This is a genomic window from Pseudonocardia sp., assembly GCF_025465255.1.
GTDB lineage: Bacteria > Actinomycetota > Actinomycetes > Mycobacteriales > Pseudonocardiaceae > Pseudonocardia.
This window is the reverse complement of sequence record NZ_JAODNI010000053.1, coordinates 1-55,039: the sequence shown is the minus strand read 5'-3', so window position 1 is coordinate 55,039 and position 55,039 is coordinate 1. Positions and strand designations below refer to the sequence as shown.

Annotated in this window: 60 protein-coding genes, 1 tRNA gene and 1 pseudogene (1 of these 62 cut by a window edge); 41 read left to right on the top strand and 21 right to left on the bottom strand. The window is 71.8% G+C overall.

Features of this window, described 5'->3' with window-relative positions; translation table 11 throughout:
* Both JWP64_RS05485 and JWP64_RS05480 read left to right on the top strand, forming a co-directional pair.
* A protein-coding gene (locus JWP64_RS05485; protein WP_297493052.1) for a cytochrome c oxidase subunit II crosses the window boundary here: on the top strand, positions 1 to 586 show its 3' portion. Its footprint begins 332 nt before the window's first position; the window shows 586 of its 918 coding nt (coding positions 333–918); its start codon lies beyond the left edge, outside the window; the stop codon is at positions 584 to 586.
* 19 nt (positions 587 to 605) lie between these two features.
* Positions 606 to 1,004 (top strand): cytochrome c oxidase subunit 4, encoded by a 399-nt coding sequence (locus JWP64_RS05480; RefSeq protein ID WP_297493050.1) that lies wholly within the window; start codon positions 606 to 608, stop codon positions 1,002 to 1,004.
* 84 nt (positions 1,005 to 1,088) lie between these two features.
* Here the strand turns inward: JWP64_RS05480 and JWP64_RS05475 are convergent, their stop codons facing one another.
* Genes JWP64_RS05475 through JWP64_RS05460 form a run of 4 tightly spaced genes read right to left on the bottom strand, consistent with a single transcriptional unit; the run spans position 1,089 to position 4,670 of the window.
* Positions 1,089 to 1,577 carry a GNAT family N-acetyltransferase gene (locus tag JWP64_RS05475; RefSeq protein ID WP_297493048.1) on the bottom strand — a complete coding sequence of 163 codons (489 nt, stop codon included), beginning with the start codon at positions 1,575 to 1,577 and terminating at the stop codon, positions 1,089 to 1,091.
* A complete protein-coding gene (locus JWP64_RS05470) occupies positions 1,577 to 2,734 on the bottom strand; it encodes an acyl-CoA dehydrogenase family protein (RefSeq protein WP_297493045.1) in 1,158 nt (385 codons plus the stop codon). The genes JWP64_RS05475 and JWP64_RS05470 overlap by 1 nt, the downstream gene beginning before the upstream one ends.
* A 21-nt stretch (positions 2,735 to 2,755) precedes the next feature.
* On the bottom strand, positions 2,756 to 3,982 hold the full coding sequence (locus JWP64_RS05465) for a CaiB/BaiF CoA-transferase family protein (protein ID WP_297493043.1): 1,227 nt from the start codon (positions 3,980 to 3,982) through the stop codon (positions 2,756 to 2,758).
* Positions 3,983 to 4,013: 31 nt separating this feature from the next.
* Entirely contained in the window at positions 4,014 to 4,670 is a 657-nt protein-coding gene (locus JWP64_RS05460; protein WP_297493041.1) for an O-methyltransferase, read from the bottom strand.
* Positions 4,671 to 4,723: 53 nt separating this feature from the next.
* Between JWP64_RS05460 and JWP64_RS05455 the strand changes: the two genes are divergently transcribed.
* Entirely contained in the window at positions 4,724 to 5,623 is a 900-nt protein-coding gene (locus JWP64_RS05455; RefSeq protein WP_297493040.1) for an alpha/beta hydrolase, read from the top strand.
* Here JWP64_RS05455 and JWP64_RS05450 read toward each other — a convergent pair.
* Entirely contained in the window at positions 5,580 to 6,650 is a 1,071-nt protein-coding gene (locus JWP64_RS05450) for a DNA-3-methyladenine glycosylase 2 family protein (protein ID WP_297493037.1), read from the bottom strand. The two genes, JWP64_RS05455 and JWP64_RS05450, sit on opposite strands and share 44 nt — an antisense overlap.
* Positions 6,651 to 6,725: 75 nt before the next feature.
* On the opposite strand from JWP64_RS05450, the gene JWP64_RS05445 reads away from it, so the two are divergent.
* Positions 6,726 to 8,438, top strand: coding sequence for an amidohydrolase family protein (locus tag JWP64_RS05445; RefSeq protein ID WP_297493034.1), 1,713 nt, complete (start codon positions 6,726 to 6,728; stop codon positions 8,436 to 8,438).
* Between the two features lie 13 nt (positions 8,439 to 8,451).
* On the opposite strand, the gene JWP64_RS05440 is transcribed toward JWP64_RS05445, so the two are convergent.
* Positions 8,452 to 9,216: an enoyl-CoA hydratase-related protein gene (locus JWP64_RS05440; RefSeq protein ID WP_297493031.1), complete on the bottom strand. Its 765-nt coding sequence runs from the start codon at positions 9,214 to 9,216 to the stop codon at positions 8,452 to 8,454.
* A 113-nt stretch (positions 9,217 to 9,329) separates the two neighbouring features.
* On the opposite strand from JWP64_RS05440, the gene JWP64_RS05435 reads away from it, so the two are divergent.
* From JWP64_RS05435 to JWP64_RS05425, 3 genes and pseudogenes are all read left to right on the top strand, one after another.
* The gene (locus JWP64_RS05435; RefSeq protein ID WP_297493029.1) at positions 9,330 to 10,664 is read left to right on the top strand and encodes a sensor histidine kinase; all 1,335 of its coding nucleotides are present in this window, start codon (positions 9,330 to 9,332) and stop codon (positions 10,662 to 10,664) included.
* 17 nt (positions 10,665 to 10,681) lie between these two features.
* Positions 10,682 to 11,323 carry a response regulator transcription factor gene (locus JWP64_RS05430; protein WP_297493026.1) on the top strand — a complete coding sequence of 214 codons (642 nt, stop codon included), beginning with the start codon at positions 10,682 to 10,684 and terminating at the stop codon, positions 11,321 to 11,323.
* Positions 11,324 to 12,111: 788 nt separating this feature from the next.
* A pseudogene (locus tag JWP64_RS05425) lies at positions 12,112 to 12,447 on the top strand (C40 family peptidase); the annotation flags it as partial.
* 1,076 nt (positions 12,448 to 13,523) lie between these two features.
* Here the strand turns inward: JWP64_RS05425 and JWP64_RS05420 are convergent.
* The 3 genes from JWP64_RS05420 to JWP64_RS05410 are packed head-to-tail and all read right to left on the bottom strand — an operon-like array spanning position 13,524 to position 14,646.
* Positions 13,524 to 14,138 (bottom strand): hypothetical protein, encoded by a 615-nt coding sequence (locus tag JWP64_RS05420; RefSeq protein WP_297493024.1) that lies wholly within the window; start codon positions 14,136 to 14,138, stop codon positions 13,524 to 13,526.
* On the bottom strand, positions 14,135 to 14,527 hold the full coding sequence (locus tag JWP64_RS05415; RefSeq protein ID WP_297493021.1) for a hypothetical protein: 393 nt from the start codon (positions 14,525 to 14,527) through the stop codon (positions 14,135 to 14,137). The genes JWP64_RS05420 and JWP64_RS05415 overlap by 4 nt, the downstream gene beginning before the upstream one ends.
* Positions 14,470 to 14,646: a hypothetical protein gene (locus tag JWP64_RS05410; RefSeq protein WP_297493019.1), complete on the bottom strand. Its 177-nt coding sequence runs from the start codon at positions 14,644 to 14,646 to the stop codon at positions 14,470 to 14,472. The genes JWP64_RS05415 and JWP64_RS05410 overlap by 58 nt, the downstream gene beginning before the upstream one ends.
* Before the next feature lie 160 nt (positions 14,647 to 14,806).
* On the opposite strand from JWP64_RS05410, the gene JWP64_RS05405 reads away from it, so the two are divergent.
* Complete coding sequence (locus JWP64_RS05405; protein ID WP_297493016.1) at positions 14,807 to 15,613, top strand: DNA-formamidopyrimidine glycosylase family protein; 807 nt, start codon at positions 14,807 to 14,809, stop codon at positions 15,611 to 15,613.
* Here JWP64_RS05405 and JWP64_RS05400 read toward each other — a convergent pair.
* Both JWP64_RS05400 and pgi read right to left on the bottom strand, forming a co-directional pair.
* Entirely contained in the window at positions 15,610 to 16,275 is a 666-nt protein-coding gene (locus tag JWP64_RS05400; RefSeq protein WP_297493014.1) for a phosphatase PAP2 family protein, read from the bottom strand. The two genes, JWP64_RS05405 and JWP64_RS05400, sit on opposite strands and share 4 nt — an antisense overlap.
* Before the next feature lie 46 nt (positions 16,276 to 16,321).
* Positions 16,322 to 17,992, bottom strand: a complete 1,671-nt coding sequence (gene pgi / locus JWP64_RS05395; protein WP_297493011.1) for a glucose-6-phosphate isomerase — start codon at positions 17,990 to 17,992, stop codon at positions 16,322 to 16,324.
* A gap of 119 nt (positions 17,993 to 18,111) precedes the next feature.
* Between pgi and JWP64_RS05390 the strand changes: the two genes are divergently transcribed.
* The 9 genes from JWP64_RS05390 (at position 18,112) to JWP64_RS05350 (ending at position 25,275) form a co-directional block, all read left to right on the top strand.
* Positions 18,112 to 18,489 (top strand): hypothetical protein, encoded by a 378-nt coding sequence (locus JWP64_RS05390; RefSeq protein WP_297493009.1) that lies wholly within the window; start codon positions 18,112 to 18,114, stop codon positions 18,487 to 18,489.
* Positions 18,490 to 18,783: 294 nt separating this feature from the next.
* A complete protein-coding gene (locus JWP64_RS05385) occupies positions 18,784 to 19,584 on the top strand; it encodes a DoxX family membrane protein (protein WP_297493006.1) in 801 nt (266 codons plus the stop codon).
* A 260-nt stretch (positions 19,585 to 19,844) separates the two neighbouring features.
* The gene (locus JWP64_RS05380; protein ID WP_297493003.1) at positions 19,845 to 20,282 is read left to right on the top strand and encodes a DoxX family membrane protein; all 438 of its coding nucleotides are present in this window, start codon (positions 19,845 to 19,847) and stop codon (positions 20,280 to 20,282) included.
* Between the two features lie 105 nt (positions 20,283 to 20,387).
* Positions 20,388 to 21,236: a HipA family kinase gene (locus JWP64_RS05375; protein ID WP_297493001.1), complete on the top strand. Its 849-nt coding sequence runs from the start codon at positions 20,388 to 20,390 to the stop codon at positions 21,234 to 21,236.
* The gene (locus tag JWP64_RS05370; RefSeq protein WP_297492998.1) at positions 21,233 to 21,673 is read left to right on the top strand and encodes a DUF3037 domain-containing protein; all 441 of its coding nucleotides are present in this window, start codon (positions 21,233 to 21,235) and stop codon (positions 21,671 to 21,673) included. Before JWP64_RS05375 ends, JWP64_RS05370 begins: the two co-directional genes overlap by 4 nt.
* A gap of 69 nt (positions 21,674 to 21,742) precedes the next feature.
* Positions 21,743 to 22,810, top strand: coding sequence for a phosphotransferase family protein (locus tag JWP64_RS05365; RefSeq protein ID WP_297492995.1), 1,068 nt, complete (start codon positions 21,743 to 21,745; stop codon positions 22,808 to 22,810).
* A gap of 187 nt (positions 22,811 to 22,997) precedes the next feature.
* Positions 22,998 to 23,510, top strand: a complete 513-nt coding sequence (locus tag JWP64_RS05360; protein ID WP_297492992.1) for a DUF6069 family protein — start codon at positions 22,998 to 23,000, stop codon at positions 23,508 to 23,510.
* A gap of 230 nt (positions 23,511 to 23,740) precedes the next feature.
* On the top strand, positions 23,741 to 24,655 hold the full coding sequence (locus JWP64_RS05355) for a TauD/TfdA family dioxygenase (protein WP_297492989.1): 915 nt from the start codon (positions 23,741 to 23,743) through the stop codon (positions 24,653 to 24,655).
* Positions 24,652 to 25,275, top strand: a complete 624-nt coding sequence (locus tag JWP64_RS05350) for a LysE family translocator (RefSeq protein WP_297492985.1) — start codon at positions 24,652 to 24,654, stop codon at positions 25,273 to 25,275. Before JWP64_RS05355 ends, JWP64_RS05350 begins: the two co-directional genes overlap by 4 nt.
* Here JWP64_RS05350 and JWP64_RS05345 read toward each other — a convergent pair.
* The 3 genes from JWP64_RS05345 to JWP64_RS05335 all read right to left on the bottom strand — a co-directional run bounded on the left by JWP64_RS05345 (position 25,265) and on the right by JWP64_RS05335 (position 28,060).
* The gene (locus JWP64_RS05345; RefSeq protein WP_297492982.1) at positions 25,265 to 26,068 is read right to left on the bottom strand and encodes a hypothetical protein; all 804 of its coding nucleotides are present in this window, start codon (positions 26,066 to 26,068) and stop codon (positions 25,265 to 25,267) included. The genes JWP64_RS05350 and JWP64_RS05345 overlap by 11 nt on opposite strands.
* Positions 26,069 to 26,396: 328 nt before the next feature.
* Positions 26,397 to 26,783 carry a PPOX class F420-dependent oxidoreductase gene (locus JWP64_RS05340; RefSeq protein WP_297492979.1) on the bottom strand — a complete coding sequence of 129 codons (387 nt, stop codon included), beginning with the start codon at positions 26,781 to 26,783 and terminating at the stop codon, positions 26,397 to 26,399.
* Positions 26,780 to 28,060 carry a cytochrome P450 gene (locus tag JWP64_RS05335; RefSeq protein ID WP_297492977.1) on the bottom strand — a complete coding sequence of 427 codons (1,281 nt, stop codon included), beginning with the start codon at positions 28,058 to 28,060 and terminating at the stop codon, positions 26,780 to 26,782. The genes JWP64_RS05340 and JWP64_RS05335 overlap by 4 nt, the downstream gene beginning before the upstream one ends.
* Positions 28,061 to 28,205: 145 nt before the next feature.
* Here JWP64_RS05335 and JWP64_RS05330 point away from each other — a divergent pair, with 145 nt between their 5' ends.
* Positions 28,206 to 29,105 carry a metallophosphoesterase gene (locus JWP64_RS05330; protein ID WP_297492975.1) on the top strand — a complete coding sequence of 300 codons (900 nt, stop codon included), beginning with the start codon at positions 28,206 to 28,208 and terminating at the stop codon, positions 29,103 to 29,105.
* 267 nt (positions 29,106 to 29,372) lie between these two features.
* Here the strand turns inward: JWP64_RS05330 and JWP64_RS05325 are convergent, their stop codons facing one another.
* The gene (locus tag JWP64_RS05325; protein ID WP_297492972.1) at positions 29,373 to 29,627 is read right to left on the bottom strand and encodes a type B 50S ribosomal protein L31; all 255 of its coding nucleotides are present in this window, start codon (positions 29,625 to 29,627) and stop codon (positions 29,373 to 29,375) included.
* A 71-nt stretch (positions 29,628 to 29,698) separates the two neighbouring features.
* On the opposite strand from JWP64_RS05325, the gene JWP64_RS05320 reads away from it, so the two are divergent.
* From JWP64_RS05320 to JWP64_RS05305, 4 genes are all read left to right on the top strand, one after another.
* Entirely contained in the window at positions 29,699 to 30,043 is a 345-nt protein-coding gene (locus tag JWP64_RS05320; protein WP_297492968.1) for a hypothetical protein, read from the top strand.
* Between the two features lie 274 nt (positions 30,044 to 30,317).
* Positions 30,318 to 32,195, top strand: a complete 1,878-nt coding sequence (locus JWP64_RS05315; RefSeq protein WP_297492965.1) for a glycosyltransferase family 39 protein — start codon at positions 30,318 to 30,320, stop codon at positions 32,193 to 32,195.
* Between the two features lie 176 nt (positions 32,196 to 32,371).
* Complete coding sequence (locus JWP64_RS05310) at positions 32,372 to 33,907, top strand: GDSL-type esterase/lipase family protein (RefSeq protein WP_297492963.1); 1,536 nt, start codon at positions 32,372 to 32,374, stop codon at positions 33,905 to 33,907.
* Positions 33,908 to 33,929: 22 nt separating this feature from the next.
* The gene (locus JWP64_RS05305; protein WP_297492960.1) at positions 33,930 to 35,090 is read left to right on the top strand and encodes a cysteine--tRNA ligase; all 1,161 of its coding nucleotides are present in this window, start codon (positions 33,930 to 33,932) and stop codon (positions 35,088 to 35,090) included.
* Between the two features lie 32 nt (positions 35,091 to 35,122).
* Here the strand turns inward: JWP64_RS05305 and JWP64_RS05300 are convergent, their stop codons facing one another.
* A complete protein-coding gene (locus tag JWP64_RS05300; protein ID WP_297492959.1) occupies positions 35,123 to 35,593 on the bottom strand; it encodes a MarR family transcriptional regulator in 471 nt (156 codons plus the stop codon).
* 192 nt (positions 35,594 to 35,785) lie between these two features.
* On the opposite strand from JWP64_RS05300, the gene JWP64_RS05295 reads away from it, so the two are divergent.
* The 5 genes from JWP64_RS05295 to JWP64_RS05275 all read left to right on the top strand — a co-directional run bounded on the left by JWP64_RS05295 (position 35,786) and on the right by JWP64_RS05275 (position 39,654).
* Entirely contained in the window at positions 35,786 to 36,109 is a 324-nt protein-coding gene (locus JWP64_RS05295; RefSeq protein WP_297492957.1) for a multidrug efflux SMR transporter, read from the top strand.
* 841 nt (positions 36,110 to 36,950) lie between these two features.
* Entirely contained in the window at positions 36,951 to 37,142 is a 192-nt protein-coding gene (locus tag JWP64_RS05290; RefSeq protein ID WP_297492955.1) for a hypothetical protein, read from the top strand.
* A gap of 242 nt (positions 37,143 to 37,384) precedes the next feature.
* Positions 37,385 to 38,023, top strand: coding sequence for a hypothetical protein (locus JWP64_RS05285; RefSeq protein ID WP_297492952.1), 639 nt, complete (start codon positions 37,385 to 37,387; stop codon positions 38,021 to 38,023).
* A 323-nt stretch (positions 38,024 to 38,346) separates the two neighbouring features.
* Positions 38,347 to 39,201 (top strand): hypothetical protein, encoded by an 855-nt coding sequence (locus JWP64_RS05280; RefSeq protein WP_297492950.1) that lies wholly within the window; start codon positions 38,347 to 38,349, stop codon positions 39,199 to 39,201.
* Positions 39,202 to 39,423: 222 nt separating this feature from the next.
* The gene (locus JWP64_RS05275) at positions 39,424 to 39,654 is read left to right on the top strand and encodes a helix-turn-helix domain-containing protein (RefSeq protein WP_297492948.1); all 231 of its coding nucleotides are present in this window, start codon (positions 39,424 to 39,426) and stop codon (positions 39,652 to 39,654) included.
* 1,392 nt (positions 39,655 to 41,046) lie between these two features.
* Here the strand turns inward: JWP64_RS05275 and JWP64_RS05270 are convergent.
* A complete protein-coding gene (locus tag JWP64_RS05270; RefSeq protein ID WP_297492945.1) occupies positions 41,047 to 41,523 on the bottom strand; it encodes a DUF4429 domain-containing protein in 477 nt (158 codons plus the stop codon).
* A gap of 674 nt (positions 41,524 to 42,197) precedes the next feature.
* On the opposite strand from JWP64_RS05270, the gene JWP64_RS05265 reads away from it, so the two are divergent.
* On the top strand, positions 42,198 to 43,847 hold the full coding sequence (locus JWP64_RS05265; protein ID WP_297492943.1) for a hypothetical protein: 1,650 nt from the start codon (positions 42,198 to 42,200) through the stop codon (positions 43,845 to 43,847).
* Positions 43,848 to 44,345: 498 nt separating this feature from the next.
* On the opposite strand, the gene JWP64_RS05260 is transcribed toward JWP64_RS05265, so the two are convergent.
* On the bottom strand, positions 44,346 to 45,341 hold the full coding sequence (locus JWP64_RS05260) for a DUF4365 domain-containing protein (RefSeq protein WP_297492940.1): 996 nt from the start codon (positions 45,339 to 45,341) through the stop codon (positions 44,346 to 44,348).
* 313 nt (positions 45,342 to 45,654) lie between these two features.
* Between JWP64_RS05260 and JWP64_RS05255 the strand changes: the two genes are divergently transcribed.
* Entirely contained in the window at positions 45,655 to 46,209 is a 555-nt protein-coding gene (locus JWP64_RS05255) for an HD domain-containing protein (RefSeq protein WP_297492937.1), read from the top strand.
* Here JWP64_RS05255 and JWP64_RS05250 read toward each other — a convergent pair.
* Positions 46,197 to 46,670, bottom strand: coding sequence for an NUDIX hydrolase (locus tag JWP64_RS05250; protein WP_297492935.1), 474 nt, complete (start codon positions 46,668 to 46,670; stop codon positions 46,197 to 46,199). The genes JWP64_RS05255 and JWP64_RS05250 overlap by 13 nt on opposite strands.
* A gap of 33 nt (positions 46,671 to 46,703) precedes the next feature.
* Positions 46,704 to 47,444 carry an XRE family transcriptional regulator gene (locus JWP64_RS05245; protein ID WP_297492934.1) on the bottom strand — a complete coding sequence of 247 codons (741 nt, stop codon included), beginning with the start codon at positions 47,442 to 47,444 and terminating at the stop codon, positions 46,704 to 46,706.
* Positions 47,445 to 47,596: 152 nt separating this feature from the next.
* Here JWP64_RS05245 and JWP64_RS05240 point away from each other — a divergent pair, with 152 nt between their 5' ends.
* The 12 genes from JWP64_RS05240 (at position 47,597) to JWP64_RS05185 (ending at position 54,808) form a co-directional block, all read left to right on the top strand.
* Complete coding sequence (locus tag JWP64_RS05240; RefSeq protein ID WP_297492931.1) at positions 47,597 to 47,965, top strand: hypothetical protein; 369 nt, start codon at positions 47,597 to 47,599, stop codon at positions 47,963 to 47,965.
* Positions 47,962 to 48,681 (top strand): DUF2786 domain-containing protein, encoded by a 720-nt coding sequence (locus JWP64_RS05235; protein ID WP_297492928.1) that lies wholly within the window; start codon positions 47,962 to 47,964, stop codon positions 48,679 to 48,681. Before JWP64_RS05240 ends, JWP64_RS05235 begins: the two co-directional genes overlap by 4 nt.
* Positions 48,682 to 48,956: 275 nt before the next feature.
* The gene (locus tag JWP64_RS05230) at positions 48,957 to 49,157 is read left to right on the top strand and encodes a hypothetical protein (RefSeq protein WP_297492926.1); all 201 of its coding nucleotides are present in this window, start codon (positions 48,957 to 48,959) and stop codon (positions 49,155 to 49,157) included.
* Between the two features lie 3 nt (positions 49,158 to 49,160).
* Positions 49,161 to 49,439: a hypothetical protein gene (locus tag JWP64_RS05225; RefSeq protein ID WP_297492923.1), complete on the top strand. Its 279-nt coding sequence runs from the start codon at positions 49,161 to 49,163 to the stop codon at positions 49,437 to 49,439.
* Position 49,440: 1 nt separating this feature from the next.
* Positions 49,441 to 49,623: a hypothetical protein gene (locus JWP64_RS05220; protein WP_297492920.1), complete on the top strand. Its 183-nt coding sequence runs from the start codon at positions 49,441 to 49,443 to the stop codon at positions 49,621 to 49,623.
* Between the two features lie 22 nt (positions 49,624 to 49,645).
* Complete coding sequence (locus tag JWP64_RS05215; RefSeq protein ID WP_297492918.1) at positions 49,646 to 51,079, top strand: FtsK/SpoIIIE domain-containing protein; 1,434 nt, start codon at positions 49,646 to 49,648, stop codon at positions 51,077 to 51,079.
* On the top strand, positions 51,076 to 51,351 hold the full coding sequence (locus tag JWP64_RS05210) for a hypothetical protein (RefSeq protein ID WP_297492915.1): 276 nt from the start codon (positions 51,076 to 51,078) through the stop codon (positions 51,349 to 51,351). Before JWP64_RS05215 ends, JWP64_RS05210 begins: the two co-directional genes overlap by 4 nt.
* Positions 51,351 to 51,560 carry a hypothetical protein gene (locus JWP64_RS05205; protein ID WP_297492912.1) on the top strand — a complete coding sequence of 70 codons (210 nt, stop codon included), beginning with the start codon at positions 51,351 to 51,353 and terminating at the stop codon, positions 51,558 to 51,560. Before JWP64_RS05210 ends, JWP64_RS05205 begins: the two co-directional genes overlap by 1 nt.
* Positions 51,557 to 52,015, top strand: a complete 459-nt coding sequence (locus JWP64_RS05200; protein WP_297492908.1) for a hypothetical protein — start codon at positions 51,557 to 51,559, stop codon at positions 52,013 to 52,015. Before JWP64_RS05205 ends, JWP64_RS05200 begins: the two co-directional genes overlap by 4 nt.
* A complete protein-coding gene (locus tag JWP64_RS05195; RefSeq protein ID WP_297492906.1) occupies positions 52,012 to 53,367 on the top strand; it encodes a replication initiator in 1,356 nt (451 codons plus the stop codon). Before JWP64_RS05200 ends, JWP64_RS05195 begins: the two co-directional genes overlap by 4 nt.
* A complete protein-coding gene (locus JWP64_RS05190) occupies positions 53,367 to 53,570 on the top strand; it encodes a helix-turn-helix domain-containing protein (RefSeq protein ID WP_297492904.1) in 204 nt (67 codons plus the stop codon). The genes JWP64_RS05195 and JWP64_RS05190 overlap by 1 nt, the downstream gene beginning before the upstream one ends.
* Positions 53,570 to 54,808 carry a site-specific integrase gene (locus JWP64_RS05185; protein ID WP_297492901.1) on the top strand — a complete coding sequence of 413 codons (1,239 nt, stop codon included), beginning with the start codon at positions 53,570 to 53,572 and terminating at the stop codon, positions 54,806 to 54,808. The genes JWP64_RS05190 and JWP64_RS05185 overlap by 1 nt, the downstream gene beginning before the upstream one ends.
* A 105-nt stretch (positions 54,809 to 54,913) precedes the next feature.
* Here JWP64_RS05185 and JWP64_RS05180 read toward each other — a convergent pair.
* A tRNA-Val gene (locus JWP64_RS05180) sits at positions 54,914 to 54,988 on the bottom strand.
* Positions 54,989 to 55,039 lie beyond the last annotated feature (51 nt).

Genomic DNA, 55,039 nt, shown 5'->3' with positions numbered 1-55,039 from the left:
GAACTACGTCGACAAGTCCGACCCGGCCCCCGACGTCCGGGTCGCGGTCACCGCGTTCCAATGGAACTGGAAGTTCGACTACACCGGCCAGAACGTCACCGGGACGAACGCCCCCGTCGAGACGATCGGCACGTCGACCGAGATCCCGCTGCTGGTGTTGCCGACGGACCGGAGCATCGAATTCACGCTCTCGTCCAACGACGTGATCCACAGCTTCTTCGTGCCGGAGTTCCTGTTCAAGCGGGACGTCTTCCCGATGCCGGACAAGAACGACACGGACAAGACCGTCGCCATCGACCGCATCGAGCGCGAAGGCGCCTTCGTCGGACGCTGCGCCGAGCTCTGCGGCACCTACCACGCGTCGATGAACTTCGAGGTCCGTGCGCTGCAGCCGGCGCTCTACGACCGCTACATCCAGCTGCGCAAGGCCACGAACCCGCAGACGGGCGCGCCCTACACCGCGGCCGAGGCGCTCACCACGCTGAACTGCGGCCAGTGGTGCGCACCGCAGGCCGTCACCACCTACCCGTTCGCAACGGACCGCACCCTGCGATCGGCCACCGAGCCCGTCGCGGCCGGCCGCTGATCCGGACAGGAGTCACCCGATGAAGATCGAATCTCGCATCTTCGAGATCTGCACCGGCTTCTTCTTCCTGGCCGCGATCGTCTACACCGTCCTCAGCCACGAGCCGGTCGGCATCGCCGCGCTGTTCCTCACCGCCGGCCTCTCGCTGATCATCGGCACGTACTTCCGGTTCGTGTCCCGGCGGCTGGAGGAGCGCCCGGAGGACAACCCGGACGCCGAGGTGTCCGACGGTGCCGGCGACATCGGCTTCTTCTCACCGGGCAGCTACTGGCCCATCGCCGTCGCCGGGTCCACGGCGCTGTTCGCGATCGGCCTCGCGTTCCTGTACGTCTGGCTGATGGTGATCGCGATGATCGTCCTGCTGATCACGATCGGCGGCCTGGTGTTCGAGTACCACATCCGGCCCGCCGACCACTGAGTCGCGACCGCTGAGTCGCCGACCACCCCGAGCACCTCGACGCCGGGTCCGCGTTCGCCGCGGGCCCGGCGTCGTCGTGTGTGCTCAGAGTGCGCGGTGCATGACGTGCAGCCCCACGAGGCCCTCGGTCGGGTGCCGGAACGCCTCGGGGACCGTCCCGATGATGTCGAACCCGAGCGACGTCCACAGCCCGACGGCCCGGACGTTCGCGGCCACGACGGCCGAGAACTGCATCGCCCGGTAGCCGCGGCGGCGCGCCTCGTCCAGCACGAACTCCGCGAGCGCGCGCCCGATCCCGCCGCCGGACCGGGCGGGGTCGACCATGAACCCCGCGTTCGCGACGTGATCGCCCGGACCGGACTGCACGGGCTTGAGCAGGGCCGTGGCGACGACCGCGCCGTCCCGTTCGGCGACGACGGTCACCGCAGGCGGCGGCGGCATCCACAGCGCGCGGGCCTGCTCCTCCGTGGTGTCCGGGGACCACGTGTAGGTGTCCCCGGCGGCGACGACCGCGTGCCAGATCGGCCAGATCGCGGCCCAGTCGTCCGCCGAGGCGACCCGGAACTCAGCCATCAGCCACGGGCCGCCTTGCCCAGCGCGTCCCGCGCGATGATGACCTGCTGGATCTGGCTGGTGCCCTCGTAGATCCGGAAGAGGCGGGCGTCCCGGAAGAACCGCTCCACCGCGACGCCGCGCATGTAGCCCGCACCGCCGTGCACCTGCACCGCGCGGTCCGCGACGCGGCCGACCATCTCCGAGCAGAAGTACTTCGCCGCGGACGGGCCGGCGATCTTGTCCGTGCCCGCGTCGAACGCCCGCGCGGTCTCCATGACCAGGGCGCGGCCGGCGTAGGTGTCCGTGACCGAGTCCGCGACCAGGCCCTGGATCAGCTGGAACCGGGCGATCGGCTTGCCGCCCTGCTCCCGGGTCTTCGCGTACTCGACGGTCTCGTGCACCAGCCGCTGCGCCATTCCGACACAGACGGCCGCGATGTGCAGCCGACCGTGCGCGAGGCACTTCGCGGCGATGAGGAAGCCGTTGTCGATGCCCTCCTCGCCCCCCACGACCGCATCCGCGGGCACCCGCACGTCGTCGAGGTAGACGTCCGCGGTCCAGGCGCCGAACTGGCCCATCTTGTGGTCCTTCGGCCCGACCGACAGGCCGGGCGTGCCCTTCGGCACCAGGAAGGTGGAGATCCCGCGGTTGCCCGGGGCGTCTGGGTTCGTCTTCGCGAACACCATGATCACGTCCGCGACCGGCGAGTTCGTGATGTAGCGCTTCGAACCGTTCAGGACCCAGTCCGAGCCGTCCCGGCGGGCGGTGGTCGTGAGCGACGAGGGGTCCGAGCCCGCGTCCGCCTCGGTGAGCCCGAACGACGCGGTCACCTCGCCGGAAGCCAGCCGGGGCAGCCACGCCTTCTTCTGCTCCTCCGTCCCGCCCTCGAGCAGCACGTGCCCGGCGATGCCGTTGTTCGTGCCGAACAGCGATCGCAGCGCCGGGGTGGTCCAGCCCAGCTCGAATGCCAGCTGCACCTCCTCGGTGGCCGAGAGACCCAGACCGCCGTACTCCTCGCCGATGGTGAAGCCGTAGAGGCCCATCTCCTTGCACTGCGCGACGATCGACGCCGGGATCTCGTCCCGTTCGTCGATCTGCTCCTCCAGTGGCACGACCTCGTTGCGGATGAACGTCCGCACCGAGCCGAGCACGTCGTTCAGGTCGCTGACGTCCACGTCTCTCCCTCGTTCCTCGTTCTAGAGGACCTTGCGGTCCCGCAGGTCCATGATCTCGCCCGGGGTGAGCCCGATCCCGGACAGGACGGTGTCGGTGTGCTCACCCAGGCCGGGGACGGGCCCCATCCCGAGCTCGCGGCCCTCGTAGACCGGCGGCGGCAGCAACGCCGGGATCGGGCCGCCGGGGGTCTCGACCTCGCGCCACCGGTCCCGTGCGGTCAGGTGCGGATGTTCCACGACCTCCGCCGGCGTGTTGAACCGGGCGTTCCCGATCCCGGCGGTGTCCGCCTTCGCCTGCAGCTCGGCCAGCGGGAGCGTGCGGCACCAGGCCGCGAGCTCGGCGTCCAGGGTGGCACGGTGGACGACCCGGTCCGGGCCGCGGCGGTAGCGCTCGTCGTCCGCGAGATCCGGACGGCCCATCATGTCCCGGGCGAGACGCTGCCACTCGGCGTCGTTCGTGGTGCCCAGGATCACCGTCTGCCCGTCGGCCGTGGGATACGCCCCGTAGGGCACGACGGCGGGGGAGCCCATCCCGACCGGTTGCTGCTCGACCCCGCTGTGCCGGGTGTAGGTGAGCGGGTAGCCCATCAGCTCGGCCATCGTGTCGAACATGCTCACCGCGACCCGGCCGCCGCCGTCGGCGCTGCGGACCTTCCCCCGCTCGTAGAGCGCCCCGAGGATCGCGATCGCGGCGTAGAGGCCGGTGCTGGCGTCCGCGAACGGCGGGCCCGGCTTGGCCGGGGCACCGGGCAGGCCGGTGATCGAACATGCGCCGGACTCGCCCTGCACGAGCATGTCGTACGCCCTCTTCGCCGACAGCGGGCCGCCGGTGCCGTACCCGGAGATCTCCAGCGCGACGACGTGCGGGTGCCGCTCCGCCATCTGCGCCGCGCCCACGCCGATCCGCTCGGTCGCCCCGGGGGCGAGGTTGGAGACCAGCACGTCCGCCTCCGCCAGCAACCGGTGCAGCAGGTCCCTGCCCGCGTCGGACTTGAGGTCCAGCGTCACGGACTCCTTGCCACGGTTGCACCAGACGAAGTGTGCGGCCAGGCCGTGCACGACGTCGTCGTAGTGCCGGGCGAAGTCCCCGCCGCGCGGGTTCTCGACCTTGATCACCCGGGCGCCGAGGTCCGCGAGGGTGCGGGTGCACAGGGGCGCCGAGACCGCCTGCTCCAGGGCCACGACCGTGACCCCGGCCAGCGGACCCGGTCCGTCGGTCCGGGCCGCCGACTCCGTGGATGTACTCATCGTCCCGCACGCTAACCGATCGATCGAGCGCTCAGCGGACGACGGCGAGCACGAACCCGTCGTGCCCCTTCACCCCCACGGTCTGCAGGGCGGTGGCGTCGAGGCGCTCGTCCGCGGCGAGCGCGTCGAAGAACCGCCGGGTGCTCCGGACCCCCGGTTCGGGATCGCGGGCGTCGACGATCCGGCCCTGCCGGACCACGTTGTCCACCACGATCGTCGCGCCCGGGCGGGTGAGCCGGACCGCCCAGTCCAGGTACTCGGTGTTGGCCTCCTTGTCCGCATCGACGAACACGAGATCGAAGGGCTCGGAGTCCACGAGCGCGGGAAGCAGGTCGAGCGCCGCGCCCTCGCGGACCTCGACCACGCCGCCCAGCCCGGCCCGCGCCAGGTTCGCCCGGGCCACCGCCGCGTGGGCGGGGGAGCGTTCGAGCGTGACGAGCCGGCCGCCTTCCGGCAGGCCGCGGGCCAGCCAGATGGTGGAGTAGCCGCCGAGGGTGCCGATCTCCAGGACCCGCCGCGCCCCGGAGACCCGGGCCAGCAGGTGCAGGAACTTGCCCTGCGTCGGGGACACGTCGATCGGCGGCAGGCCGGCGGCGGCGTTGTCCCGCAGCGCCCCGTCCAGGGCCTTGTCCCGGCCGATCAGCAGGCCCGCCACGTACTCGTCGACCTCGTTCCACAACGCGCTCATCCTCACAGCGTGGACCCCCGGGTCCCGTGCGGGCGAGCGTTAGGGTGCGATGCATGTCCGAAGCGAACGACCCACCGCCCGCTCCGCGTGCCACCGTGCCGCCCGGCGGACGGGTGGTGTTCGACGGCGCGGCGGGCAAGCTCGTCGGGGACCGGTGGGAGTCCGCCGGCACCCCCCGTGGCACCGCGCTCCTGCTGCACGGCGGTGGCCAGACCCGGCACTCCTGGTTCCGGACCGCCGCGGCGCTCGCCGAGCACGGCTGGATCTCGATCGCCCTCGACGCCCGCGGGCACGGCGACAGCGACTGGGCCCCGGACGGCGACTACGGCACGGACGGCCTGGTGGCGGACCTCGCCGCGGTGGTCGCCGCACTCGACGTCCCCGAGCCGCCGCTGCTGATCGGCGCCTCGATGGGCGGGATGACCTCCCTCGTGGGCCAGGGCGAGCGGGGTGATCTCGCCCGCGCGCTCGTGCTGGTGGACATCGTGCCCAGGGTCGAGCCGGACGGCGTCGCCCGGATCATCGCGTTCATGCGCGGAAACCCGGACGGTTTCGCCTCGCTGGACGAGGTGGCCGAGGCCGTCCGCGCCTACAACCCGCACCGCAAGCGCCCGCCGAGCCCCGAGGGGCTGCGGAAGAACGTGCGGCTGCGCGAGGACGGCCGCTGGTACTGGCACTGGGACCCGGCCTTCCTCCGGATCGAGTCCGAGCCTCGCCGCTCGACCTCGTACGAACGCGCCACCGCCGCGGCCGCCGCCATCAGAGTGCCGACGCTGCTGGTCCGGGGCGCGCAGTCCGACATCGTGAGCGACGAGGGCGTCGCCGAGCTGCTCGAGCTCATCCCCGGCGCCCGGCACGTGGACGTCACCGCGACCGGCCACATGGTCGCGGGCGACGACAACGACGTCTTCACCCGGACCGTGCTGGACTTCCTGGCCGACGAAGCGGTCTGACCCGGCTCAGCCGATCAGCGCGAGCCGGGCCCGGGGCGGGTCGAGCGGGGTCACACCGGGCCGCCGGGGCGGGTTCCGGCAGGTCCGCGAGCTCCGGCAGCCGCCGGCCCGCGGCCCGGACCAGCACGGCGACCCACGTGCGGAACGGCCGCCACGACTCGGCGATCCCCGCCAGGTCCTCCGGCGACGCGGGCCCGTGCAGGCCGTAGAGCGCCCCGACCAGCACGGCCAGCCGCGGCTCGCCGGCCACCAGGGCATCCGTGACCCCGGACGCCCGCAGGTGGATCAGCGACGCGGCGAACCCGCCGATCCCGTTCACCTGCCGCAGCCGGGCCCGGACCTCGTCCGGATCGCCGTCCCGGATCGCGACGGGCTCGAACATCCCCTCGCCCGCCGCCCGCGCCACCGCCCGGAGCCGCTCCTGCTTCACCGCCGGCAGCCCGGGGAGGCGCTCGGCCGCCAGCAGCTGCGCGGGCGTGGGCACGACGGCAGTCCCGACACCGCCCGCGTCGACCACCGCCCCGAACTCCCGCGAAAGTCGTTCCCGCGCGGCCGTGGCCTGCCGGGCTCCCCAGCGTTGCGCGATCACGCACCACACCGCGGCCTCGTAGGGGGACGGGAACAGCGGTGGCCGCAGCCCGGGCGCGGCCGCCAGCAGCCTCGCGACCTGCGGATCCCGCGCGCCGACGGCGTCGAAGCCGGCCCCGTCGCGGTCGAGGGACAGCATCCTGGCCACCTGGTCCCGGACCGGCCCGACGTCCCCGCCGGGATCGAGCCCGCTGACGGTGCCGTGCACGCCGCCGCCGTCCTGCACGAGTGCCACGCCGACGGGCGTGCGCAGGTCGTCGAGCAGGAACGCCAGGCGCAGCACGCCCTCCTCGGGGGCGTACGCCCCGGAGCCGGGCCAGTCCCCGCTGCGCTCGCCGCGGCCGAACATCCCGGACTCGGCGAGGGAGTAGGCGCCGCGCGGCACTATGGTGAAGCGGGTGCCTGATTGTTTGATGCGGTTGCTCTCTTCGGTGGTCATGGGGGCAGTGTGGCTTCCCCCACCGACAGTTCCGGGGCTACAACGGACCGAGCGACCGCGACGGAGGGGTCTTCCATGGCGATGTACGACCTGGTGGTCCGGGGTGGCCGCGTCATCGACGGGAACGGCGGGGAACCCCGCACGGCGGACGTCGCCGTCACCGGCGACCGGATCGTCGAGGTCGGGAGGGTCGCCGGGACCGGCGCCCGCGAGATCGACGCGGCGGGCGCCGTCGTCGCCCCCGGGTTCGTGGACATCCACACCCACTACGACGGGCAGGCCACCTGGGAGTCCCGGCTGCACCCGTCGTCCTGGCACGGGGTCACCACCGTCGTCATGGGCAACTGCGGCGTCGGGTTCGCCCCCGCCCTGCCCGAGCACCACGCCCGGCTGATCGACCTGATGGAGGGCGTCGAGGACATCCCCGGCGTCGCCCTGCACGAGGGCCTCGCCTGGAACTGGCTGAGCTTCGACGAGTACCTGGACGCGCTCGAGGCCCGCCCGCACGACGTCGACCTCGCCACCCAGGTCCCGCACGCCGCGCTGCGCGTGCACGCGATGGGCGCGCGGGCCGCCGCGTACGAGGAGGCGACGCCCGAGGAGATCGCGCTGATGGCGAAGCTCGCCAAGGCCGCGGTGCGGGCCGGCGCGCTGGGCTTCTCCACCTCACGCACGCTGAACCACAAGAGCATCGACGGCGAGCTGACCCCGTCCTACGACGTCGGTGCGGACGAGCTCGTCGCCATCGCGAAGGCTATCGGGGAGACCGGGACCGGGGTGTTGCAGCTGGTCACGGACTTCCCGGACCCGGCGAAGGAGTTCGCGCTGCTGCGCCGGATGGTGGAGGAGTCCGGCCGCCCGCTGTCGGTGTCCCTGGTCCAGTTCCCGCAGGACACCGGGCGGCACAAGCAGGTGCTCGCGATGCTCGAACAGGCCTGGGCGGACGGGCTGGAGATGCGGGCCCAGGTCGCGGCCCGGCCCGTCGGCATGATCCTCGGACTCTGGAACACCCTGAACCCGTTCATGACCAACCCCGTCTGGCGCCGGCTGGCCGACCTCACGCCGGAGGAGCAGGCCCACCGGATGCGTGAGCCGGAGCTGCGGGCGGCGATCCTCGCGGCGCAGACGCGGGAGAAGGAGCGCAACCGTCTCGGCGGCACGCTCATCCACAAGTACGAGCTGATGTACGAGCTCGCGGACCCGCCGAACTACGAGCCCCCGGTGTCGGAGTCCATCGCGGCGCGGGCGCAGCGCGAAGGGGTCGACGCCGTCGAGCTCGCCTACGACATCGTCGCCCGCGGCGGGATGCTGTACCTGGTCAGCGCCAACTACGCGCACGGCGACCTGGACGACCTGCACGAGATGCTGGTGCACCCGCACACGCTGCCCGGGTTGTCCGACGGCGGCGCGCACGTGGGCACGATCTGCGACGGCAGCTTTCCCTCGACCCTGGTCCAGCACTGGACCCGGGACCGCGCCGGCGCGAAGCTCGACCTGCCGTTCGTCGTGCAGCGGCAGGCCCGGGACACCGCCCGGGCGGTCGGGCTGCGGGACCGCGGCGTCCTCGCACCGGGCTACCGGGCGGACCTCAACGTGATCGACGTCGACGGGATGCGGCTGCACCGCCCGGAGATGCGCGCGGACCTCCCGGCCGGGGGCCGGCGGCTGCTGCAGCGGGTCGACGGGTACGAGCACACGATCGTCGCGGGGCAGGAGACCTACACCCGCGGCGTGGAGACCGACGCGCTGCCCGGGAGGCTGATCCGGGGCCCGCGGAAGGCGCCGTGATCCAGCCGGGGAGTCACGCCTCGAACCGGGGTCGCCGCTTCGCCCGGAAGGCGCCGACCCCCTCGGCGAAGTCCGGCCCCACGAACAAGGCCCGCTGGGCCCGGGCCTCCGCCGCGAGGACCTGCCGCAGACTCGTGTTCCCGGCCGCGAACAACGCCTTCGACGCCGCCAGCGCCGGCCGCGACCGACGGGCCAGCAGCTCCGCCCGCCCGACCGCGAGCGAGTGCGTGCCAGCGGGCTCGGCGAGCCGCTCGACCAGGCCGATCTCGGCGGCCCGCGGGGCCCCGACGACCTCGCCGAACAGGATCATCTCGCTCGCCCGGCCCTGGCCGATCCGCCGCGGCAGCGTCCAGCCGAGGCCCGCGTCCGTGGCCAGTCCGATCCCGCCGAACGAGGCGCAGAACTTCGCGTCGGACGCGGAGACGACGTGGTCGCACGCGGCGACGAGGGACAGCCCGGCCCCGTACGCGCCACCCTCGACGGCGGCGATCACCGGCGTGGGCCCCTCGACCAGGGCCTCCACCAGCTCCGCGATCACCTGCAGCCGGTAGACGCCGAGCTGCTCGTCGTCGCTCATCGTGGAGATGTCCCCGCCCGCGCAGAAGAACCCCTCGGCGCCGGTGAGGACGACGACCCGGACGGCGTCGTCGGTGTGCGCGGCGACCAGCGCGTCGCGCAGCTCGACCCGCATCTCGATCGACAGGGCGTTGCGGCGCTTCGGGTCCGTCATGGTCAGGGTGCGTACGGGGCCCGCGTCGGCCCGCTCGACGAACGACATGCCGTTATCCGAACACACGGCAGGTGGGGTTGGCCCCACCCCCGGTTCTGCGGCCCACCGGCTGGGTCGGCGCGGGCTCCACGACCAGGCTGGGTGGCATGATCCCCTCTGACATGAGCGACGCCGACCTGCCGATGGGTGGTGGCTCCGTGACCACGGTGCCCGACACCGCCGTCGGGCCCGCGCCGCGCCGCGCCGCCCGGATCCGTGCCGGGCTGCTCTACCTGGTCCTCGGGCTCCCGCTGGCCATTCCCGCCTTCGTGCTCGCGGTCGCCGGGTTCGCCGCGGGCGTCGGCACGATCGTCGTCTGGGTGGGCGTGCCGATCCTGGCCCTCACGCTCCGGGCGTCCCGCGGGTTCGCGGAGCTCGAACGCCGCGCCACCGAGCGGGCCACCGGGCGCCCCTTGCCGCCGTACCACTACCGGACCGCCGACGGCCGCGGCCTCGGCCGGATCTTCCGCTCGCTCGGGGACCCGCAGTCCTGGCGGGACCTGGTGCACGCGATCGTCGCGTTCCCGGTGCGGATCGCGACGTTCGTGATCGGCGTCGTCTGGTCCGTCGCGGGCCTCGGCGCCACGCTCTACGTGCTGTGGGAGTGGTCCCTCCCACGCTCCGACGACGAGTACAAGGGTCTCTACGGGCTGCTCACCCAGAGCGCGTCGCGGCTCGGGGACATCACCCTGAACACCGTCGTCGGCGTGCTGATGCTGGTCACCCTGCCCTGGGTGGTGCGCGGACTGGTCGCCTTCCGCGCCGGGCTCGCCCGCGGCCTGCTGACCAACCAGACCGCCGCCCTGAAGGCCCGGGCCGAACAGCTCGCCGCAGGCCGGCGGGCCGCGGTGCAGGCCGAGGCGCAGACCCTGCGCCGGCTCGAACGCGACATCCACGACGGGCCGCAGCAGCGCCTCGTCCGGCTCAACATGGACCTCGAGACCGTCACGCGGCGCCTCGACGACGACCCGGACAAGGCGCGATCCCTCGTCGACGAGGCCCTGACCCAGAGCCGGGAGGCCCTCGCCGAGCTGCGCGCCCTGTCCCGGGGCATCGCGCCGCCGATCCTCGCGGACCGTGGCCTGGGCGCCGCGCTGGCGGCCGCCGCGGCCCGCAGCCCGGTCCAGGTCTCGCTCGACGTCGCCCTGCCGCAGGGGCAGCGGCTCGCCGCGGCCGTCGAGAACACGGCCTACTTCGTGGTCACCGAGTCGCTGACGAACGTCGCGAAGCACGCCCGGGCCTCGCTGTGCACGGTGACGGTGAGCGTGGACGCCGAACGGGTGCTGGTCCAGGTCCGCGACGACGGGATCGGCGGCGCGCACCTCGGAAAGGGGCACGGACTGTCGGGGCTCTCCGACAGACTGTCCGCGGTGGAGGGTGTGCTCGACGTGGTGAGCCCGGCGGGGGGGCCGACGGTGGTCACCGCGGAGATCCCGCTCGCCGGTCTGGGTGGGTGATGACGGAGGGGGAGTAGATGAGGGTCGTGCTGGCGGAGGACTCGCTGCTGTTGCGCGAGGGGCTGGTGCGGCTCCTCGAGGAGGCGGACGCGTCCGTCGTCGCCGCGGTGGGGGACGGTGAGGCGCTGGTCGCGGCGGTCGAGGCGCAGCGCCCGGACGTCGCGGTCGTCGACGTGCGGATGCCGCCGACGTTCACCGACGAGGGGCTGCGCGCGGCGCTCGAGGTCCGGGAACGCTGGCCGTCGACCGGGATCCTCGTGCTGTCCCAGTACGTCGAGGAGACCTACGCGGGGGACCTGCTCGCCGCGGGCGGCGGCGTCGGCTACCTGCTCAAGGACCGGGTCTCCAAGCTGACCGAGCTCGCGGACGCGCTGACCCGCGTCGCCGAGGGCGGGACGGTGCTGGATCCGGAGGTCGTCGCCGCGCTGCTGAGCCGGCGACGGCGCCGGGACCCGCTCGCCGAGCTCTCCCCGCGCGAGCGCGACGTGCTCGGGCTGATGGCCGAGGGACGCACCAACACCGCGATCGGCCGCGGGCTCGTGATCACCCCGGGAGCGGTCGAGAAGCACATATCGTCGATCTTCACCAAGCTGGGGCTCGCCCCGTCGGGTGACGATCATCGGCGGGTGAAGGCGGTTCTCGCCTGGTTACGGACCTGATCGGCCCCTCCCCGGGTGGGGGTCCCCCTTCTGTGCCGTGTGCGTAGCCCGCGGTATGGGGAAGGCTCTGCCGAACGGGTGGATACGAGCTTGTCGGGGGACCAGGGATGGCGGTGCGCGATCTCTCGCGCCGGACCGGGACGCGTGTGGGTGTCGCGGTGCGGGGCCGGCACCGCACGGGTCGTTCCGTGGCCGAACTCCTCTCGGCCGAACCGCGCTCGTCCGCCCGGGTCGTGCCGCCGACGGGATCGACGTCCGCGGAGCCGGTGACGGTCGCGCTGGACGCCGGGGTCCCGGCGCCGCGCCGGCCTCCGGAGCCGCAGGCGATCCCGTCGCCCCGTCGCGCCGTGGAGCCGTTCGAGATCCCCGCCCCGCGCCCCGCCGAGCAGGAGCTGCTGTCCGTCGGCCGCGCGGCGCCCGCGGGCCCCGAACGCCCCGCGCCTTACCGCTGGCGCCCGGACGTCCCGTCGCCCCGCCGGCTCGCCGCCCCCTTCACCAAGCCGTTCGGGGTGCGGCTCGCGGCCGCGCTGATCGGGCTCGCCGTGCTCGGATCGGTGCCCTCGGCCGCCGGGCGCGTCATCGAGGACCGCGGGGTGCCGGACCACACCCGGGTCACGCCGGGGCCCGCCGTCCCGTCGCCCGGGACGAGCCGCACGCTCCCCGGGGCGCTCGACGCCGCCCGTGGGTCGCTCGCCGAGCGCGCCCCGCTGGCGTCACCCGTGCCCGTCGAGTTCACGGACTCGTTGCCGGACGCCCGAGCGGCCGTCGCGCTCCGGGTCGCGATGGCCCAGCTCGGGCTGCCGTACCAGTGGGGTGGCGACGGGCCGACGGCCGGCGACTCCGGCTTCGACTGCTCCGGCCTCACCGCGTTCGCCTACGCCGCGGCCGGGATCCGGCTGCCGCGGACGGCACACACACAGTTCGGGGCGGGTCCGCACGTGCCGGCGGGCTCGCCGCTGCAACCCGGCGACCTGCTCTTCTACGGGACGCCGGACGCGGTGCACCACGTGGGGATGTACCTGGGCGACGGCCGGATGGTGAACGCGCCGACGTTCGGCCAGCCGGTCCGCACGGCCTACTACCGCTGGCGGGGCGATGACTACCTCGGCGCCACCCGCCCGGCTGCCGGCGGCCTGCGGACAGGCGGTGAGCTGCCCTTCAACCCCATTCCCGTGCCGGCCGCGGTACCCCGGCTGCGGATCTTCGAGGCCCCGGTCGCACCGCTGCCCACGGGGCCCCTGCCCACACCCAGCGCGGACCTCCCGCCGGAACCGCAGACGGCCGCCGCGGCCGTCGCGGCCGCGGGGCGGGCCGTGAGCGGGGACCGGGACTCGGCCGCCGTGCATCCGAGCGGGATGACGGTGGACGACGTGCCCCCGGCCGAGCCCGCTTCCACAGGAGCGGCGACGGGCGCCGCGGCGGGAGGATCGACCGTCGCCGACGTCCCGTCCGCGGCGGCGCCGGGGACCGACCCGGGCACGGCCGCGCTCGCACCCGTGGCGGCTCCGGTACCCGACGACGCGGTTCTCGGCGCCTGGGGGGCGGCCGAGCCCGCCGCGCCGGCCCCGACGACGGCGGCCCCGACGACGGCGGCTCCGTCGTCCGGGGATCCCACGACTGCGGGCCCGGCGTCCGTGGATCCGGCGACGGTGGCGGGCCCGGCGAGCGCAGATCCGACGACAAGCGCCGCCCCGACCACCACGGCCCCCACCACCACGACCCCGGCCGCACCCCGGCACGTCACGCTCAGCCGGCCGTCGGAGTTCCCGCTGTTCCCCGGCCCGGGGGCGTCGCGGACCGTCTTCGATCTCGACGACGCCGCCCCCGTGCAGGACCTGCGCCCCGGCGACGTCGTCGACGCCGCCCTCCCGGACGGCAGCACCCGCTCGTTCACCGTCCGGACCCGGGAGATCCTGTCCGCCGCGACGGCCGCCACCGTCCTGAAGAGCTCGGCCGAGCCGTTCATCGTCCGCGCGCCCCTGCCGGACGGCACGTTCCTCGTCCTCACCGGGGTCCCGGCGGCACCCTGACCACCAGGGCGGACCGGCGGCGGCCCCCTACGGTCGAGGTCGGTCCCGGACGGTGATCACGGCGCGCAGGTCCAGGACCAGCTCGCCCGGCGCGCCGTCGACCACGCGGACCGGGACGCCCCAGTCCTGCTGGTGGCGGTGGCAGGCGCGAACACCCCGTCGCCGTCGTCTTAGGCGGCCGCCGCGACGCTGACCTGCAGCACACCCTCACCCGCGCCGAGCTCGACCGTCCGCTCCAGGCCGGTCGCGGTCCCCGCGCCGGAGCGCAGCAGCGACGGCGGTGACGCGGCGATCGTCAACGACGTCGGGTCGCCGAACCGGGTGTCGAGGTGCTGGCCGGTGGGCGGGGTGAACGCGATCCGCAGGTCGAGGGGGCCCGGCGCGAGGTCCGTGCGGGCCCGCCGGACCCGATGGGCCCCGGCGTCCACCCGGGCGCCCGCGGGCATCGAAAGCCGGACGAGCCGGTGCGCCGCGGACTCGACGACGATCAACGAGTCCCCGTCCACCAGCACGACGCTCGGCTCGGCGAGGTCCCGGGCCAGGGTCGTCACGGTGCGGTCGGCGGGGGACCGGCGGCGGACGGCGCCGTTGTATGTGTCGGCGATCGCGACCGACCCGTCCGGCAGCACCGCCACACCGAGCGGGTGCTGCAACAGGGCGTCCTCCGCGGGCCCGTCGCGGAAGCCGAAGTCGAAGAGCCCGAGTCCGACGGCGGTCGTCACCGCCGCCCCGGCGGCCGGCGCGCGCACCACCGACCGCAGCGCGGACGTCTCGGCGTCCGTCACCCACAGCATCTCGCCCGACGCGGCGAGCCCCGACGGCTGGGCGAAGAACGCGTCCTCCGGCGGCCCGTCGCGCAGGCCTCGTTCGTCGTCCCGGCGAGCACGCGGGCCTCGCCGGAGCGCGGGTCGAAGGACCACAGCTGGTGCGCCCCGGCCATCGCGACCACCACCATGCCTGAACCCTTCTCGGCCACGTCCCACCACGCCACGTCCCAGGGCGTCGAGAGCTCGGCCGAGGTCCCGCCCACCTCGAGGCGTTCGCGCAGCTGCGAGCCGGTGCCCGCGAGCGTCGAGACGTGCCCGTCGGCGAGCGGCAGGCCGCACAGCGCGTGGTTCACCGCGACGACGACGTCGTAGCCCACCTCCGCGGCGACGCCGGCGGGCAGCACCACGAGACCGTGTGCTCCTCGACCAGCTCCGGCAGCAGCACCCGGAGCCCGTGCGCGTGCCCCTCGCCGGCCAGCTGCACGACGACGTACCCCTCCGGATCGACGACCGCGATCACCAGCACGTCGGCGAACTCCTAGCTCGGCGAGGCAGAGGCCCTTCCCACCGGTGTTCAGCCACCGTCGTCCGCGCAGCTCCGGAGCCCGTACCCGCATGCGTGTCACGCCGGGCTCAACACCGGTTCGGCGCGCGAGTGTGCCGCCGCGGAGGCAGACTCCGATCTCGTGCCCGAACTGCCCGAGGTGGAGAACGCGCGCCAGGTCCTCCTGGGAGCGCTGGACCGCGAGATCAAAGCCATCAACGACAACGACGACTGGGTGTGCCGCCCGCATCCGCCCGGTGAGATCGCGAAGGCTCTGGTCGGTGGGAAGCTGACCGTCGCGCACCGGCGTGGCAAGACCATGTGGTGCGAGACGGAGAACCGGGACGGCACGGAGGGCCCGACGCTCGGGGTGCACCTCGGCATGGGCGGCCGCCTGATCGTCACCGACTCCGCAGGCGAACGGACCGGCGGCGGGCCGGAACGCCCCGACCGGCAACCGCGCAAGGCCGAGTGGGACCGCTTCACCATGAACTTCGCCGACGGCGGACAGCTCCGGCTCTTCGACAAGCGCCGGCTCGGCCGGGTCCGCCTCGAACCGAACCTCGACGGGCTGGGCCCGGACGCGGAGGACATCTCGGCGGCGGACTTCCGCACCCGCATCGCCCGCAGCCGGATGGCGATCAAGGCGCGGCTGCTGGACCAGAGCGTGCTCGCCGGCGTCGGGAACCTGCTGGCGGACGAGACGCTGTGGCAGGCGAAGCTGAACCCGGCGGCGAAGGCGGACGAGCTGACCCGTACGGAGCTCGACCGGCTCCACCGCAACCTCGAGAGGTCCCTGCGGTCCGCGATCGAGAAGGGCGGTGTGCACACGGGGACGATCATCGAGCACCGGCACGTCGACGGTCACTGCCCCCGCTGCGGCGCGGAGATGCGGCACGGCACGGTCGGCGGCCGGAGCACGTGGTGGTGCGGCGAGGAGCAGGCCTAAGCTGCCGGCACGACCGCCCTCCGCTGGCGGTACACGATCAGCACCGTCGTGCAGAGACCCAGCCACGCGGCCCCCAGCGCCCAGCCCGCGAGCACGTCGCTGAACCAGTGCACGCCCAGGTAGATCCGGGTGAAGCCGACCGCGGCGATCCAGGACCCGGCGACGACGACCGCCGCCAGCCGCAACCCCGCCGTCAGCCTGGGCCAGGCCAGCACCACGAGCGCGCCGACGACGGCCATGGACATCGTCGCGTGCCCGGAGGGCAGAGACTCGTTGCCGGCGGCCACGAGCTGGTCCGCGACAGGCGGGCGCGGCCGGTCCAGGAGGCGCTTGATCAGCGTGAACACCGCGCTCGCCGAGGCCATGGTGCCGATCAGGAAGACGGCCTCCACCCTCCGCCGCCGCACCCACAGCACCACCCCGACGACGACCGCGAGCACCGCCATCGCCGCGGTGCTGCCGAGCGTGGTGATCGCAACGGCCAGCCCCGTCAGCCTCGGGGAGCGCGCGGCGACGGCCTCGGCCAGCACCGGTCCGTCGTCCGCACCCGGCCCCGTCCCGGTGAACGCCGAGTAGATCAGCCAGCCGGCCATCCCGGCGAGCACCACGACGACGGGGCCGGGGACGACGGTGACGGGCGACAGACGACGGGCGGACGACACGCTCACCAGTCTGGCCGCGCTCGCCCGCCCGCGCTCGCGAGGAACGTCAGGAGCGTCCGCGGTACGTGCGGTACCGCTCGATCAGGGACCTGGTCGAGGCGTCGAGCGAGGACATGTCCGGGTCCTCCCCGTAGAGCGCGGGGCCGAACTGCTTCGCCATCACCTTGCCGAGCTCGACGCCCCACTGGTCGAAGGAGTCGACGCCCCAGATCGTGCCCTCGACGAACGTCTGGTGCTCGTAGAACGCGATCAGCTGCCCCAGCACGGATGGCGTGAGCTTCTCGGCCAGGATCGTCGACGTCGGCCGGTTGCCCGGCATCACCTTGTGCGGGACGACGTCCGCCGGGGTGCCCTCGGCCTCGATCTCCTCGGCCGTCTTGCCGAACGCGAGTGCCGCCGTCTGCGCGAAGAGGTTGGACATGAAGAGGTCGTGCATGTCCGCGTCCCCCTCGCCAGGGAGCTCGTGGTTCGGCTGCCCGAAGCCGATGAAGTCCGCCGGCACGAGCCGGGTCCCCTGGTGGAGGAGCTGGTAGAAGGCGTGCTGCCCGTTGGTGCCGGGCTCGCCCCAGAAGATCTCCCCGGTGGCCGTGGTGACCGGGGACCCGTCGCCGCGCACGGACTTCCCGTTGCTCTCCATCGTCAGCTGCTGCAGGTAGGCGGGCAGCCGGTGCAGGTGCTGGGAGTAGGGCAGCACGGCGTGCGTCTCGGTGCCGAAGAAGTTCGTGTACCAGACGCCGAGCAGGCCGGCGATCACCGGAAGGTTCGCCGCCAGCGGGGCGGTGCGGAAGTGCTCGTCGATCGCATGCATCCCGGAGAGGAACTCGGCGAAGTGCTCCTTGCCGATCGCGATCATCAGCGAGAGCCCGATCGCGGAGTCCACCGAGTAGCGCCCGCCGACCCAGTCCCAGAAGCCGAACATGTTGGCCTCGTCGATGCCGAACTCACGGACCTTCTCCGCGTTCGTCGACACCGCCACGAAGTGCTGTGCGACGGCCTTCTCGTCACCCAGTCCCTCGACGAGCCAGGTCCGCGCGTTGCGCGCGTTGGTCAGCGTCTCCTGGGTCGTGAAGGTCTTCGACGACACCACGAACAGCGTCGTCGCCGGGTCCAGGTCGAGGGTGGCCTCGGCGAGGTCCGTCGGGTCGATGTTGGAGACGAAGCGGCACCGGAGGTCCCGCCGCGAGTAGTCCAGCAGCGCCTCGTAGGCCATCACCGGCCCGAGGTCCGAGCCGCCGATCCCGATGTTGACGACCGTGCGGATGCGCTCGCCGGTCGAGCCGGTCCACTCGCCCGAGCGGACCTTGTCCGTGAATTCGCCCATCGCGTCGAGCGTCGCGTGCACGTCCGCGACGACGTCCTGCCCGTCGACCGTCAGCGACGCGTCCCGCGGCAGCCGCAGCGCCGTGTGCAGGACGGCCCGGTCCTCGCTGGTGTTGATGTGCTCCCCGGAGAACATCGCCCGGATCCGGTCCGGCAGCCCGGCGCGCTCGGCCAACGCGGTGAGCAGCGGCAGCGTCCCGCGGGTGACGCGGTGCTTGGACCAGTCCAGGACGAGGTCCGCCCCGGTCGTCGTCATGACCTGCGCGCGGCCGGGGTCCTCCGCGAACAGCCCGCGCAGGTGCAGCGGCTCGACGGCCGCATGGTGCTCGGTCAGCGCGGTCCACTCCGGAGTGGCGGTGATGTCGAGTTGCTCTGCGGCAGCTGCTTCTGAGGACACGGGCGACATCATGCCCCTCCCGGCAGGCGGTTGCGCAGGTGTGGACTGCACCACACGGGGTGTGGTGCCGGTGCGGTGGGCCGGGCCGGTATCCGAGAAACCCCCGAGCAGGAGACCCCATGACCGACAGCACCGTCCTCGCCGGCCCTGCCTGGATCATCGGCGGCCTGCACAACCGCCCCGGTTACCTCCTCACGGCGGGCGGCCGGATCACCTTCACCGACGGCGAGCCGTACTTCGACGTCGCGTTCGACGAGCTCACCGACGTCACCTATCCGTGGTACTGGTTCGGCGGCGGGGTGAAGCTGCGGGCCGCCGGAACGCTCTACAAGATCACGTTCGTCCGGCCCAACGGGATGCCCTCGCCGGACCCGTCGCTGGTCGACGTGGCCCTGAGCGCGGTGGGACCGGGCGTCACGACCGCCACCGGCGCGGCCCACGTGGATGCGCTCCGTGGTCTCGCGGACATCGGCACCGGGCGGAAGGCGACGAAGTAGTGGCGCGAGATTCTGCCCGCCTGAGGTGCTTCCACCTGGGGGACCAAGGTTCTCCGGCCGTCGGGCGAGGGGCCGGCGGTCATGATCGACGCTCAGCGGAGGGTCAGCAGGGGCGAACGGTCCGTAACCGATTACTCGATCGTGCGTTACTCACACGAGTGGCGCGAATCTGCTGCTCGTCGCGTCTCACCGGCGCATCACCGCAAAACCGCCGTTCGGACCTGCGCGGGCTCGGATTCGGTCTAGCGTCGTGGCCCAACGGAGTTAGTCGATCACCGTCAGGAGAGCTCCCCGATGTTCAGAACGCTGCCCGGACCCGCTCGCGACGTCCTGCTGCTTGCGGCCCGCCTGCTCGTCTCGTTCGTGATGCTCGCCCACGTCTGGATCACGTTCGTGGGTGCCGGATTCAGCGGAACCACCACGGTCTTCTCCAATTTCGGGATCCCGATCGCGATCGTGGCCACCGCGTTCACGCTGGTCGCGGAGCTGGTCGGCTCGATCCTGCTGGCCTCGGGCATCTTCGTGACCTGGGCGAGCGGCGCGATCTCCTTCGTCATGGCCGGCGCGATCTACTTCGTCCACGCCCCGCACGGCATCTTCGTGAAGAACGGCGGCTGGGAGCTCGTCGGCATGATCATCGCGGTCTGCCTCGCCATCGCCGCCACCGGACCGGGTCGCTACAGCCTGGACCACCTGATCTTCGACCGGAAGATCACCGAGTCGCCGGCGCCGGAGCCGATCGTCGTCACCCAGGACACTCCCGTCGCACCGGCCCAGCGCTGGGCCAACGGCACCGGGTCGAGCGGCGCCCTGCGCGCCTCGGAGCGCCGCACCGCCGCCGTCCGGATCGCCGAGCACAACGCCGAGACCGCAGGGTTCGGGGCGGTCGCGTCCCGCACCTCGGAAGTCGACGAGTTCGGCTCCGCCTCGCAGCCCGACCCGACCCGGACCGGTCCCGTGCAGGTGCAGACGCCCGGCATCGGCACGCCCGCCGTCGGCATGGCGTCGCTGCGCTCGCGCCCGCTGCCCGGCCGGCGCCCCGCGCCCGAGGGCGACGAGAACACGCATGCGCTGTTCACCACTCGCGGCGACTGACACCGCGCTTCGCCGCGGCGAGGGTGCGTCACGACAGCCTCGCGCCCGCGCCGCCCGTCCCCGCACGAGTTTCACAGCCGGCCCCGGCCGGCGGGCTCCGTCACCACGCGACCGTGCCGAGGGTCCGCCGCCGGGGCCGTCGCCGTGCCGTCCCTGTGAGTCGACCCACGGAACCAGCCGGGTGGCACCGTGCCGTGCCGGGCACCGGTAGCGTCGATGACTCGTTCATCGTTCAACCATCGTTCCGGAGGCTCCTGACCGTGACCCGTGCGCTCCCCGCTCCCGCCCGTGACGTCGTCCTGCTCCTCGTCCGGATCCTCCTGGCCGTCGTGCTGCTCGCCCACGGCTGGCAGAAGCTCGTGACCAACGGCGTCGGCGCCACCGCCGAGGGGTTCGCGCAGATGGGCATCCCGCTGGCACCCGTATCGGCCCTGTTCGCAGTGGTCGTGGAGGTGCTCGGAGGGCTGCTGCTGCTCGTCGGCGCGCTGACGCCGGTCGTCGGCCTGCTGGTCGTGCTGAACATGCTCGGCGCGGCGTTCTTCGCCCACCTCGGCAACGGCGTGTTCGTCGGCAACGGCGGCTGGGAGCTCACCGGGGTGATCGCGGCCGTCGCGCTGGCGCTGGCCGCGGCCGGTGCCGGCCGGTTCAGCGTCGACCACCTGATCACCGCGCGTCGCCGCGAGCCGGTGCCCGCCTGATCCCGGTCCCGCCCGGTGATCGGCTGGCGCGGCACGGGATCATGGTCGGCGGGCCCGTGTGCGGGCCCGCCGGCTCCGGCCCCCGGAGCGGAGGGGAGGGACCGCGTGCTGCGCCACGTCACCGCGACCCGCTACGTCACGCCGTTGCGTGAGGGCGGGTCGCTGCCCGGGCTGATGGAGGCCGACGACCTCGGCACCTACGTCGTGAAGTTCCACGGCGCCGGGCAGGGTCGCAAGGCCCTCGTCGCGGAGATCGTCAGCGGCGAGCTGGCCCGCACGCTCGGGCTGCCGGTGCCGGAGCTCGTCACCGTCGACCTCGATCCGGCGCTCGGCCGCACCGAACCGGACCATGAGGTCCAGGACCTGCTGCGGAACTCGCGCGGGCTCAACCTCGGGCTGGACTACCTGCCCGGCGCGCTGGACTTCGATCCGCTAGCCTTCGATCCCGGGTCCGAGTTCGCCGGTCGCGTCCTCTGGTTCGACGCGCTGGTCGGCAACGTCGACCGCTCCTGGCGGAACGCGAACATGCTGCTCTGGCACCGCGCCGCCCACCTCATCGACCACGGCGCGACGCTGACGTTCCACCACGGCTGGAAGGCCGCGCTCGCCGACCCCGCTGCCGTCGCGGTGCGGCCCTACGACGCGCGGGACCACGTGCTGCTCGGGTCGGACCCGGACCTCGACGCGGCGAACTCCGCCCTCGCGCCGCTCGTCACCCGCGAGGCGGTGCGGGCCGCGGCCGCCGCCGTCCCGGATCCGTGGCTGACCGACGAGCCCGGCTTCGACGACCCGGACGAGGTGCGCGAGGCCTACGCGGACATCCTCACCGCCCGGGTCGCGGCCCGGGACCTGTGGCTGCCCGGCGTGCGGGAGACGGCCGCGGCGGGCCGGGCGCGGCCGGCGACGCGGGCGCCGAACCCGCCGGCCTGGCTGGTCGGGCGGCTCCCGCGATGACGACCTCGGCGAGCACCCTGCACACCTACGAGTACGCGCTGCTGCAGGCCGTGCCCCGCCCCGAGCGCGGCGAGTCCGTGAACGTCGGCGTGCTGCTCTACTGCCGGGGGCTGGACTACCTCGGCGGGCGCACCCACGTCGACGCCGCCCGCGTCCGGGCCCTCGACCCGCATGCGGACACCGAGGCGATCGCCGCGCTACTGGACGTCGCCGCCGCGGTCTGCGCCGTGCCGGAGCCCCCGCGCTCGGACCGCCGGACGGACGGCGCGCTCGCCGCGTCCGGGCCGGGCGCCGGGGAGGACATCGGCCGGCGCTTCCGCCGGCTCACCGCGCCGCGCAGCACGGTCGTCCGCCCCGGCCCGGTGCACGCCGGGCTCACCGCCGACCCCGCCGCGGAGATCGACCGCCTGCTCAAGACCCTGGTCCTGCCCCTCTGAGCGCGGGCTCGCCGGCGCGGTGAGGCACAGCACGCGCATGACGGCCTCCCGAACGGTTGTAATGTCCCCATGAGCGGATCGACGGAGATCACGACGGACCCGGTGCCCGCGGCGGCCCTGACCAGCTGGCTCGCCGCCCGGGCACCGCAGGTGAGCGTGGGGGACGGGCCGGTCGAGGTGCGGCGCATCTCGGGCGGGCACTCCAACCTGACCTTCCGGATCGTCGACGGCGCGGGCAACCCATGGGCCCTGCGCCGCCCGCCGCTCGGCGGGGTGCTCGCCACCGCCCACGACATGGGTCGCGAGTGGCGCTTCATCGCCGCCTTGGATCCGACGCCCGTCCCGGTCCCGCAGGCCGTCGCCTTCTGCTCGGACCAGGACGTGATCGGTGCGGACTTCTACGTCATGGGCTTCGTCGACGGGGTCGTCCCCGGCGACCCGGAGGCGGGCACGGCCATGCCGGTCGAGAGCCGGCATGCGGCGGGCCTGGCCTGCGCGGACGTGCTCGCCGAGCTGCACCGGGTCGACCCGGAGCAGGTCGGGCTCGGGGACCTCAGGCGCTCCGGCAGCTACCTCGAGCGCCAGCTGCGCCGGTGGCACCGGCAGGTGCACGCGTCCGCCGTGGAGGACCTGTCCGTGATCGATGCCGTGCACGAGAAGCTCGTCGCCCGGATGCCGGACGACCCCGAGCTGCGGATCGCGCACGGCGACTACCGGCCCGGCAACCTCTCCTTCCGCCCCGACGGTGCCATCGGCGCGATCTTCGACTGGGAGCTGGCGACGCTCGGGGACCCGCTCGCGGACCTCGGCTGGCTGATCGCGTCCTGGGAACGCCCGGGGGACACCGACGTCGCGATCACCTCCGGTCCGACCGTGCTGGACGGGTGGCCGGAGGCCGACGAGGTGGTGGCCCGCTACGCCGAGCGTTCCGGCCGGGGCGAGCGCATCGCGTCGGACCTGGACTACTTCCTCGCATTCGCCCGCTGGCGCTCCGCCTGCGTCGGCGCGGGCGTCCACACCCGCTACGCCGCGGGGTACATGGGAACGGAAGGTATCGAGGAGGGCGCGCTCGCCGAGGCGCGGCTGAAGTCCGTGCACGACCAGGCCGCGGCGGCGCTGAACGCCCTGGGCGGCTGAGCCGTCGGCCCCGGCCGCCGTTGCGGGGTCACGTCCGCGTGCCGGCGGCTCCGGGTTCACCCCGCCGGGCGGTCCCGGGCGCGTCCTGCCACGATGCCGGCGGCAGGTGCGGGAGGCTGGTACACCACGGCGCAGGACGGAACCATTCCGCCGCGCCCGCTCGCGATTCAGGACGGGGACACACACCATGGCCGGCGGCTGGCAGGAACAGGACGACTGGGGCGACCAGACCCGGGAGCTCGGCCGGGCCCAGCCGGAGGCCTACCGACCCGAGCCGCCGCGCGGACCGGTGGTCAACGCCGGCCGGCTCTGGTCGGGCGGCGTCGCGACGGCGGTCGTCGCGGCGCTGATCGGGCTCGTCGGGCTGCTGATCGTGCGGGTCCTGCTGCAGATCCCGTACCTCGCGCCGATCAACTCCGGGCCGGTCGGGGACTCGCGGACGATCCTGCTGTGCAGCCTCGCCGCGATCGCCGCGCTGGCCGCGACGGGCCTGGCGCACGTCCTGCTGCTGAGCACGCCCAGCCCGATGGCCTACTTCGGGTGGATCGGGGGCCTGCTGACCACGGTCGCCGCGGTGCTCCCGCTGCTGAACGAGGACACCTGGACGGTGCGGATCGCGACGGCGGTCATCCACCTGGTCATCGGCCTGGCGATCATCAGCCTGGTCACCGGGGCGGCGGTCTCCTCCAGCTCGCGCTGAGCGCTCGATCGGCGCCTTGCGGAGACCGGGGGTCCTCGGACACGATCGCGGGGTGATCGTGGACCTCCGGCTCGTGGCTCGTCTGCACGTGGACCTGTGCCGGACCCGCTCGGCGGTCTGTCGGTAACCACCGACAGACCCGGACCGAACGACCGCCTCCCCCGCGCAGCGCGGCGCCCACCTCCCCGCGCCGGTGCTGCCGCGGGCGCACGTCCACGAGGAGTACCCGTATGACCCCGCTCTCCGCTGTGCCCACCGTCGGCCCGCTGAACCTCGAGCTACTCGGCCCACGCTTCGGCGCCCTGGTCCACGGCCTCGACCTCGCCACCGCGGAGGACGCCCAGGTCGCCGGCGTCCGCGCCGCGCTGACGGACCACAAGGTGCTGTTCTTCCGCGGCCAGACCCTGGACCCGGACCAGCAGATCCGCCTCGGCAACCGGATGGGCGACCTGACGGCGTCACATCCGGTCGTCCCCGGCCTCGACGAGGCGCACACCGAGATCTACGCCCTGGACAGCGCGGACGACGGCTACGCGGACGTCTGGCACACCGACGTCACCTTCGTGAAGCGGCCGCCGCTGGGCTCGATCCTGCGCGCCGTCACGCTGCCGCCGAACGGCGGCGACACCAACTGGGCGGACCTCGAGCTGGCCTACGCGTCGCTCTCGCCGGCCGTGCAGCGCCTCGCGGACGAGCTCACCGCCGTGCACGACGGCTCGCGGGACTTCGGCTACTACCTCGCGCAGCGACGGCAGGGCCGCGGCAGCGACTGGGAGGGCGAGACCTTCACCGCGCTCGAGGAGGTGCAGCACCCCGTCGTGCGCGTGCACCCGGAGACCGGGCGCAGGTCCCTCTTCGTGAACCCGGGCTTCACCACCCGGATCGCGGGCGTCTCGGACGCCGAGAGCCGCCACCTGCTCGATCTCTTCTTCGCCCACCTCACCAAGCCCGAGCACCTCGTCCGGCACCGCTGGGCCGAGGGCGACGTGGCGATGTGGGACAACCGCGCCACGGCCCACTACGCGAACCGGGACTACGGCGACGCGCGCCGGGTCATGCACCGTGTGACGCTGCGCGGGGACGCCCCGGTGGGTGTGCCGAAGCCTGTCACCGCGCTGGATCGCCGGGTAGCGTCCGCGGGGTGACCTGGGGGACCTACAGCACGTATCTGATCATCGCCGTCCTGCTGGTGGTGGCGCCCGGGCCGGACACGCTCGTCCTGCTCCGCAACGGCCTCGCCGGCGGACGGCGGGGCGGCGTGCTCGCCGGTGCCGGGATCCTCGTCGGCAACCTGGTACAGGGCTCCGCCGCGGCGCTCGGGCTCGGCGTGCTGATCGCCCGCTCGCAGGTCCTGTTCGAGATCCTGCGCTGGGCGGGCGTCGCGTACCTGGCCGTCCTCGCCGTGCAGGCGCTTCGGGGCGCGGTCCGCGGGGACTACTCCGCGGTGGAGAACGTCACGCGCCGCCGCGGGGCCGGCGTCCGCCGGTTCCGCGAGGGCTTCCTGTCCAACGTGACCAACCCGAAGGTGCTGGTCATGTACCTGTCGGTGCTCCCGCAGTTCCTCACTCCGGGCGTCACCACCACCCTCGACGCCCTGGTCCTCGCCTACACGGTCGGGATCCTGGGCGCGGTGTGGCTGGGCCTGCTGCTGCTCGTCGTGCACCGGGTCCGGGACTGGCTCAGCCGCCGGAGGGTCCGGCGCACCGTCGACGCGGTGACGGGTACGGCGCTCCTCGGTTTCGGTGTGGCGCTGGCTAGCGAATAGTCCACACGCCGTTGCGCTGCTCCCACCGCTTGTGCGCCAGCAGGTTCCGCAGCTGTACGAGCGCGTAGTCGATACCCGAGGACTGCAGGACGGCGGGCTGCCCGGGCCGCTCGTCGACCCCGACGATGATCCCGGTGCGGTCACCGCTGGCGACGATCACCTGTAGCTCCCGGGCGAGCGTCATGCTGTAGGTGTCGGCGTAGCCCCAGAACGTGATCACCGACGTGACGAGGTCCGCGATGGGCTTCGTCCGCGTCGTCACGGCGACGATGTGGCCGTAGTGGAACTCGTCGGTGTTCTCGTCCTTGCGGCGGCCCGACGCGAGATCGAGCCGCGAGACCACGACACCCAGATGCCGCTCGGTCGGGCAGATCACCAGGACGTCGTAGTGGCTGAAGCGCCAGACCCGGTCGAGGCCCTCCCTGGCCTTGGCGCCCTTGGCCGGACCGAACACGACGATCGGGCCGGCACCCTGGTCCGCGAACGGCCGCGGACCGCCCGGCGGCCGGACGTCTGCGCTGTGGAGGACGAGATCCGAGTCGTGGAGGCCGAACACCCTCCTCGCCCGGTTCGCCGCGCGTTCGAGGTCCTCGCGGAACGTGTCGTCGATCTGCCCGTCCGTCGGCTTGGGCTCGGCCTTGTGGAAGGCGCGCCAGTAGACGGCGCGGGCCTGCAGTCCCAGCAGTAAGAACATCAGCGCGGCGGTGGCCAGGATGACGGCGGCGAGCACGTTCCCGGACAGCGCCAGAGCAGCCCCCGCGAACAGGGCCAGGAATAGCGCCAGCCACAGCATCAACCGGGCTCGCGACCGGTCGGCCGGATCAGGCCTCCAGCGAAAGTATTTGTTCACCGCCGTCTTGCGAGCCGAATCGTCGGGCGGGCCCAGCGAGTTGCCCCCGAGCCCGCTCACCGCTCACCACGGCCGGGCGTGACGATCTTCTTCGAACGCATGTGGAGGACCCCGTTCCCGGCCGCCGCCCCCCGGCGCCGGATACAGGTGAGCTCGCTCGCCGACCGGACGACGTTGCGTTCCGCCATCCGGCCTGTCCGAAGACCAGCTGGCCGGCGCAGTGGGGTGTCACGCGGACGGCGGTGCCGGTCCGGCCGGCCACCTGCCTGCGTCAGCTCAGGGTGATGGCCAGCCCTGCCGCACCGTCCTTGCCGCGGCGCAGCCGGGCCATGCCCGTGGCCAGCCGCCCCACGATCCCGTACTTGCGGTTGATCGCGGCGAGGACGGAACGGGTCCCGGCCGTGTCCTGGATGCGGGCGGTGGCGGCCACCGCGGGGCCGGTGGGGTTTCCGCGGCGGTCGCACTCGCCGATCTCGACGGTGCCACTGCGCCTGATCCGCTTCACCTTGCCGGCGTCCGGGGCGCTCCAGACGCCGATCTCGCCGCCGTCGAGCGGCGCGGCCCAGACCGCCGTCGGGACCGGCGTGCCGTCCTTGCGGAAGGTGGTGAGCAACAGGAACCGGGCGGCGGCGAGATCATCGGCACGAGCGGACCTCACGCCGGGACGCTCGCCTTGTTCAGCGCCACCGGCAGCGACGCGTACCCCCGCAGTACCCGCGTGGGGCGACGGGTGGGCGCCCCGGCCGCGCCGAGGTCCGGGAAGCGGTCGAACAGGGCACGCAGCGCGACCTCGCCCTCCATCTTCGCCAGCCCCGCCCCGAGGCAGTAGTGCAGCCCGCTGGAGAACGCGACGTGCTCCCCGGCGTTGTGCCGGGTGACGTCGAAGCGGTTCGGGTCCGCGAAGACCGCCGGGTCCCGGTTCGCGCCGCCGAGCAGCGTGACGATCAGCGAGCCCCGCTTCACCGGCCGTCCGCAGACCTCGGTGTCCGCCCGCGCGACCCGGCCGGTCCGCTGCACCGGGGACTCCAGGCGCAGCATCTCGTCGACCGCCGTCGGCCAGCGCTCGGGCTCTGCCTTCAGGATCGCGAGCTGGTCCGGGTGGTCGATCAGCAGCGCCGAACCGCTGCCGATCAGGTTCACCGTCGTCTCGAACCCGGCCGCGAGCAGCAGCATCGCGATGCTCGACAGCTCGTCCTCGGAGAGCCGCCCGTCCTCGTCGTGCGCGGTGACAAGGGCGGAGAGGATGTCGTCGCCGGGGGAGCGGCGCAGGGTCTCGAAGTGGCCGAGCATCCAGGCGTGCAGGGCGTCGATGTCGCGCTCCGAACGCCGGAAGTCCCGGAAGCTCAGCCCGGCGTCGAGGGAGAGCGCCGCGCCCTCGCCCCACTCCAGGAACTGCTCGCGCATCTCCATCGGGGCACCGAGCACCTCGGCGATGACGGTGGCAGGCAGCAGCGCCGCGTAGTCCGCGATCAGGTCCGCCTGCTCGCGGCCGGCCAGCTCGTCGAGCAGCTCGGTGGCGATCTCCTCGGTCCGGTCCCGCAGCGCCGCGACCTTCTTGGCGCTGAACGCCCTGGTCACGAGCTTGCGGTAACGCGTGTGGTCCGGCGGGTCCGTCGCCAGCATCGACGGCGGCTGGGCGGGCCCGAGCGCCCAGCTCCCGCCCATGCGCTGCAGCATCCTGACCGCGCTCGGCAGGTTCTCCGGCATCCGCATCTCGACGCAGAAGTCCTGGCTGCGCAGGATCGTCGTGCACGCCTCGTGGTTCGCCGTGGTGAGCGTGAGCCCGGACTTGACGATCGCGCCCTGGGCGCGGAGTTCGTCGTAGTGCGGGAACGGGTTCGCGATGAGCACCGGATCCGCCATGAGCCGGGCGCCGAGGTCCCCCGCGGCGACCTCCTTGCGCAGCATCCGGCGGATCAGCGCGTGCCGCAGCACCCACCGGATCCCTCGTCGTGCACCCCGTGAACCCGCCATGCCAGTCTCCCGAACGTCGTCGTCCCGCAAACGCTACCGCGAGTAAGTTAGCTCTGCCCAGGGCTCGGATTCAGAACATTCTCAGCTCGTCCGGTAGGACTGGTACGTGCCCGCCCGCCTCCTCGCCGTCAGCGACCTGCACGTCCGGTACCCCGAGAACCGCTCGCTCACGGAGGATCTGCACCCGACGGACCCGGGGGACTGGCTGATCGTGGCGGGGGACGTCGCGGAGCGGGTGGACGACACGCTCGGCACGCTCGCGGTGCTGGCGCAGCGGTTCGCCCAGGTCATCTGGGTCCCGGGCAACCACGAGCTCTGGACGCGCACGAAGGATCCGGTCGATCTGCGGGGAGAGCACCGCTACCGGCATCTGGTCGAGCGCTGCCGGAAGCTCGCGGTGCTGACCCCGGAGGACCCGTTCCCGATCTGGCGCGGCGAGGGTGGACCGGTCACCGTCGCGCCGCTGTTCCTGCTCTACGACTACTCGTTCCTGCCCGAGGGCGCCACTACCGTGGCCGAGGGGTTGGAGGCGGCCTACAAGGCAGGCGTCGTCTGTACCGACGAGCACCTGCTGCACCCGGACCCGTACCCGTCCCGGGAGGCCTGGTGCGCGGCCCGCGTCGAGTACAGCGAGAAGCGGCTGGCGGAGATCGATCCCGAGCTGCCGACGGTGCTGGTCAACCACTGGCCGATGACGAGGCTGCCGACCGGGGTGCTCCGCTACCCGGAGTTCGCCCTCTGGTGCGGGACGACGGCGACGGCGGACTGGCACGTCCGGTACCGGGCGTCGACGGTGGTCTACGGACACCTGCACATCCCGCGCGTCCTCCACGAGGACGGCGTCCGGTTCGTCGAGGCGTCCCTCGGCTATCCGCGGGAGTGGAAGCCGCGCGAGGAGCGGTACGGGATGCCGGTCACCGATCTCCTGCCCCGGCAGATCCTCCCGGTCCCGGAGGGGCCGGAGCCCTACGCGGCGCCGGCAAGGAGCGCGGAGCCCGCGACCTGACGGACTCGCGGCGACCGGGCCGCCTGCGCGCCTCGACGGCCCACACCACGAGCCACACGCCCGGCCCGGTGGCCAGCAGGATCCCGGTGGCGAGCCAGCCGGAGCGGTAGAGCGCGCCGGCCACGATCCAGCCGGCGATCCAGACCACCATCAGGACCAGGCGCGTCCGCATCATCCGGCGGTGGACGTCGATCAGGGGTTCGCGCAGGTCGGTGACCGTGACGACGGCGTTCCTGCGTCGGGTCACGGCCACCTCCCCGCCGGAACCTACCGCCCGGCGCGGCGCCCGTAGCGGCGGTTGAACTTCTCCACCTGACCGGCGGCGTCCAGCACGCGGGTCGCGCCCGTCCAGAACGGGTGCGAGTACGCCGTGATGTCCACGCGGACCAGGGGATACGTCTGCCCGTCGGACCACTCGATCGTCTCCCGCGAGGTGGCCGTCGAACGCGTCAGGAATGCGTCACCGGTGCTCCTGTCCTGGTAGACGACGGGTCCGTAGCCGGGATGGATGTTCGGCTGCATCAGGGTTCCTCCTCGACGAGCGGGCTGCTAGCTTCGGTAATGATAACCATTACCGACTGGGGGAGATTCCCGTGACGGTTCCGCTCCGCACCACCGGCTTCGTCGCCGTCCGCAGCACGGCGTCCCGTACCCCGCTCGACGCGCTGCTCGCGGCCGAACTGGCCGCCGCGGTCCGCGCGACGCGGCACGGGATCCTCGTCGCGAGCGCCCGGCCTCCGGACCCCGAGGGCACGTTCGTGCTGGTCCAGCCCTGCGACGAGCGGCAGCGCCCGGTCCGTCCGGCCGTGCGGGTCGGCCCGCTGGAGACCGCCGACGACGTCGACGAGCTGTGCACCTGGCTCCGCGCGGGCCTGCTGGACCCGGCCACGCTGCCGCTCCACCTGCTCGGGGTGACCGAGGCGACCCGCCGGAGCTGACCCGCACAGGATTCGCCCGCACAGGATTCACACAGCAGGACCACAAGGACGGAACAGGGCCGGATCGGACCGTACGGAGGAACCCCGACCACCCCCTGGGAGACCTTCGTGAGCACCGTGACCCCACCCCGGGTGCCGACCGCGCCGCGCCACGCGCGACCGAGGGCCCAACCCGGACGACACTCCGGCCCGCCGGAGAGGTCCGGCCGCGTCGGGACGCTGCTCCACGGCCCGTCCGACCAGCCCCGGTGGGCGCGCCCCGGCGTTGCTCGTCGTGCTGGCCGGCACAGCGGTCCTCTACCTGTGGAACCTCTCGGCCTCCGGCTACGCCAACGACTTCTACGCCGCCGCCGTCCAGGCCGGCACGCAGTCCTGGAAGGCCTGGCTGTTCGGGTCGCTGGACTCCGGGAACGCGATCACCGTCGACAAGCCGCCGGCCGCGTTGTGGGTGATGACGCTGTCCGCGCGGATCTTCGGCTTCTCCTCGTGGAGCCTGCTGGTGCCGCAGGCGCTGATGGGCGTCGCCTCGGTGGGGGTGCTGCACGCGACCGTCCGCCGCTTGGCCGGACCCGGAGCGGGCCTGATGGCGGGCGCCGCGCTGGCGCTCACCCCGGCCGCGGTCCTGATGTTCCGCCTCGACAACCCGTACACGCTGCTGGTCCTGCTGATGGTGGCGGGCGCGTACTTCGTCTCCCGTGCCGTCGACGCCACGGCCACGAAGGCGTCGACGCGGTGGCTGCTGCTCGCCGGCACCGCGATCGGGTTCGCCTTCCTCACCAAGATGGGCCAGGCGCTGCTGGTCGTCCCGGCGTTCGGCCTGGTCTACCTGGTCGCGGGCGCACCGCGGCTGCGGGCCCGGATCCTGCAGCTGCTCGGCGCGGTCGTCGCGATGGTCGTGTCGGCGGGCTGGTTCATCGCGCTCGTCGAGATCTGGCCCGCGGCGAGCCGGCCGTACATCGGCGGCTCCACCACGAACTCGCTGCTCGAGCTCGCCCTCGGCTACAACGGCCTGGGCCGGCTGCTCGGGGGGAGCGGCAACGGCGGCGGGAGTGGCGGGGGTGGCAACACCTCCTTCGGCGGCGCCACCGGCATCACCCGGATGTTCACCGGCGAGATCGGGTACGAGATTTCCTGGCTGCTTCCGGCCGCGCTGATCGCCCTGGTCGCGGGCCTGTGGCTGACCCGCCGCGCCCCACGCACCGACGAGGTCCGCGCCGGCCTCGTCCTCTGGGGCGGCTGGATGCTGGTCTCCGCCCTGGTGTTCAGCTACATGAGCGGCACGATGCACCCCTATTACACCGTCGCGCTGGCCCCGGGCATCGCCGGGACCCTTACGATCGGTGGCCGCGAGCTGTGGCGGCACCGCGATCGGATCCTGGCGCGGGCGACGCTCGCGCTGATGGTCGCCGCCACCGCGGCCTGGTCCTTCGTGCTCCTCGCGGGCAGCTCCGAGTCCTACGCCTGGGTCCGCTGGGTGATCGCCGGGCTGGCAGTGCTCGGGGTGGTCGGCCTGCTGGCCGGCACCCGCAGGCTCAGCAGGGTCCAGCTGGTCGGAACCGTCGCCGCGGTGCTGACCGGCCTCGTCGGGACCAGCGCGTATGCCGTCGCGACGGCGTCGGTCGCCCACACGGGCAGCATCCCGTCGGTCGGTGCGACGGCCACCGGCATGGGCGGTATGGGTGGTCCCGGCGGCATGGGTCACGGTGGCGGGCGCCCCGACGGCGGCACCCCGCCGGCGCTGCCCGGTGCCACCATCGCCAGGGATGCGGCTACCACCGATGGGGCCGTCGGCGGCCCGGGTGGCGGCATGGGCGGCGAGGCGAGCACGGAGCTGACCGCCCTGCTCAGCGCCACCGACTCCACCTGGTCCGCGGCCGTCGGCACCTCCCAGACCGCCGCCGGCCTCGAGCTGGCCTCCGGCACCGCCGTCATGTCCCTCGGCGGCTGGAGCGGTTCGGACTCAGCGGTGACCCTCGAGCAGTTCCAGCAGTACGTCGACAACGGCCGGATCCACTACTACGTCGGTGGGGGCCAGGGCGGCGTCCCCGGCGGCAGCGCGGACGGCACGAGCAGCCGGATCGCCGCCTGGGTCGAGGCGAACTTCACCGCCACGACCGTCGGCAGCCAGACCGTCTACGACCTGACGACCTGACCCGCCGCACGCCGAGGCCCGCGTCCCGAACCAGGGACGCGGGCCTCCGGCTCTGTCACCCCTCGGTGGTGGAGAGTCTTGTCACCACCATGTCGCACGGTTGCCCTAATGACCTTCGCGCACGCGTTGCCCATGCTGGATCGCTACAGGAGCGAGACGACGGAGGGGCCGACGGCATGGTGGTGACGACCGAGCAACGGGCCGGCCGTCCCGGCCCCTCGACCCGCAAGGGCGGCCGGCTCCGGGCGTTCGCCCGCGAGGCCCGCTCCTGGCCGACGATCCTGCTGGTCCTGATCTGTCTGTGCGCGGGCGTCCCGCTGACCATCGCCCTGGTGCCGGACCAGGAGCTGGAGATCCTCGGCCAGCACGTCTCGGTCGGCGCCCGCACCCCGGACGTCTCCCTCTCCGGCCCCGCCCAGCTCGTCCAGGTGGGCAACACCGAGCTGGATATCGACCGCCTCGACGTCGTCGGACCGCTGCGGCCGAAGCTCGCGATGGGCCCGGTGCAGCGCAACGACGACGCCGCGAAGGTGCTGAACCCGGACACCACGGTGGCCGCGCAGAACCAGGCCGTCGAGACGCTGCGGACCGGGTTCACGGACTGGTACCTGTGGGGCGCGCTCGGCGTCGTCGGGGTGGCGCTCGCGGCGGCCGCGCTCGTCGGCTGCTTCCGGATGCTCGCCATCCTGCGCCGGGAGAGCCGTGCCGGACGCGAGCACGTGACCGTCGCCGAGGTCTGGCACCGCTGTGCGGGTGCGATCGGCCGGATGACCGTCGTCGCCGTCGTCGCGTCCGTGGTGGCCTGGGGCACCTGCGGGGCGCTCGCCTACCGGGGCACGATGAGCGGCCTCGCGACCATCTCGTCCGTGTCGGACCTGGTCGGCAGCGTGCACGTCTCGCCGGCCCCCGTCGGCCCGCCCGTGTTCGGATACTCCGGCGCCGTCATCGGGGACTCCCGCGCCGCCCGCGTCGGCGGCCCGCCGGTCGCGGACCCGACCGCCGACGACACCGCCTGCCAGCGCAGCGCGGACTCTCTGGCCGCCGAGCTGACGATGCTCGTGCCGGACCACGTCCTCAACCTCGCCTGCCCCAGCGCCACGATCGCCCAGGGCCTGCGCAGCACCCAGCAGCGCGGGGACCTCACGGTCCCGGCGCAGGTCGGCCTGCTCAAGCAGGTGCAGGGGCTGCAGTTCGTGGTGGTCGCGACCGGACCGAACGACATCGGCTGGTCGGACTTCCTCAAGTACTGCTACGGCCTCCCGACCTGCGACGACGCACTGACGACCGGGGAGTTCGACTACCGGATGGCCGCCTTCGACCGGGACTACGCCGCCCTGTTGCAGGACCTCAACGAGCTGCCCGGCAAGCCCCAGGTGATCGTCATGACCTCCTACGGCGCCTTCCCGGCCGCGACCGACCCGGCCTGCCCGGACGCCCGCGGCCCGCTCAGCACCCCCGGTCTCACCCAGGACAAGATCGACCTGCTGACGGGCCGGAACAACCAGCTCAACGACGTCCTGGCCGCCGGCGCGGAGAAGTACGGCTTCGGCGTCGCGCGACCGGACCTCACCGGCCTCTGCAGCACGGACGGCGACGGGCTGGGCCCGGACCTGCAGGGGCTCGACGACGCCTTCCCCTTCCATCCGACGGCCGTCGGCTCGCTGCGGATGGCGGCGGCGGTGGCGCGGTTGGTCGTCGAACCGGAAGGATGAGCTCCCCAAGAAGGAAGACATCATGGTGACCTCCGTCGGCCTCTCCCCGGACGACCACGGCTTCCGCCCCGGCGCCGGGACGGACCCGGGCGAGGTCCTGCACCTCGGCGGCACGCCATTGCCGCTGACCGTCCCCGCCCGGCTCTACGTCTGCGGCATCACGCCCTACGACGTCACGCACCTCGGGCACGCCTCGACCTTCGTCTGGGCGGACGTCGTCGCGCGGGTCATGCGGATGGCCGGGGTGGACACGGTCGTCTCCCGCAACGTCACCGACGTCGACGACGTGCTCACCCGCACCGCCGCCGAGCGCGGCCGGCAGTTCGACGAGTTCGGGCTGACCCAGGAGTTCCACTTCGACCGGGACATGGCGTCCCTGCACGTCAGGCCGCCGACCCACGCGCCGCACGCCCGGCACCACGTCTCCCACGTCGTCCGGCTCGCGATGGCGCTGCTCGCGGCCGGCGCCGCCTACGAGCGCGACGGGTTCGTCTACTTCCGCGGTGCGGGCGTCGCGGAGGGCCGGGACCGGGACGCGGCGCTGGCCCTGCTCGCCGAGAACGGCGACCAGCCCGACGACCCGCTCCGCGACGACCCCTTCGACGTCCCGGTCTGGCGGCCCTCCGGCGAGGGCGACCCGGCGTGGCCGAGCCCCTGGGGCCGCGGCCGTCCGGGCTGGCACGCGGAGTGCGCGGCGATGGCGCTGGCCACGCTCGGCGGCGTCGTCGACGTGCTCGTGGGCGGGGCGGACCTGGAGTTCCCGCACCACGCCTACCAGGGCGCGATGGCGTCCGCGGCTACCGGGAGCGGCCCGTTCGCGCGGCGCGAGGTCCGCGCCGGGACCGTCGGACGGGACGGCGTCAAGATGGCCAAGTCGACGGGAAACCTCGTGCTGGGCGGGGACCTGCTGCAGGAGTCCTCGGGCGCGGCCGTCCGGCTGATGCTGCTGGACCGGGCGTGGTCACGACCCTGGGACTACACCCCGGACGCACTGGAACAGGCCGAGGCGCTGCTGGAGCAGCTCTACGTCGCCGCCGGGACGCGGAACGGTTCGGTGACCGCGGTCGCCGCCGTCCGCGGCGCGTTGCTGAACGACCTGGACGTCCCGGAGGCCGTGCGGCTCGCGGTGGAGTCCGGGGGAGACGCGGCGCGCCAGGTTCTGCGCACGCTCGCCCTGCAGTAGGGGCGCGGACCGGGAGTCGGGGGCGGGCGAGTTCAGCCGGCCGCGGACTCGGGCTCGATCTCCGCCGCCCGGAGCCGGGCGGCGAGGCGCTGCAGGTCGTCCCGCAGGGTGGCGAGCTCGAGCTCCGTCAGGCCGGTGGCCTCCTCCACCCGGCCCTGCACCGCCTGGGCCTTCGCCTCGAGCTCCGCGCCCGCGGTCGTCAGGCGGATCTCGACGACCCGCTCGTCGTCCAGCCGCCGCCGCCGTGTCACCACGCCCTGCGCCTCGAGGCGCTTGAGCAGCGGCGACAACGTCCCGCTGTCCAGGTACAGCTGCTCGCCGAGACGGCCCAGCGTGACCGTGCCGTGCTCCCAGAGCACCAACATCACGGTGTACTGGCTGTAGGTGAGCCCGACGGCCTCGAGCAGCGGCCGGTAGCACCCCGTCATCGCGCGTGAGGCCGAGTGCAGGGCGAAACAGAGCTGTCCCGCGACGGTGAAGCTCGATCCCGGCGTGTCTGCCATCGGTGCAGCGTAGAACGCGTCGCCGCGGTGGGGAGGCTCCATGGCGGCGATGTCATCAATATTCTGGACAGATGTCCAGACGCTTCCACGGCGGCCGGGACGAAGGGGGTGATGCCGGTCACCTCGGGCGGGACGGGCGGGTCTTCTGGGACAGTCGTCCGGATGGAGTCGGGCCGTCGAGGAGGAGGAGCCGTGGTCTGGGCGTTCCTGGCGGGCGCGATCGCCGCGGAGGTGACCGCGACCGTCGCGCTGCGGTTCTCCGAGGGGTTCTCGAAGCTCCTCCCGTCGATCGTGGTGGTCGTGGGGTACGTCACGGCGTTCGCGATGCTGTCGCAGGTGCTGGTGCGCGGACTCGGGATCGGCGTCGCCTACGGGATCTGGTCGGCCGTCGGTGTGGCGCTCATCGCCCTGATCGGGGCGACGTTCCTGGGGGAGACCCTGACGTGGGTGCAGGTCGCCGGGCTGGTCGCGGTGATCGCCGGCGTCGTCGCGCTGGAGACGGGCGGGGCGCACTGAGCGGCTGGCGCCGAGCTGCTCACCCGGGAACGACGAAGGCCCCCTGTCCATGCGGATCAGGGGGCCTTCAACGGGGTGGTGGGCGATACTGGGATCGAACGAGTGGCCTCTTCCGTGTCAACGCAATCCAGGGCTCCCCGGAGCACAGGCAACCCGCTGGCAGCTCGACACGCCCGTCCTCGGAAGTCCCGGCTGATCATTGGTTGTCCTGGTGGGTTGTCGCCCAGCCGGTCGCCCACCAGGAGCGAATGTCAGCCCGACGGTCTCGTCTAGGTTTCTGGCGGTCGGCGGCTGGCGGCCGCCGCTCGTGATCGTGCCCGTCACGAAACCGCCGCGGGTGAAGGAGTAGAAGTTCAGCGTTCCCGCCCTGAAAGGATCGTCGCCCGCCGACAGCCCGGCGGCCATCGCACTGTGCACGCCCTTGCCAACCGCGGCCGAACGCCATGTGGTGAGGCGCCGTCGGTAGGGCCGGGCCTTCCAGCTGCACGACCAGCACTGAGCGACGAGACTGGCACCGATGCGCTTGCCTTCTGTGGGCGGCATGGGTCGCTCGGTCGGCTGGTATCCCTCGCGTTCGCGGTATCCCTCCCCGCAGTCCCTGTGCGTCCTTCGGGGGTCGAAGCGCGCAGGCGGGTGGTCTGCGTTGCGCGGTGAATCCTTTTCGGCCGCCGGGGGACTTATAGCGGTGGCAGCGCGGATTCGACGTCCCCTGGGGTGCCGGGCCGTGATCCGAGCCGCGTGCGCACGGTCCGATTGCTCACGGCCCGGGAGCTCGATCGGGCCTGCCGCACAGGACCGTGACCGCGTTCCTGTTGATGCAACACACGGTGAGGGAGCAGCAATGAGCGACTGGGGTGGCTGGGGCCACGGCGGCGACCACGACCACAGGTGGGGCTGGGGCTGGGGCGGCTGGCACGGCGGAGATTACGGCGCCGAGCAGAAGGCGGACCGAGGCGGCGGCTGGTGGGGCGGCGGCGGCTGGTGGGGCGGCTGGCGCGGCCACGAGGGCGGGCGCAGGCACGGCGGCTGGTAGCACGTCCGGTCGCCGGCCCTGACCGGGCCGGTCCGACGACAGGAGCAGTGGCCCCGCTTCCTTATGCGGGGCCACTGCCTCCGCCCGGAGAGGAAGGATGTGGTCGCGGGTGTGGAGGCGGCTCGAAGCGCTGTTCTTTCCGGAGGCCGTGGCCGACGGCCTGGTCGAGGCCGCCCCGGCCGTGAGCGTCCGGACATCCACGACGCCGAACTCCTCACCCTGACACCCCGGGAAATCCGATCATGATCCCGTACGAGATCAACGGCCTGCCGGCCCACGTCTTGGTCCTGCACGCGGTGGTCGTGCTGGTGCCCCTGACCTCGCTGCTAGTCGTGGGCACCGCGTTCTGGTCGGCGGCCCGGCGCAGACTCGGGGTGGCGGTCCCGATACTCGCCCTGGTCACGCTGGGGGCCGTGCAACTGACGATCAACGCCGGGGGATGGCTGATCCGGCGGGTTCCCATCACGCCGCTGGTACGCGCGCACGCCCACCTCGGCGACGACATGCTGCCCTGGGCCATCGCGCTGGTCGTGGTGGCCATAGCCGTGTGGGCCCAGCGCTTCCTGCCCTCCCACCGCACCGACGCCGGCAACGACCACACCGACCGCGCCGAGGACACCGCTCGCGCGGACCCCGGGCGGCCGACGACCGGGCCCGGCACCGTGCACACCCAGACGCTCACCCGGGCGACCACGGCCCCCACCGGCCGACGCTCCACGCTGGCGACCGGGGTCGCCGGTGTCGCGATGATCGCGGCCCTCGCCGCAGGCGTCGGGGCGACCGTCCAGTGCTACCGGGCCGGCGACGCAGGCGCCCGCGCCGTGTGGACGGACAATTTCAGCACCCAGCCGCTACCCCGAACGCCCCCGCCCTCGACCTGATCCAGCACCCGGGTTGCTCCGGCTAGGCCGCTGTTGGTGACCGTGGCCGGTGTGGCGACGTTCCTGCTCGCTCGCATACGCGCTGTTCGCTGGCTAGTTCGCCACCGAGGCGGCCGAGCGCGCCCGTCGCCGGACGACCGCGGCCCGGGAGCGGCGCGCCCGCCGTGCCGCCCGGAGTACCCGGCTGCGTGCGTGGGCCGCTGCGCATCGGGTGGATCTGTTGATCTACCCGCTCGCGGTCGCGTCGGCGGTGATGGCGGTCCCGTCGATGGCGGCCTACGGGGCCCGCGTGTACGGCGGCCCCACCGGGCGTCGTCCTGCCGGTGCTGTCCGAGCTGGGAATGTGGGCGTTCGCGCTGGCGGTGCAGGTGCGCCGCCGCAGCAACCCGGGCGCGTCGGGGTGGGCTCTACAGGCCGGGGTGTGGGCGTTCGCCGCGGTCGCGGCCGGGCTCAACGTGGTCCACGGGCTGCAGGAGGGCACCGACGCCGCCGTCGTGATGGGCGTCGCCTCGGTGGCCGGGGTGGCCGCGCACCAACTCGTCACCACCGGGGCGCTGCGTTCGCGCCGGGAGCGGAAGGAGAATCGTGACACCCGCCGCGCGGCGAGGCGGGTCGCGGCGGCGGAGCGGGCGGCGGTGCGGTCGGCGGTGGCGGAGATCGACGCCGACGGCCGAGCCCGGCTGGTCGTGGTCCCGGGTCGCTACCGGGTGAGCCGGCGCCGCCTGGTCCCCGCCGTCGTCGTCGCCGGGCTGCCCGTCGAGCCCGCGGGGCCGGACGGGGTGGGCGACGAGCTGGCCGCGGAGATCACCGCCTGGCTCGCCGGACAACCGGCCGCACCCGCTGCCCCGGGGCCTGTCGAGCCCCAGCCTGACCCCTCCGCCGAGCCCACTGCGGGTGGCGGGGTGGCCACCCTCGACCCGCCCCGGCCCGCAAACCCGCGCGAGTGCGGGCCCCTCGGGTGCGGTCGATGGACCAGCTCCGCGCGGAGTTCCGGGCCGCGCTCGCCGACCCCGCCACGGTGGTGGACCCGGAATCAGCGGAGTCGATCCGCACCACCCTGCGCTGCTCCCCGGCCCGGGCACGGCAGCTCCGCGACGAACACACCCGATCCACCACCCGCACCGATCGACAGGCCGGTGACCAGCGATGATCGAGGGAAATCGAGACATGACCACTGAGTCCGACGACACCCGATTCCGGACCGGCCTCGACGGCGAGCACGGCCGCCGCCCCCGGCCGGGCACCGCCCCCCAAGACTGCCGGGCAGCCGTACGACGACGGCGCCGAGGGTGAGCCGTTCGTGGTCGACGGCGAGGTGATCGACGCCGAAACCGTCGACGAGCAGGGGCCGGTACGGAGTTCCCGCGGCGAGCTGGTGCGCACCGCCGGCGGTCTGAGCCATGGCCGAGTTCACCGCTACGACCCTGCTGTCTCGACAGCTCTATCGCGTCTCCGAGGCCATGGTCGTGCTCTCGCTGAGCCGTTCGGTGATCGACGAGTTGATCCGATCCGGCCGTCTCCGATCCGTCACCGAGGGCCGCGCCCGACTCATCCCCGCCGGCGCGATCGCCGCGTACATCGACCTGCTCATCACCGAAGCGAAGGAGAACGACTATTGCCAGCCGGCGTAGCCGCGGAGACGGCGGACTGCACTGGACGAGTCGCGGCAACGCTGGATCGCGACGGTCACGGTCGGATACACGCCGGCAGGTAAGCGGGTCGTCCGGAAGGGGAGTGGGCGCATCAAGACCGAGGCGAAGAGCAAGCTCACGGAGCTGATCCGCGACTACGACGACGGGCTCGTCGTCGCGTCGGGCTCGTACACGGTGGAGCAGGCGGTCCGGGATTGATTGCAGTTCGGCCTGAACGGCAAGGCGCAGGGGACTCTCGCCAAGAACACCTTCCTCGCCGAATCTCACGTCATCCCGGCCCTCGGCTCCCGGAAGCTGCGCGATCTCTCGGCCGAGGACGTCGACCGGTGGCTCGCGGACAAGGCGGCCGTCCTGAGTACGAGCACTGTCCTCTCCATCCGGTCGATCCTGCGCCGGGCGGTGTCGCGGGCGCAGGCGCGCGACAAGGTGAAGCGGAACGTCGTCCTGCTCTGTGATGCGCCGAAGGGACAGGCCGGGCGTCCAAGGCGCTCACGCTCGCCGACGCGGAGAAACTACTGGCAGCCGCCGAGGCGGACGCGTCATCGTTCGGCACCTACATCGTGGTCTCGCTGCTGCTCGGCGCCCGCACCGAGGAACTGCGGGCGCTCACGTGGTCGCATGTGGAGCTGCGTGGGAGCGAGTCGCCCCCGATCCCGCCGCACATCATGGTGTGGAGGTCGGTGCGCGTCGGGGAGACACCAAGCGCGGAGATCCCGCCGAACTCTCGCGTTGCCGGCGCGGGCTGTGACCGCGTTGGTCTCGCATCGGATCCGGCAAGCGGCGGTGCGCGCACTCGTCGGCACGGGGTGGTGTGATCGCGATCTCGTGTTCGCCTCGGAGGTCGGAACGGAACTCGATGCGGCGAACGTTCGGCGGGGCTTCCGCCGGATCGCGCGGTCCGCCGGCCTGATGGCGGGGGAGTGGACGCCTCGGGAGCTACGTCACAGCTTCGTGTCCCTGCTGTCCGACGCCGGGTGCCGATCGAGCCGATCGCCCGTCTCGTGGGTCACAGCGGAACGTCGGTCACCGAGCAGATCTATCGCCATCAGCTACGGCCGGTCCTGGAGGACGGGACGACGGCCATGGATCTCATCTTCCCGACCGCGGGGGCGTAGTAGGTAGTCACCCTGAAGATCGAAAAGGCCCCGTCCGCGGCTGCGGACGGGGCCTGACCTTGTGGGCGATACAAGGATTGAACTTGTGACCTCTTCCGTGTCAAGGCGGATGCGAGCGCCCGGCGGCTGCCATCCCGTGCCGTTGCGTACCACCTGAGCTGGGAGTTCCTGCTGGCGCGTCTCGGGACGTGACGGGCGCTCGCAGGCCGTTCGCTCCGGGTTTGCTCCGCCGGCTCGTTGCCCGGCGTGGGGGTTGCTACCTGCCGCCGCGCAGCAGCGCTTGCTTGGCCGAGGTGAACTCATTGGCAGTCAGCGCTCCGGAGCGATGCAGCTCGGCGAGACGCTGGAGCTGCGACGCAACATCGTCCCGCTGGCTCTGCGGTGGTGGCCCAGGTGGTGGGCCCGACACCATCGCTCGTTCCACGTGCTGCCGGAGCGCTTCAAATTGTGGTTGCTGCTTGGTTGTGAATAGTACGGAGTTCTCATCCTTGGCAGCATCGGTGGACTGTCGGCCGAACTGTGATCGCCTCTCGACCCCACCCGCCAGTGAGAATTGGATGAAGCCTCGCACCAGGCCGGCCGGCTTGAACTGGACCGACGAGATGTGGCCAACCGGGATGCGCTTCTCCCCCTTCCCGATCGTCGCCCGGGCCAGAAAGCCAGAACGGACAATACTGACGAAGGCACCGTCAAATGTGATGGTGCCGTTGACACCCTTGACCTCCAGCGACATGTAGTGATCTTCGCCGAGACCGACGCCCGCGTTACGAATGCCGGTCGTTGGACAGGGCAACGGCTTGGGAACACTATCCGTCGGCGCGGTTGAGGCCGTGACCTGCGGATCGGCGACGTCCTGAGTGACCGTGGTTGACCCCGGGGGGCACCCGCGTATCGCACGCTAGTGGGCAGCCCTCGACGCACGCCGCCGCCGACCTCCCGGGGCTCTGCCCGCGAGTGGCCGCGTGGTAGCCCTCCGGGAGGTCGTCGGGGTTGGTACGCCCCCCATCCTGGAGGCCTGCCCGCCCGGCGAGGGCATGCTCTTTGACTGCCAGGCACTCGCCTCGGGCCTTTGTGCCGGGCAATTGCAGCGTCCGCGCTGGTGGGGCATCCGTCGTAGTCCGGCTCGGTCAATTCCCCCCGCGCCTCGTTGTCACCAGTCCGTTAGTCGCTCGGAGCAGCGACCATGATCCGACTGGGAACCCCGCCGTACCTCGCTCCCAGGTGACACACCCGTCGACGTCCCAGGTCATCGTGAGGATCTAACCGCCCAGAACTCTGATCGCCCGGCGACGGCAGCGCACCCCGCCCCCGTACAGGGGATGGCCGGGAGGCCTTGGCCGCGCGCTGAATCTGCGCGACTTGGACGCTGATCAGCAAGAGCCCACACCGCGCTGGCAGGATGATGCCGTGTTCGACTTCGTCGTGGGACTGTCCAACATCATCGCCGCCGTTCTCGGCCTTGTCGCTATCATCATCGCACTTGGCGTGGGTACGGTTACTTGGCAACGTTTCTACCTGGGGCAGCTCCGCTGGCACCGAATCGGTAAAGAACTTCGTCGCGCCCGGCCCACGCTCAGCCGTGGTGAATTCTCGCGGGCGACGTACCGCCTCTTGGACCAGCGGATCATCCAAGGCAAAACAAGCACCGTTCAAGAAATGAACTGGTTGACCGGCCTAATCGGTGCCATCGAAGAAGAACGCATCGAAACCTACCAAGACACCGTTCGGGTTCCGTTCACCTATCACCTGGGAGGTGAGTCATCGGCGACACACCAGAATCGACTCCATGCTCTCGCTGATTCTTACCGCGAATACGGCGCAGCTGTTAGGCGACGCTGGATGCTGCGAACAGCGGCCGCTCCGATCGTTGCCGAAGAATACGAGTGCTCCCGTGTGATGGCAAGCCTCATCGACAGCTACGCCCGATTGCAAGGGACCACTCCATCCGAGGAGAGCCGACGACTTCGCGACAGGACTGTAGGTCTAGCAACCGCATCTGACGGTCTCGAACAGTGGGTAAGACTGGCGGCGTGGCCCAACCTCGGCATCTATAGAAAATCGCCCTGTTTCGCGGCAGTGAAGGTCTCGTATGCGCCGTATCGCGTCGTGACATCTGCCGAAAGCATCGCTCATCGCACTCTACCGGAGGGTGCTGAAGCAGTGAAGATCCTGCGTCCAGAAGAAGTGGAAACACCTTCAGGCAACGATTTTGACGGCATTATGAGTCGTCTCCATGGAAAGTCGGGCTATAGGGTTGAGATGGATCCTCACTCCGGGCGACAGCAACTACACCTATGCCTCTCCGAGACATCTTACTTCGCCTTTCGTCTGACCCAGTGGAACGAAGCGAGCCCGCTCGCTAATCGACCCGAGCACGCATACCAGTCACGTCTTCTGTCAGTGAACCTGCTACTCCTCGACGATGCCGACCGAGTGATCTTGGTGCGCCGAGCATCGACCATCACGCACGGTGGGCAGTTCGCCGGCGCCGCCAGTGGGGCATGCGAAGTCGTTGCCCGCGACGGCATCGAGGCAGACCTCGACGCCGATGGTCTTCCTGATCCCATGCGTACCGTAATACGAGAAGCACGCGAAGAACTTGGTATCGACCTCGGACGGCCGGAGCGAAAACTGGGTGCACTTGGGCTGATCGAGGTAATGAGCCCGCGAGACATGCGCACCTACGTCCTGACCGTCACAGCTAGAATCGAGGGGCCTGCCACAGAATTCCGCGTCATATCCGGTTCCACAGATGACATCGAGGGAACCTGGGAACTCGGTACGGACGCGATGGTTATCGACCTACGAATGGCGCTTAGTTCGGCAGTCGCCATGCGAGAATTCGTCGGATGGCTAAAAGCCTCACCTGTAATACTCCCGCACGCCGCAGGAGGGCTATTACTACTTCTTGTTGCACGGCTCGAACTCGGAACCGCCAACAGTAATGAACGCCGTATGGAATTGCGTGACCTGGTCGACGCACTAGACGTGCCAGCGGCGGCAAGCCCGTCGATCCTCCCACCATGCGTAACTTTGCAGTCGCTGATGGGCACGTGAAGTATCGGCACACCCTACGCGCCGCCGTTGCGATGGGCCATCTAGTGCCGTTTCGGCGGCGGCCTTTCAGGAGGTGATGCGGAGGTGACGTCTTCGGTGTGAATGCGGTTCCGGCGTGCCTCGACGCGCTGCGCGGTGCCGTTCGGCCTGGTCATCGTGACGCTTGGTGCTGACCCGTACCGGGGAGTGCCGGGCGCCGTGATGCCTTCCTGCTGCCTCGCTGGCCGTCTTGATCTTGACCACGGCGGGACCGGAGCGTCATCTCCTCGACCTGGCAACGCCCGACCGCGCGGCGCCCCGGGCGCACCCTTCGATGCCATCCGCACGGCTGATCCTGCCAAGTGTGCGCCCGGGGTGGCCGTGTGGTAGCCCTTCGGGAGGTCGAGGAGATGACGCGCACCCGCAGCCACCACGCTGACGTGAGCCACCCGAAGGACCCGCCATCTCCGAGGCCTGCCCGCCCGGCGAGGGCTCACTTGCCTCATTCTTGACCGCGCCTTAGTGATCGCCGGTGAGAGCGTCAGCCGTTCCCAACTCTGGCTCGTCACCATACGCTGCTCTAACCCGACGCTTGCGGTCCGATTCCCGGGCCACATAGAAGCCACAAATGAGAAGCATCCCATTTCCCGCCATCGCTGAGCCAATCGATGCGGCGACAATTCCAATCCATACTGGCGCCGAAACTGCCGCGAGGCCACCGTAAGCCGCTAGTGGCCCAAACGCCAGGAGGCTAAGCACGTGTCCGCGACGACCAGCCCGTTTCTCATGATAGGCCGCAACTGCCAATACGGAGGCAGCACAAGTGACCGACATAGTGAACAGCCAGCCATTCCAGGCCGCGATCTGATACTGGACAGCAAATTTGTGAGTACTGAAAACTATCAAGACGCCGAGGGCGAGCAGCACGGCGAAGAGTGCACGCGTAAGAAATTGCTTGAACGTTCGGTCATTGCGTTCGAGCCATTCGTCAATCTGAAAGAAGAAGGCATTGGGGTTGCCACCGATCTGCTGATCTGGCCGCGACGTGCCTGCTAGGCGTGCATTCACGGCAGCGCGGAGGCTCTGGCCCCGTTCAGGACGGAGCTGGAGGTTTGTGCCCCGGATATAGGCAGACATTGTTTCAACGAAGTGGCCGACCGTGCGCGAAGTCAAGGTGTCGGACTCGCCGACTGGAACCGACCGTGCGCTCGCGTTTTCGCGCAAATACTCGGTCATGTTGGCCCAGTAGAGCATCTTCATCTCGGGATCGTAGACGATTCCGACGATTGGCATGTTGGATGAGCGCCAAACGTTGCCGTGACTTCCTACAGGGACTGCGTAGCCGATACTGCGCCGGTAGGTTGTGCCAGACTTTACTTGCACTGCAATTACGAAGCTAGTTACCCGGCAGTCTTCGACAAATCGGACGTAAAGATCCTCTCCGTGATCGTTGCCACCATCAATTTCTTGAACGATATGACCTGAATCTTCCAGGAGCGCGCGTACCATGTTCACGCCTGCCCGCTCAGCTCGGTGAGTTCGACGCACCCGTGTCAATTTCCCGCCTCCTTGGTATGAAGCTGAGTTGACGGTACAGCCTGACACCGACAGCGACGGACCGTAACGCGTTGGCCAGCGGCGAAAGGCAGCCGCGCGCCGCGCGGGGACCGGCCGGAGGCCGCACGCCCCGCGCGAGCGCTTGCGGCTGCATTGGACAGGGTGCTGCGCGGCGCCGTCAGGCGCCGCCTTGATCAGGAAAGGAAAGTATGAACACGCTGGAGGTGGGCGGCCGGTGACGGGCCGCTCCTACACTCAGACGGTGCGAGGGATGCCGTCGGTCGTCGACGCTGAGGAGCTGGCCCGGGAGCTGCTGGAGCCCCTGGCGAATCGCTGGGCACATGTGCAGGCGGTGGCCGCTCGTGCGGATGGACTGACGCCGGCCATCCCCAGAGAGGACGATCGGCAGCTCCTCGTCGTGGCCGCGTGGTGGCATGACCTCGGGTACTCGCCCGCGCTGCGGGACACCGGCGCTCACCAGATCGACGGGGCCCGCTACCTCGCGGCAGAGGGCTACCCCGATCGGCTCGTGGCGCTTGTGGCTCATCACTCGGCGGCCACCTGCGAAGCGGCGGAGAGGGGGCATCTGGCGGATCTGGAGGTCTGGCCGCGTGAGGAGTCCGCGGTGGCCGATGCGCTCTGGATGGCAGACATGACGACCGGTCCGCGCGGCGAGGAGCTGGCGTACGATCAGCGGCTCTCGGAGATCCTCAGCCGCTACGACCCGGACTCCATCGTCGGGCGCTCGATGCTCCGTGCGGAGCCGGCCGTCCGGGCTGCCATAGACCGCACCCGGCAGCGGATGCAGGACGCCTACACGATCTGAGGCTCGGCCCGGCCGGTGAGCGCATCTTCGATGCGGCGGCGCATGGATGGGTGGATGGACAGGCCGGCCACGTCGGAGGGCTCGACCCACCGGACCTCCTTGGTCTCCGACCCATCCTCACGTGGCTCGCCGCTGAGCACGCGCCCGTGGAAGCACACTGAGAACTCCTGGCGCACCTCGCCGTCGTCGTAGGCCATCACGTGCCCGGGATCGGTGTAGATCCCGACCACGCCCGTCAGCTCGACCGCCAGGCCGGTTTCTTCCGCCACCTCACGCGCGGCTGCGTCGGCGATCGACTCGCCGATCTCCATCGCACCGCCTGGCAGGGCCCAGTAATCGTTATCGATCTTGTGGATGAGCAGCAGACGGCCGGCGTCGTCGCGGATCGCGGCCGTGGTCGACGGGACCAGGCTGTTGGCGGGTGGGGCGTCCGGGTCGTGGTAGTAGTCCGTGCGGCTCATGGCCTCCAGCATGACGGCTCGCGTGCGCGCGCGTCACGTCTCGGGTGTGCCGACGTTCCACACTTCGTCGAACGAGCGCATGTAGTGATCCCACATCCGGCCGCCCGGCACTCGGCGCAGGTGCAGGACCGGGGAGTGGCCGGCTGGGGCCCCGTACGCGTGTCCGTTGACCATGAGGTCCTGGTCGAACCGAAAGAGCGAGTTGTAGAGCGTCGTGGAGTGCGTGCGCACCTCGACGCCGGGCAGGCCGGCCACCTCGCGCAGGTAGCGGCGGTGGAGCTGGATGCGGCCTTCCAGGCCACCCGTCGTCCCCTCGTCCACGGCACGCTGCCGAACCGCCTCTGACGTCTCGTCGCCGAGCAAGAACCGGCAGCGCACGCCGGCAGCTGACTTCTCGCGCAGGACGTCCACGATGTTGTGCTGCTCGAACAGGAACGTCCCGGCGTAGGTCAGCACGTCCAGGGCCTCGCGGGCGCTTGCGATGAGCTGGGACCACACCCCGTGCGGCACGGCGGCCCGGGAAGGGTGGAGCTCCAGGAGCTCGGCCACGCTCGCGGACTGCGTCACCTTTTCGGCCAGCACCGACGGCCAGATGTACGCCTCATCGACCCCGAGGGCCTGGGCGACGGCGACCCGGTGCGCGCGGTGCGGGAGGCGTCCTTGGGTGATCCACCGCTCGACGGTCTTGGGGTCCACCGCGATCTTCTCGGCGAGATCGGCCGTCCTGAGCTGCGCTGACGCCAGTGTGCCGCGCAGACGCTCGTTCGTAGCCACAGGGACCCCTAGGGACGTTTTGAACTCTAAGGGACGTTTCTAGCACGCCTAAGACGTCCTGTCACGTCCCTTGTTGGCGGTGGGGACGTCCCCTGCGTCCCGGGTCTCATTGAGTCACCGCACAGACGGTGCGGAACTCACGAGGAGGACCGATGCGAGACATCCCGGTGGTGCTGAGCGGCTACAAGCTCACGGTGGTGGAGTCGCCCGCACCCAAGACCCGCGACGACGGCAACGGCGGGCAGATCGCCGTCGTCGACCGGCAGGGCGTGACGCAGTTCGTCGTGTCCCTGTTCGCCAAGCTCCGCGTCCAGCCCGGCGAGCGGGCTCCGAAGGGCGAGGAGATCAAGGTGACCCTGGCGACCGACCCCGGCGAGGGATTCGGCGAGGACACCCGCGTGGAGCTGATCGACGCGCGGCTCAACGCCTACCAGATCGACACCGAGGACGGGCGCTCGATCTCGGGCATCTCATTCAAGGCGATGGGACTCAAGCCGCTGCACTCTCGGGCGGAGAAATGAGCGCCCCGGCCGCCTCGCTACTGGAGCGGGTGCGCAAGCTGCTCGCCCAGGCGGAGGACGCGTCTGTCACCGAGGCGGAGGCGGAGGCCTTCAACGCCAAGGCGGCCGAACTGATCGCCCGGCACGGGATCGACGCGGCACACCTCGCCGCGACCGGTAGGAGCCACGACGAGATCGGGCACCGAGTGATCCCGGTCGAGCAGCCCTACGCCCGCGACAAGGCACAGCTGCTCACCTCCGTGGCCGACCCGCTGCGCTGCCAGACCGTGCACACCCACGGGCCGGACCGGTACGTGGTGCGCGTCTACGGGTTCATCTCCGACCTGGAGCGCGTGGAGTTGCTCTACACCTCGCTCCTGCTCCAGGCGACGCGCGATCTCGTGCACGTGCGGCCCGATGGCTGGGGCGAGTCGACGGCGGCTTACCGGCGCTCATGGCTGGCGGGGTTCGCCTCGGCCGTCTACACGCGCCTGCTGCGGGCCGAGCGGCGCGCCACCGCCGAACAGCCGGCCACCGAGTCCGGCACCAGCACCGCTCTCGTCCTACGCGACCGGTGCGACCGCGTGGACACCGCCGTTCGCGCCGCCCACCCCCGGCTGCGCTCCATGCGTCGCCGGTCCCTGTCCGGCAGCGGGCAGACCGACGGCTACCACTCCGGCAGCCGTGCCGACCTCGGCGCCCGGCAGGTCGGGCACACGCGGGCGTTGCCCCGCTGATTCTCGTGCGGCCGTAGCCGCCCGACGGTAGTTCTCCGTTTTTTGACAATTCCACAGTGGCTAGATCCATGTCAGAAACAACAGCGAATCACACGAAGTGGTGACGCGATGAACTGCACGGAATGTTCGGGGTCGGGCGCCTGCGATGCCTGCGACGGCTACGGGTGCCTGCCCCCACTCGAACGACAGAACGGCGATGGGCCGGAATGCATGGTGTGTTCCGGAAACGGACTGTGCGCCGAGTGTTACGGCGCTACCTATTGAGAGGAACGGCAATGACGAATGTGACGAACGGACGGGTCCGCCAGACGGCGGGAGTCGGGCGACTGGTGCGCCGGCTGGAGACCGAGCGGCGCCGGTGGACGTGGGTCCGCTCCGACGTCGGGGTCGAGTTGGTGCCCACCGAGCAGGCCTGGCGAACCGGTGTCGCCGAGGGGCTGCGCCTGGCGCAGATCGCCATCCGGAAGGGGGTCTGATCGATGGTGCAGGTCAAGCCGATCAACCGGCGGGCGCTGCGGCGCTACGGCGAGTTCTGGCGAGCGCTCCAGATGGTCGGGAACGCCCTGGCCGAGGCCGAGCGGGTGGCGGCGAAGGCGACAGACAACCAGCCCATACGCGGCCAGACGGCGCACTGGGCGGCCGCCACGCTGGACGAGATGAAGTCGGCCACCAAGAAGGCCAAGAACTCGCTGCACATCATGTCGGCCGCTGCGAAGAAGTGGGAGGCCGAACTGGTCTCCCGCGAATGGAGGCGATGACGTGTCGCGCACCGTCGACCGCACAGTGGAAGACCTCGATCGGGCGATGCGTGAACTGCGCAAGTCGCTGCGCGGGATTCCGTTCCGCTCCGGCGGATTCAAGAAGACACACGACAACCTGGCTCGGGACGCCGCGCTCGTGGCGGTCCTCATCGACTCGGCCCGGTCCTCGTTCCGCAACTGACAATTCCTGGAGGAGAAACGCAATGAACACCATGATGGATGCGCGCCGTGGACCGGTGCGCGGATCGACCCGATCTGCCGGCCGCGAGTGGCGCGGGGCGCTCTGGCTGCTCCGCCACCCCGGGTTCGTGCTGGTGCCCGCGCTGCTCGTCGTAGCCTGGTCCTGGCTCGGCTGGGGCGTCGTGGCTGCGACGATTGGCGGGGCGCTTGTCGACCTGGTGGTCTGGGCCCGGGTGCACCCGGCCTCGTTCGACCGGTGGCTCGCGCCGTGGTTGCGGGCCTGGCGGCGACGCTGGACCGCCTACCGGGGCCGGAACTGGGCCGGCGTCCTGGCCGACTGCGAGTTGGTCCGGGAGAACCGGCGCACCGGTGAGATGACGGTGCCTCGCGTGCTGCGGGTCCGCTCGGCCACCCGCTCGATCGACACCTTGTACGTGCGGATGGCCCGTGGGCAGGACCTGCGGACCTGGACCGACCGCGCCGACGCCCTGGCCGCGGCGCTGTTCGCGCACCGGGTGGCGATCACGAAGGTTCGCCCGGCCGTGCTGGCGGTGGTTGTCGAGCGGGAGATGCCGTTCCCGAACGTCGTGCCGGCGCCGGAGATCCCGGGCGACTCCCGCGACGTCGACCTGTCGGCCCTCGACGTCGGCGACAACGAGCACGGCGGCCCGTTCCTCCTGAGCGTGGTCGGCAAGCACCTCCTGGCGGCCGGCGCGTCCGGCGCGGGCAAGGGCTCGCTGATCTGGGCGCCGCTGCGGGCCATGGGGCCGCTCATCCGTGACGGGCAGGTACGCGTGTCGATGATCGACCTCAAGGGCGGCGCGGAGACCGAGCGGGGCCGGCCACTGTTCGCCCGCTACGCCACCACGATGAGTCAGGCCATCGAGCTGCTGACCGAAGTTCGCGAGGCGATGAAGGCGCGGCAGGAGTTGATGCGCGCCACCGGCGCCCGGTCGCTGCCGGTCGATCGGGAAACACCGCTGGAGCTGGTGATGATCGACGAGATGGCGATGCTCACCGCCTACGGTGATCGGGGCGACGTCCGGGAAGCGCTCCGGCTGCTGGCGGAGATCCTGACGCAGGGTCGCGCCTGCCTGATCTCGGTCATGGGCTACGTGCAGGAGCCTTCCAAGGACGTGATCGACGTCCGGGAGCTGTTCACCACCCGCGTGTGCCTCGGCGTCACCGCCGCGTCCCATGTGGACATGGTGCTGGGTGACGGTGCACGGGAGCGGGGCGCGCTGGCCGACGAGATCCCCGGCGATCCCGGGCACGCCGGCATCGGCTTCGTCATCGACTCCACGTCGCGGCTGCCGGTCCGGTTCCGGGCTGCGTTCGTCTCCGATGCCGAGATCGACGAACTGGTCGAGCGCTGCCACCCGTGGGCCCGGCCCGGTGACGTCGTCGACATGCCGCTCGACCCGTTCCTCGACGACGAGGACGGGGTGACCCCGTGAACAGCCTGCGGGACAACAGCGAGTACCGGCTGATCATGACCGTGATCTGCGTGGTCTGCGGGCTCGGCGCCGTCGGGTCGGTGGTCCCACTGGTGGAGCAGGCCATCACCACACTCCTGATCGGCCTGGCCGTCGTCGCCGTCTGGGTCACCTCCATGCGGCTGATCGTGCGGATGATCCGCGAGCACCTCGAGGACCTCGAGGACGAACGGACCGCGGCGGCATGGCGGGTCGCCCACCAGCCGGCCACGTCCCTGCAGGAGGTGCCGTGATGTGGGCCGTCACCGGATGGGCCGTCACGACCTGGCTCAAGCTCACCGTCCTCCTGGCCCTCGGCGTCGGCGTCGCCTGGTTGTGGCTCGGCTCCGGCTGGTTCTCGGTCGCCTGCATCGGTGCTGCGCTCGCCGAGCTGTGGGCGCTGCGGCAGCTCGGCCGCGAGTGGGCCTACGAAGCGCGCTCGTCCTGGTGGTGGTCGCCGTGACCGACCAGCTCGACCTGTTCGGCGGGCCGGACGTCTCGGTTCCGCAGCAGCGGGTCAGCCGTATCGAGAGCAACGACGTCGACCTGATGCACACCGTGGCCGGCAACGCCGTCCGATGTGGCTACCTGCTCGTCGGCAACGCCGAGCGCGTCTACACGCGGGTCGACGGCAAGGACGGTGAGGTGCAGCGCGTCCCCCGGTACGAGGAGGAGGCCGTTCACCAACTGCTGCGGCGGCGCTGGCTGACCGTCGACTCGCCGCACTCCGTCACCTGCGGCGCGGCCTCGCTGACCGGCGCGGCCGTGCTCGTGCCCAAGGAGACCCGATCCCGCGTCGAGCGCTGGACACGGCTCCAGCGGCCGTCCTCGTGGCCGCGCACCACCGACCCGGACGGCCCGGCCGCGTCGACTCCCGGCCGGGTCGTCCGACTCCACGACAGGAAGAAGCGCCGATGACCGACGCCGATCTCCTGAGCGCGCGTCTGCGCTCGCACGACTACCAGGACTGGCGGGCGAAGGTGGAGGCCACCGGCGGGTGCGCCCGACCGGTCAAGCTCACCGGCCGCTCCGCGATCCTCGACCGGGACGGCGAGATCCTCGTCGAGCGGGCCGGCGACATCTTCGCCCCGTGCGGCAACCGGCGGGCGAGTGTCTGCCCGGCCTGCTCGGACCGCTACGCCGGGGACGCGTTCCACCTGCTGCGTGCGGGCCTGGCCGGCGGGGACAAGGACGTCCCCGCGCTCGTCACCGAGAAGCCCCGCGTGTTCCTCACCCTCACCGCGCCATCGTTCGGGCCGGTGCACACCCGGCGCACCACCGCGTCGGGACGCGTCATCCCGTGCCGCTGCGGCGGCTACCACCATCCCGACGACCCCCGGCTCGGCTCACCGACCGACCCGGACACCTACGACTACATCGGCTCCGTGCTCTGGCAGGCCCACGCCGGCCAGCTCTGGCACCGCTTCGTGATCGCGCTCCGGCGGGCTCTGGCCGGCCACCTCGGCGTCCCGGCGCGTCGCTTCCGCGAGGTCGCCCGGCTGTCCTACGCGAAGGTTGCCGAGTACCAGCGGCGCGGCCTGGTCCATTTCCACGCCGTCGTGCGCGTCGACGGCCCGGACGGACCCGGCGACGCCACATCGCGCGGCATCACCGCTGACGTCCTGCGCACGGCCATCACGACGGCGGCTCAGGTCGCCGTCATCGCCACCGAACGCCCGGACGGTGCCGCGCTGCTGCTCGGCTGGGGCGCTCAGCTCGACCTACGCCAGATCACGGCGGCGAGCGCGTCCGACGTCGAGGACGGTGACGGCGCGATCAGTGAGGCACGGCTCGCCGGCTACATCGCGAAGTACGCCACCAAAGGCACCGGTACCGCCGAGGGTGCCGACCGCCCAGTCCGCGACGTCGAGCACATCGCCTACCTGGACGTGTCGCCCCACCACCGCCGGATGATCGAGGTCTGCTGGCAGCTCGGCGGCCTGGAGCAGTACGAGGCGCTCAACCTGCGGCGCTGGGCGCACATGCTCGGGTTCCGCGGGCACTTCCTGACCAAGAGCCAGCGGTACTCGACGACCTTCCGTGCGATCCGGGATGAGCGGCGGTCTTGGCGGGTGCGTCACGAGCTCGACCAGCTCGCCCGCGACACCTGGGGCGAGACCTGCGACCCGATCGACCTCGACTCGGTCACCGTGATCAACGACTGGCGCCTGCTCGGCGTCGGACACAACAACTACGCAGAACGGGAGTTGGCGATGGCCATCGCCGAGCGCAACCGACAACAACGCACGACCCGAAGGAGGACGGACTGATGGAAGCACTCACCTACAGCGTCGACGAGGTGGCCGCGCTGCTCGGCATCGCCCGCGGCGTCGCCTACGAGAGCGTGCGGAACGGGGAGATCCCGGCGACCCGTGTGGGCCGGCGATGGCTCGTACCGCGCAAGAGGTTCCACGCCTGGCTCGACGGAACCGGGCCGGCGAGCACGCCGGCCCGCCCCCGGGCGGTGGCGTGATGGGGTTCGTCGACAGGACTCCGGAGGGCCGGTACCGCGCCTACTTCCGCGACCCGGCCGGCAAGCAGCGGTCCAAGACGTTCCGCACCAAGCGCGACGCCTCGGCGTTCCTCGCCGAGATCGAGACGACCAAGACCCGGGGCACCTACGTCTCCCCGCACGCTGGCCGCCTGGCGTTCGGCGAGCACGCCCGGCGCTGGATGGCGACGTGGAACACCGAGATCACCACGGCGGCGCGGGATCGGTCGGTCATGGAGACACACGTGCTTCCGCGCTGGGGAGACGTCCCGCTGGCCAAGATCGATCACATCGGCCTCCAGGAGTGGGTGACCCAGCTCGGCGCGCGCCGGAAGCCGGCGACGGTCCAGGTAGCGCTTCGCCTCACGAGCGCGGTGCTCCGCTCGGCCGTCCGCAACCGGGTGATCGCCTTCAACCCGGCGGAGGACGTGCGGGTCCAGCGGGTCCGCCGGCAGGACACCGACGAGCGGATCATCAGCCGAGCGGACCTCCGGACGCGGCTCCTGCCCGCAGTGCCCGAGCGGTATAGGGGAGTGGTGGCGACGGCCGGCGGCGCGGGGCTGCGCTGGGGAGAGGCGATCGGCCTGCGCGCGGATGCCGTGGATCTCGACGCCGGCCGGCTGTCGGTGATCCGGACCGTGGTCGAGGTCGCCGGCCACACCTCGTTCAAGCCCTTCCCGAAGTCGGCCGCCGGCCGTCGCACCGTGCCGATGCCGTCGTGGCTCATCCCGGTGATCCGCGAGCACCGCCGGCTCTGGCCCACGCAGAGCGAGGAACCGATCTTCGCCAACGAGGTGGGCGCCCCGTTGCGCCGGACGTTGTTCCGGTCGCGCATCTGGCGCCCATCGCTGGTGCGGGCCGGCCTCCTGGGCGCGGTGGTCCAGCTCGACGGCGGGTTTGAGGCCCAGTGGACCGACGACGACGGCGTCAAGCACACGGAGCGGCTGCGGACGGAGGTCCAGGCCGTGCAGCACGTGGCGCGGAACCAGGCCGGCGGGCTCCGGTTCCACGACCTCCGGCACTCGTACGCCACCTGGCTCGTGGACGACGGCGTGCCACCGAACATGGTGCAGCGGGTGATGGGGCACGAACGGTCGTCGACGACGCTCGACCTCTACACGCGGCGGACCGACAACAGTGACCGCATCCTCGACGCCCTCAACGACCCGGACGACGAACCGGGGGAGGAGGACCCGGAGCATGATCTGGCTCCGGAATGAGGCGGTGCTCCGGAAAGGCTCCGGATGGTGCGACGGTCGATGGTCGTGACCGACCCCAGAGACGACGAAAGCCCCCGACCGTGCTGGTCAGGGGCCTGTCGGGGGTGGTGGGCGATACAAGGATTGAACTTGTGACCTCTTCCGTGTCAAGGAAGCGCTCTCCCACTGAGCTAATCGCCCGAGGCGGAGGCGGGAATCGAACCCGCGTACAGGGCTTTGCAGGCCCTTGCC

Coding starts and splice junctions, on each gene's coding strand:
- JWP64_RS05285 (WP_297492952.1), top strand. CDS start 37,385: ATGATCCCGTACGAGATCAACGGCCTGCCGGCCCACGTCTTGGTCCTG.
- JWP64_RS05310 (WP_297492963.1), top strand. CDS start 32,372: ATGGTGGTGACGACCGAGCAACGGGCCGGCCGTCCCGGCCCCTCGACC.
- JWP64_RS05225 (WP_297492923.1), top strand. CDS start 49,161: ATGGTGCAGGTCAAGCCGATCAACCGGCGGGCGCTGCGGCGCTACGGC.
- JWP64_RS05455 (WP_297493040.1), top strand. CDS start 4,724: ATGTCCGAAGCGAACGACCCACCGCCCGCTCCGCGTGCCACCGTGCCG.
- JWP64_RS05345 (WP_297492982.1), bottom strand. CDS start 26,068: ATGCTGTGGCTGGCGCTATTCCTGGCCCTGTTCGCGGGGGCTGCTCTG.
- JWP64_RS05430 (WP_297493026.1), top strand. CDS start 10,682: ATGAGGGTCGTGCTGGCGGAGGACTCGCTGCTGTTGCGCGAGGGGCTG.
- JWP64_RS05235 (WP_297492928.1), top strand. CDS start 47,962: ATGAGCGCCCCGGCCGCCTCGCTACTGGAGCGGGTGCGCAAGCTGCTC.
- JWP64_RS05230 (WP_297492926.1), top strand. CDS start 48,957: ATGACGAATGTGACGAACGGACGGGTCCGCCAGACGGCGGGAGTCGGG.
- JWP64_RS05305 (WP_297492960.1), top strand. CDS start 33,930: ATGGTGACCTCCGTCGGCCTCTCCCCGGACGACCACGGCTTCCGCCCC.
- JWP64_RS05450 (WP_297493037.1), bottom strand. CDS start 6,650: ATGACCACCGAAGAGAGCAACCGCATCAAACAATCAGGCACCCGCTTC.
- JWP64_RS05435 (WP_297493029.1), top strand. CDS start 9,330: ATGAGCGACGCCGACCTGCCGATGGGTGGTGGCTCCGTGACCACGGTG.
- JWP64_RS05445 (WP_297493034.1), top strand. CDS start 6,726: ATGGCGATGTACGACCTGGTGGTCCGGGGTGGCCGCGTCATCGACGGG.
- JWP64_RS05480 (WP_297493050.1), top strand. CDS start 606: ATGAAGATCGAATCTCGCATCTTCGAGATCTGCACCGGCTTCTTCTTC.
- JWP64_RS05300 (WP_297492959.1), bottom strand. CDS start 35,593: ATGGCAGACACGCCGGGATCGAGCTTCACCGTCGCGGGACAGCTCTGT.
- JWP64_RS05255 (WP_297492937.1), top strand. CDS start 45,655: ATGCCGTCGGTCGTCGACGCTGAGGAGCTGGCCCGGGAGCTGCTGGAG.
- JWP64_RS05460 (WP_297493041.1), bottom strand. CDS start 4,670: ATGAGCGCGTTGTGGAACGAGGTCGACGAGTACGTGGCGGGCCTGCTG.
- JWP64_RS05215 (WP_297492918.1), top strand. CDS start 49,646: ATGAACACCATGATGGATGCGCGCCGTGGACCGGTGCGCGGATCGACC.
- JWP64_RS05205 (WP_297492912.1), top strand. CDS start 51,351: ATGTGGGCCGTCACCGGATGGGCCGTCACGACCTGGCTCAAGCTCACC.
- JWP64_RS05250 (WP_297492935.1), bottom strand. CDS start 46,670: ATGAGCCGCACGGACTACTACCACGACCCGGACGCCCCACCCGCCAAC.
- JWP64_RS05385 (WP_297493006.1), top strand. CDS start 18,784: ATGTTCAGAACGCTGCCCGGACCCGCTCGCGACGTCCTGCTGCTTGCG.
- JWP64_RS05365 (WP_297492995.1), top strand. CDS start 21,743: ATGAGCGGATCGACGGAGATCACGACGGACCCGGTGCCCGCGGCGGCC.
- JWP64_RS05195 (WP_297492906.1), top strand. CDS start 52,012: ATGACCGACGCCGATCTCCTGAGCGCGCGTCTGCGCTCGCACGACTAC.
- JWP64_RS05290 (WP_297492955.1), top strand. CDS start 36,951: ATGAGCGACTGGGGTGGCTGGGGCCACGGCGGCGACCACGACCACAGG.
- JWP64_RS05475 (WP_297493048.1), bottom strand. CDS start 1,577: ATGGCTGAGTTCCGGGTCGCCTCGGCGGACGACTGGGCCGCGATCTGG.
- JWP64_RS05465 (WP_297493043.1), bottom strand. CDS start 3,982: ATGAGTACATCCACGGAGTCGGCGGCCCGGACCGACGGACCGGGTCCG.
- JWP64_RS05190 (WP_297492904.1), top strand. CDS start 53,367: ATGGAAGCACTCACCTACAGCGTCGACGAGGTGGCCGCGCTGCTCGGC.
- JWP64_RS05390 (WP_297493009.1), top strand. CDS start 18,112: ATGACCGACAGCACCGTCCTCGCCGGCCCTGCCTGGATCATCGGCGGC.
- JWP64_RS05355 (WP_297492989.1), top strand. CDS start 23,741: ATGACCCCGCTCTCCGCTGTGCCCACCGTCGGCCCGCTGAACCTCGAG.
- JWP64_RS05270 (WP_297492945.1), bottom strand. CDS start 41,523: ATGTCGCTGGAGGTCAAGGGTGTCAACGGCACCATCACATTTGACGGT.
- JWP64_RS05185 (WP_297492901.1), top strand. CDS start 53,570: ATGGGGTTCGTCGACAGGACTCCGGAGGGCCGGTACCGCGCCTACTTC.
- JWP64_RS05325 (WP_297492972.1), bottom strand. CDS start 29,627: ATGCAGCCGAACATCCATCCCGGCTACGGACCCGTCGTCTACCAGGAC.
- JWP64_RS05370 (WP_297492998.1), top strand. CDS start 21,233: ATGACGACCTCGGCGAGCACCCTGCACACCTACGAGTACGCGCTGCTG.
- JWP64_RS05440 (WP_297493031.1), bottom strand. CDS start 9,216: ATGTCGTTCGTCGAGCGGGCCGACGCGGGCCCCGTACGCACCCTGACC.
- JWP64_RS05240 (WP_297492931.1), top strand. CDS start 47,597: ATGCGAGACATCCCGGTGGTGCTGAGCGGCTACAAGCTCACGGTGGTG.
- JWP64_RS05360 (WP_297492992.1), top strand. CDS start 22,998: ATGGCCGGCGGCTGGCAGGAACAGGACGACTGGGGCGACCAGACCCGG.
- JWP64_RS05275 (WP_297492948.1), top strand. CDS start 39,424: ATGGCCGAGTTCACCGCTACGACCCTGCTGTCTCGACAGCTCTATCGC.